Annotated in this window: 40 protein-coding genes and 3 tRNA genes (1 of these 43 only partly in view); 17 read left to right on the top strand and 26 right to left on the bottom strand. The window is 65.4% G+C overall.

Going from position 1 to position 56961, the window contains the following annotated elements; translation table 11 throughout:
- Positions 1-4263 (top strand): DUF8508 domain-containing protein (locus AC3WJI_RS05165; protein WP_492756177.1); only part of this gene is annotated, 4263 nt, incomplete at its 5' end.
- A gap of 147 nt (positions 4264-4410) precedes the next feature.
- Here the strand turns inward: AC3WJI_RS05165 and AC3WJI_RS05160 are convergent.
- Together AC3WJI_RS05160 and AC3WJI_RS05155 are read right to left on the bottom strand one after the other, a co-directional pair.
- Positions 4411-5046: an XRE family transcriptional regulator gene (locus AC3WJI_RS05160; RefSeq protein WP_492756176.1), complete on the bottom strand. Its 636-nt coding sequence runs from the start codon at positions 5044-5046 to the stop codon at positions 4411-4413.
- A gap of 190 nt (positions 5047-5236) precedes the next feature.
- On the bottom strand, positions 5237-5803 hold the full coding sequence (locus tag AC3WJI_RS05155; protein WP_492756180.1) for a helix-turn-helix domain-containing protein: 567 nt from the start codon (positions 5801-5803) through the stop codon (positions 5237-5239).
- Between the two features lie 689 nt (positions 5804-6492).
- Between AC3WJI_RS05155 and AC3WJI_RS05150 the strand changes: the two genes are divergently transcribed.
- Positions 6493-6699 (top strand): hypothetical protein, encoded by a 207-nt coding sequence (locus tag AC3WJI_RS05150; RefSeq protein WP_492756175.1) that lies wholly within the window; start codon positions 6493-6495, stop codon positions 6697-6699.
- A 1230-nt stretch (positions 6700-7929) separates the two neighbouring features.
- Here AC3WJI_RS05150 and AC3WJI_RS05145 read toward each other — a convergent pair.
- From AC3WJI_RS05145 to AC3WJI_RS05095, 11 genes are all read right to left on the bottom strand, one after another.
- Positions 7930-8982 carry a calcium-binding protein gene (locus AC3WJI_RS05145; protein ID WP_492756174.1) on the bottom strand — a complete coding sequence of 351 codons (1053 nt, stop codon included), beginning with the start codon at positions 8980-8982 and terminating at the stop codon, positions 7930-7932.
- A gap of 490 nt (positions 8983-9472) precedes the next feature.
- The gene (locus AC3WJI_RS05140) at positions 9473-10885 is read right to left on the bottom strand and encodes a tyrosine-type recombinase/integrase (protein ID WP_492756173.1); all 1413 of its coding nucleotides are present in this window, start codon (positions 10883-10885) and stop codon (positions 9473-9475) included.
- A gap of 265 nt (positions 10886-11150) precedes the next feature.
- Positions 11151-13052 carry a GMC family oxidoreductase gene (locus tag AC3WJI_RS05135; protein ID WP_492756172.1) on the bottom strand — a complete coding sequence of 634 codons (1902 nt, stop codon included), beginning with the start codon at positions 13050-13052 and terminating at the stop codon, positions 11151-11153.
- Positions 13053-13054: 2 nt separating this feature from the next.
- Positions 13055-13591 carry a hypothetical protein gene (locus AC3WJI_RS05130; protein ID WP_492756171.1) on the bottom strand — a complete coding sequence of 179 codons (537 nt, stop codon included), beginning with the start codon at positions 13589-13591 and terminating at the stop codon, positions 13055-13057.
- A gap of 9 nt (positions 13592-13600) precedes the next feature.
- Positions 13601-15001: a hypothetical protein gene (locus tag AC3WJI_RS05125; protein ID WP_492756170.1), complete on the bottom strand. Its 1401-nt coding sequence runs from the start codon at positions 14999-15001 to the stop codon at positions 13601-13603.
- The gene (locus tag AC3WJI_RS05120; protein WP_492756169.1) at positions 14998-15384 is read right to left on the bottom strand and encodes a putative quinol monooxygenase; all 387 of its coding nucleotides are present in this window, start codon (positions 15382-15384) and stop codon (positions 14998-15000) included. The genes AC3WJI_RS05125 and AC3WJI_RS05120 overlap by 4 nt, the downstream gene beginning before the upstream one ends.
- A gap of 5 nt (positions 15385-15389) precedes the next feature.
- The gene (locus AC3WJI_RS05115) at positions 15390-16805 is read right to left on the bottom strand and encodes an FAD-binding oxidoreductase (protein WP_492756168.1); all 1416 of its coding nucleotides are present in this window, start codon (positions 16803-16805) and stop codon (positions 15390-15392) included.
- 552 nt (positions 16806-17357) lie between these two features.
- Positions 17358-17434: transfer RNA gene (locus tag AC3WJI_RS05110), tRNA-Pro, on the bottom strand.
- Between the two features lie 47 nt (positions 17435-17481).
- Positions 17482-17557, bottom strand: a tRNA-Ile gene (locus tag AC3WJI_RS05105).
- On the bottom strand, positions 17548-18546 hold the full coding sequence (locus tag AC3WJI_RS05100) for a polysaccharide deacetylase family protein (protein ID WP_492756167.1): 999 nt from the start codon (positions 18544-18546) through the stop codon (positions 17548-17550). The genes AC3WJI_RS05105 and AC3WJI_RS05100 overlap by 10 nt, the downstream gene beginning before the upstream one ends.
- Before the next feature lie 67 nt (positions 18547-18613).
- On the bottom strand, positions 18614-20314 hold the full coding sequence (locus AC3WJI_RS05095; RefSeq protein ID WP_492756166.1) for a sensor histidine kinase: 1701 nt from the start codon (positions 20312-20314) through the stop codon (positions 18614-18616).
- 180 nt (positions 20315-20494) lie between these two features.
- Here AC3WJI_RS05095 and AC3WJI_RS05090 point away from each other — a divergent pair, with 180 nt between their 5' ends.
- Complete coding sequence (locus AC3WJI_RS05090) at positions 20495-20962, top strand: Lrp/AsnC family transcriptional regulator (protein WP_492756165.1); 468 nt, start codon at positions 20495-20497, stop codon at positions 20960-20962.
- A gap of 52 nt (positions 20963-21014) precedes the next feature.
- Here the strand turns inward: AC3WJI_RS05090 and AC3WJI_RS05085 are convergent, their stop codons facing one another.
- The gene (locus AC3WJI_RS05085; RefSeq protein WP_492756164.1) at positions 21015-22280 is read right to left on the bottom strand and encodes a tetratricopeptide repeat protein; all 1266 of its coding nucleotides are present in this window, start codon (positions 22278-22280) and stop codon (positions 21015-21017) included.
- 263 nt (positions 22281-22543) lie between these two features.
- On the opposite strand from AC3WJI_RS05085, the gene gyrA reads away from it, so the two are divergent.
- The 6 genes from gyrA to AC3WJI_RS05055 all read left to right on the top strand — a co-directional run bounded on the left by gyrA (position 22544) and on the right by AC3WJI_RS05055 (position 29799).
- The gene (gene gyrA / locus AC3WJI_RS05080; RefSeq protein WP_492756163.1) at positions 22544-25288 is read left to right on the top strand and encodes a DNA gyrase subunit A; all 2745 of its coding nucleotides are present in this window, start codon (positions 22544-22546) and stop codon (positions 25286-25288) included.
- 190 nt (positions 25289-25478) lie between these two features.
- Complete coding sequence (locus AC3WJI_RS05075) at positions 25479-25826, top strand: DUF952 domain-containing protein (protein WP_492756162.1); 348 nt, start codon at positions 25479-25481, stop codon at positions 25824-25826.
- A gap of 54 nt (positions 25827-25880) precedes the next feature.
- The gene (locus AC3WJI_RS05070) at positions 25881-26303 is read left to right on the top strand and encodes a hypothetical protein (RefSeq protein WP_492756161.1); all 423 of its coding nucleotides are present in this window, start codon (positions 25881-25883) and stop codon (positions 26301-26303) included.
- 56 nt (positions 26304-26359) lie between these two features.
- The gene (locus tag AC3WJI_RS05065; RefSeq protein WP_492756160.1) at positions 26360-28354 is read left to right on the top strand and encodes a TonB-dependent receptor family protein; all 1995 of its coding nucleotides are present in this window, start codon (positions 26360-26362) and stop codon (positions 28352-28354) included.
- Positions 28354-29682 carry a PepSY-associated TM helix domain-containing protein gene (locus AC3WJI_RS05060; protein WP_492756159.1) on the top strand — a complete coding sequence of 443 codons (1329 nt, stop codon included), beginning with the start codon at positions 28354-28356 and terminating at the stop codon, positions 29680-29682. The genes AC3WJI_RS05065 and AC3WJI_RS05060 overlap by 1 nt, the downstream gene beginning before the upstream one ends.
- Before the next feature lie 42 nt (positions 29683-29724).
- Positions 29725-29799 (top strand) — tRNA-Glu (locus AC3WJI_RS05055).
- Positions 29800-30142: 343 nt separating this feature from the next.
- Here AC3WJI_RS05055 and AC3WJI_RS05050 read toward each other — a convergent pair.
- From AC3WJI_RS05050 to AC3WJI_RS05030, 5 genes are all read right to left on the bottom strand, one after another.
- Complete coding sequence (locus tag AC3WJI_RS05050; protein WP_492756158.1) at positions 30143-32056, bottom strand: flavin monoamine oxidase family protein; 1914 nt, start codon at positions 32054-32056, stop codon at positions 30143-30145.
- A 551-nt stretch (positions 32057-32607) separates the two neighbouring features.
- Entirely contained in the window at positions 32608-33870 is a 1263-nt protein-coding gene (locus tag AC3WJI_RS05045; RefSeq protein ID WP_492756157.1) for a Gfo/Idh/MocA family protein, read from the bottom strand.
- Positions 33867-34706 (bottom strand): FAD:protein FMN transferase, encoded by an 840-nt coding sequence (locus AC3WJI_RS05040; protein ID WP_492756156.1) that lies wholly within the window; start codon positions 34704-34706, stop codon positions 33867-33869. Before AC3WJI_RS05040 ends, AC3WJI_RS05045 begins: the two co-directional genes overlap by 4 nt.
- A 17-nt stretch (positions 34707-34723) precedes the next feature.
- Positions 34724-36040: a Gfo/Idh/MocA family protein gene (locus AC3WJI_RS05035; RefSeq protein WP_492756155.1), complete on the bottom strand. Its 1317-nt coding sequence runs from the start codon at positions 36038-36040 to the stop codon at positions 34724-34726.
- Between the two features lie 14 nt (positions 36041-36054).
- The gene (locus tag AC3WJI_RS05030; RefSeq protein ID WP_492756154.1) at positions 36055-37482 is read right to left on the bottom strand and encodes a 3-keto-disaccharide hydrolase; all 1428 of its coding nucleotides are present in this window, start codon (positions 37480-37482) and stop codon (positions 36055-36057) included.
- Positions 37483-37752: 270 nt separating this feature from the next.
- Here AC3WJI_RS05030 and AC3WJI_RS05025 point away from each other — a divergent pair, with 270 nt between their 5' ends.
- The 7 genes from AC3WJI_RS05025 to AC3WJI_RS04995 all read left to right on the top strand — a co-directional run bounded on the left by AC3WJI_RS05025 (position 37753) and on the right by AC3WJI_RS04995 (position 47015).
- The gene (locus AC3WJI_RS05025; protein ID WP_492756153.1) at positions 37753-40773 is read left to right on the top strand and encodes a TonB-dependent receptor; all 3021 of its coding nucleotides are present in this window, start codon (positions 37753-37755) and stop codon (positions 40771-40773) included.
- Between the two features lie 182 nt (positions 40774-40955).
- Positions 40956-41957, top strand: coding sequence for a 3-oxoacyl-[acyl-carrier-protein] synthase III C-terminal domain-containing protein (locus AC3WJI_RS05020; RefSeq protein WP_492756152.1), 1002 nt, complete (start codon positions 40956-40958; stop codon positions 41955-41957).
- Positions 41954-42934 carry an NAD-dependent epimerase/dehydratase family protein gene (locus AC3WJI_RS05015; protein WP_492756151.1) on the top strand — a complete coding sequence of 327 codons (981 nt, stop codon included), beginning with the start codon at positions 41954-41956 and terminating at the stop codon, positions 42932-42934. The genes AC3WJI_RS05020 and AC3WJI_RS05015 overlap by 4 nt, the downstream gene beginning before the upstream one ends.
- A complete protein-coding gene (locus AC3WJI_RS05010; protein ID WP_492756150.1) occupies positions 42927-43763 on the top strand; it encodes an MBL fold metallo-hydrolase in 837 nt (278 codons plus the stop codon). The genes AC3WJI_RS05015 and AC3WJI_RS05010 overlap by 8 nt, the downstream gene beginning before the upstream one ends.
- Complete coding sequence (locus AC3WJI_RS05005; protein WP_492756149.1) at positions 43760-44893, top strand: ATP-grasp domain-containing protein; 1134 nt, start codon at positions 43760-43762, stop codon at positions 44891-44893. Before AC3WJI_RS05010 ends, AC3WJI_RS05005 begins: the two co-directional genes overlap by 4 nt.
- On the top strand, positions 44890-46017 hold the full coding sequence (locus AC3WJI_RS05000; RefSeq protein ID WP_492756148.1) for a hypothetical protein: 1128 nt from the start codon (positions 44890-44892) through the stop codon (positions 46015-46017). Before AC3WJI_RS05005 ends, AC3WJI_RS05000 begins: the two co-directional genes overlap by 4 nt.
- Positions 46014-47015 (top strand): Rieske 2Fe-2S domain-containing protein, encoded by a 1002-nt coding sequence (locus AC3WJI_RS04995; protein ID WP_492756147.1) that lies wholly within the window; start codon positions 46014-46016, stop codon positions 47013-47015. Before AC3WJI_RS05000 ends, AC3WJI_RS04995 begins: the two co-directional genes overlap by 4 nt.
- Here AC3WJI_RS04995 and AC3WJI_RS04990 read toward each other — a convergent pair.
- The 6 genes from AC3WJI_RS04990 to paoA all read right to left on the bottom strand — a co-directional run bounded on the left by AC3WJI_RS04990 (position 47006) and on the right by paoA (position 56327).
- Complete coding sequence (locus AC3WJI_RS04990) at positions 47006-48274, bottom strand: F390 synthetase-related protein (protein ID WP_492756146.1); 1269 nt, start codon at positions 48272-48274, stop codon at positions 47006-47008. The two genes, AC3WJI_RS04995 and AC3WJI_RS04990, sit on opposite strands and share 10 nt — an antisense overlap.
- An 81-nt stretch (positions 48275-48355) precedes the next feature.
- Positions 48356-49804, bottom strand: a complete 1449-nt coding sequence (locus AC3WJI_RS04985; RefSeq protein ID WP_492756145.1) for a CehA/McbA family metallohydrolase — start codon at positions 49802-49804, stop codon at positions 48356-48358.
- Positions 49804-52299, bottom strand: a complete 2496-nt coding sequence (locus tag AC3WJI_RS04980) for a TonB-dependent receptor (RefSeq protein ID WP_492756144.1) — start codon at positions 52297-52299, stop codon at positions 49804-49806. Before AC3WJI_RS04980 ends, AC3WJI_RS04985 begins: the two co-directional genes overlap by 1 nt.
- A 226-nt stretch (positions 52300-52525) precedes the next feature.
- Entirely contained in the window at positions 52526-54745 is a 2220-nt protein-coding gene (gene paoC, locus AC3WJI_RS04975) for an aldehyde oxidoreductase molybdenum-binding subunit PaoC (RefSeq protein WP_492756143.1), read from the bottom strand.
- Positions 54742-55695: an FAD binding domain-containing protein gene (locus AC3WJI_RS04970; RefSeq protein ID WP_492756142.1), complete on the bottom strand. Its 954-nt coding sequence runs from the start codon at positions 55693-55695 to the stop codon at positions 54742-54744. Before AC3WJI_RS04970 ends, paoC begins: the two co-directional genes overlap by 4 nt.
- Positions 55692-56327 carry an aldehyde dehydrogenase iron-sulfur subunit PaoA gene (gene paoA / locus AC3WJI_RS04965; protein ID WP_492756141.1) on the bottom strand — a complete coding sequence of 212 codons (636 nt, stop codon included), beginning with the start codon at positions 56325-56327 and terminating at the stop codon, positions 55692-55694. The genes AC3WJI_RS04970 and paoA overlap by 4 nt, the downstream gene beginning before the upstream one ends.
- 193 nt (positions 56328-56520) lie before the next feature.
- Between paoA and AC3WJI_RS04960 the strand changes: the two genes are divergently transcribed.
- On the top strand, positions 56521-56715 hold the full coding sequence (locus tag AC3WJI_RS04960; RefSeq protein WP_492756140.1) for a hypothetical protein: 195 nt from the start codon (positions 56521-56523) through the stop codon (positions 56713-56715).
- Positions 56716-56733: 18 nt separating this feature from the next.
- On the opposite strand, the gene AC3WJI_RS04955 is transcribed toward AC3WJI_RS04960, so the two are convergent.
- Positions 56734-56961: the final stretch of a LysR family transcriptional regulator gene (locus AC3WJI_RS04955; RefSeq protein ID WP_492756139.1), read on the bottom strand. 666 nt of this gene lie beyond the right edge of the window; only the last 228 of its 894 coding nucleotides appear in the window; the start codon falls outside the window, past its right edge; it ends in the stop codon at positions 56734-56736.

The raw sequence follows: 56961 nt of genomic DNA, 5'->3' as shown, positions 1-56961 counted from the left end.
TTCACCGTCACCCGTGCCGACGGCAGCGCCGGCGCGGTCTCGGCGACCTGGACCGTCGCGCTCGGCGGCGCCAATGCGGCCGACTTCGGCAGCGGCTTCACTGCGACGGGCACGGTGAGCTTCGCCGCCGGCGCGACCACCGCCGAGATCCGCCTGCCGGTGCAGGGCGACACCGTGTTCGAAGGCGATGAGAGCTTCACCGTGACGCTGAGCGCGCCGACGGGCGGCGCCACGCTGGGCGATGCGGTCGCCACCGGCACGATCACCAACGACGACGCCGCGCCGCCCGCGCCGGTCGCCAACGTGTTCATCAACGAGATCCATTACGACAATGCCGGCACCGATGTCGGCGAGGCGATCGAGATCGCCGGCGCCGCCGGCACCGATCTCAGCGGCTACAAGCTCGTCCTCTACAATGGCAGCAACACGCCTGACGCCGCGCCGAGCTACACCACCACCAACCTCAGCGGCGTGATCGACGACGAAGGCAATGGCTTCGGCGCGGTCTCGTTCAGCTATCCGTCCAACGGCATCCAGAACGGCGCCGCCGACGGCGTTGCGCTGATCGCGCCGGACGGCACCGTGATCCAGCTGCTCTCTTATGAGGGCACCTTCACCGCCGCCGCTGGCACGCCCGCGGCGGGCGTGACCAGCACCGATATCGGCGTCGCGCAGAACGGCTCGGATCCGATCGGCCTGTCGCTCCAGCTCAAGGGCAACGGCTCGAGCGCCGGCGACTTCACCTGGGCCGCCGCTTCGGACGACAGCTTCGGCTCGCTCAATGACGGCCAGACCTTCCTCCCCGCCAACGGCCCCAGCCATATCCGCATCGCCGACGCCACCGTGGTCGAGGGCAATAGCGGCACTTCGAACCTGGTGTTCACCGTCACCCGTGCCGGCGGCAGCGCGAATGCCGCCAGCGTCGCCTACACCGTCAACCTCGACGGCACCGCCACCGCCGACGACCTCGCTCCCGGGGCGGTCCTTTCGGGCACGGTGAGCTTCGCTGCCGGCGAATTCTCCAAGCAGATCGTCGTCGCGGTCAAGGGCGACACTGTCGGCGAGCCCAACGAGACGCTGTCGGTCTCGCTCGGCGCGACCACCGGCAACGTCATCATCGACGACGGCGCCGCGATCGGCACGATCACCAACGACGATCCGATCGCGCTGACGATCAGCCAGATCCAGGGCGAGGGCCACACCTCCGCTTATGTCGGCCAGACCGTGTCGACCACCGGCATCGTCACCGCCGTCGACACCAACGGCTTTTACCTCCAGTCGGCGGTCGGCGACGGCAATGCGCGCACTTCGGATGCGGTGTTCGTCTTCACCAGCACCAAGCCCAGCGTCGCAGTCGGCGACGGCATTTCGGTGCGCGGCTCGGTTTCGGAATTCGCCGGCGACACGGCGGGTCTCAGCGTCACCGAGATCACCGCGCCGGTGGTCACCATCGAAACCCATAACAACGCGCTGCCCACCGCAGTGCTGATCGGCGCGAACGGCATCCTCCCGCCCGCCGAGGCGATCGATAATGACGGCCTCACCAGCTACGATCCCCTGCATGACGGCATCGACTTCTGGGAATCGCTCGAAGGCATGCGGGTCACCATCGACACGCCCCAGGCGGTGTCGAACACCAACGAGTTCGGCGAGACCGACGTCGTCGCCTCGCACGGCAATGGCGCGACCGGAGTCAATGATCGCGGCGGCATCACCATCTCGCCGGGCAGCGAGGGCGTTGCCGACTACAACCCCGAGAAGATCCAGATCGACGACGATAGCGGCATCTTCGCCGGCTATACCCCGGGCCACAGCATCGGCGACCAGCTGAGCAGCGTCACCGGTGTCGTCAATTATGCGTTCGACAATTACGAAGTGATCGTGACGGAAGCGGTCACCGTCACCAAGGACGTGACGCTCGCGCGCGAGACCACCGCGCTCCACGGCGACGCCAACAACCTCTCGATCGCGACCTACAATCTCGAGAATCTCGACACGTCGGACAACAAGTTCGACATCCTCGCCCACGACATCGTCTACAATCTCGGCGCGCCCGACATCATCGCCGCGCAGGAGATCCAGGACGCCGACGGCGCCGGCTCGGGCTCGAACCTGTCGGGCAAGGTCACCGCGCAGGGCTTGATCGATGCGATCTACTCCGCCTCGGGCAAGCATTACGCCTATGTCGAGATCGCGCCGACCACGCCGGGCTCGACCGGCGGCGAGGGCGGCGGCAACATCCGCAACGGCTATTTCTACAATGTCGATCGCGTCGACTATGTCGAGGGCAGCGCCGAGCTGATCGACGGTCCGGCCTATAACGGCACCCGCAAGCCGCTGGTCGCGCAGTTCGCCTTTGCCGGCCAGACGATCACCACGATCAACGTCCACCTCACTTCGCGTCTCGGCAGCGAGCCGCTGTGGGGCGATCACCAGCCTGCGCTCGACGCCGGCGATGCGGCACGCACCGCGCAGGCCGCCGGGGTCAAGGCCTGGGTGCAGGATCACCTCGCCGACAATCCCGCGCTCAACATCGCGGTGCTCGGCGACTGGAACGGCTTCTATTTCGAGCAGGCGCAGACCCAGCTCACCGATCCAGCACAGGGCGGCGTGTTCACCAACCTCAACACGCTCCTCCCCGAGGAAGAGCGCTACAGCTACATGTTCAACGGCAACGCCCAGCAGATCGACAACATCCTGGTCACTGGCGGCCTGGTCGGCAACGCGCAGTATGACTCGGTGCACCTCAATTCCGAGTTCGGCGGCAGCCGCCCGACCGATCACGATCCGCAGCTCGCTTTGCTCCGCCTCGGCGCAGCGCCGCACGACGTCACGCTCAGCAACGCCAGCGTCGCCGAGAACCTACCCGCGGGCACCGTGGTCGGCACCGTCTCGGCAACCGACACGCCGGGCGACACACTGACCTACTTGCTGGTCGACAATGCCGGCGGCCTGTTCGCGATCGACGCGGCCACGGGGGTGGTCACCACCACCGCGCCGCTGAACCATGAGGCCGACGCTTCGTACAATCTCGTCGCCAGGGTCACCGACAGCGGCGGGCTCAGCACCCAGCAGGGCTTCGCGATCGCAGTGCTTGATGTCGAAGAAGGTGTGATCCGTAAGGGGACGCCCAACGCGGACAATCTTGACGGCACCTCGTTGGCCGACACGCTTTACGGCTTCGCAGGCGCAGACGTGCTGCATGGGCTGGGCGGCAACGATGTCCTTTATGGAGGACGCGATGCTGACCTGCTTTCCGGCGGGGACGGCAATGACGTGCTTTACGGCGGCGACGGCGAGGATACGCTCTACGGCGACGTTGGGAACGACCAGCTCAGCGGCGGAAATGGTGGTGATCGCATGTATGGCGGGGCTGGCAACGACACTTATTACGTTGAAAGCATTGACGACCAGGTGATCGAATTTGCAGACGAGGGAATAGACACCGTCGTCTCGTACCTCTCGAACTACACGCTAAAAGCGAATTTCGAGCTACTGGATATCTCCGAAACGGCGCAAGTGGACACGAATGGATTTTCTAATGGCACCGGCAATGGTCTCGACAATGGCCTGCGCGGGAATGCGGGTAGGAATCAGCTCCATGGCTTGGCTGGTAACGATAGCATATACGGTCTGGGCGGCGATGACGTGATCAGCGGCGGCTCCGGGGATGACGTGCTCGATGGCGGCCTCGGCAACGACCTCGTCACCTTCAAGGTCGGAGCGACAGCGGGACAAGGCGTCCGCGTCGACCTGTCGATAACCGCAAAACAGGATACCGGCCAGGGCATCGACAAGCTGGCCAACTTCGAGAATGTTGAGGGAACGAGCGCGTCGGATGTGCTGTATGGCGACGCTGGCGCAAATCAGATTCTCGGGCTTGGCGGAAATGACGTTCTGCGCGGACGCGGCGGGAATGACGTTATCACCGGAGGTGCGGGCGACGACCGTTTCGTTTTCGAAGCTGCCGCCAACAATGGCGTGGATACGATCCGCGATTTCACTTCGAGTATCGACAAGCTCGTCTTTTACACTGGGAGCGGCTATGACGCCGCCGCGCGACTTACTTATGGTGCCCATGCGGCGGGTGCGGGTCCCCAATTCATCTTCGAAAGCGCGAGCCATAGTCTGTCGTACGACCCGGATGGCGAGGGGGGAGTCACGTCGGTGTTGCTCGCCATACTCTCCGGACCGGCAATAAGCGCCGACGATATCCTGATCCTTGCTGGGCAGATTCCTTCGTCGCCAACCGTGCTTATGTGATCGAAACAGCTGGCGCGTGATTAATCCAAACTAGGCGATTGTGAGACCGGCGGAGGCAACTCCGCCGGTCTCACGAACGATACGCCCAGCAATAAGTCCTATTAGTCGGAACGACAGAAGGGAGTGATTTGCCTTTCCGTAGATCCGCTAGGAAAACGCGCGGGCGCTCCAAACAACTCTTCCAGAAACACTGAATTCTCCTTTTGACAGACAGATAGGTTGTTCGCCGGGAGCGTCGGTTGACAATCTATAACGTGCGGAACTCAACTGCAAAACACGCCTTATTGACTTCGCGCCAGCAATATCGATCAAATACGCACTGTTATCTGCCCGCACTTTTATATCTTCAAAGTTTATCAACAGCCGGTCATTGGACAAGAAAGTCGGAATCATTCCGTTACCTATATCGGTAAACAGACCTAGTTTCTTGACATCGTCGGATACCACCTCCGGAAATCCCAAAAAGGGACTGAATGGAACGACCGCTATCAAGGAGAGCGGTTCGCCTGGCGCAGTCCGCAAAGACCACATTGAGACCATCATCACATCGTCGCTCGCGAAGGCGAACTCGCTTTTATCCGTCGCACCTAGCAGCCAAGCTTCTGTAACTCCAAGAACTTGAGCTATTCTCGACAGGTGCACCGTGCGTTTGACATGGCCAGCCGCCAATTGCTGAATTGCAGACGGGGTCAGGCCAACGGCCCTCGCCAATGACGACTTGTTAAACCCCCTACTTGACATTGCGGCGACGAGTCGATCGGGGATTAGCGCGAGTTTCTGCATATGTCGGGCATATCAGCCGAAACCGCGACTTCAAGCGTGACGATTTTCGGAGAAGCACTTAGCCTTAAAGGGTCCCTCCGAGCCGCGGATGGTTCAAGGTGGCGGCAGGCCAAAAAGCGCGATGCCAGTGCGTCGATGATCCAATGGCCCGCGAATGAGCCAGTCCGAGCCACGCCTGCGGAACGTTCGGCTAGGTGCTTTCTGATCGAAGAAACTCTGCAAACCGCAGGAGGTCCTCGCGGTCGAGCTGCGACATCGCCTTCACTGCTTCCAGCAGCGATTGAACATATGCAGCCGATGGGGGTGTTGCTGAACTTCCTAGGAGGCGCGCTAGTGGCTGCTCGAAGAGCCGAGCGAATTGGGCAAGTTCATCGGCATGTACTTTGCGTCGTTCATGCTCGATCGTCGAGATACGCGAGCGCGCGATCCCAAGCGCCGCGGCCACCTCTTCCTGCGAAAGCCCGCGAAGCTGCCGCGCTTTGCGAAGGCGTCGGCCGATCCCAGGAGCAATGAGTTCTTCCGCAACACTGCGCTGGCCGCCCCCCGCTGTCCCGTCCGGCGTTATCGCGTGATCCGACAAGCCGGCTAGGTATTCGACTGACTTGCCGTACAACCGCGCCAATCGCACAAGCTCGTTCGGACGTACCTTTCGATGCCCATGCTCGATTAGTGAAACTGATTTGCGCACTATCCCCGTGGCCGCAGAGACAGCCTGTTGCGACAGGCCGATCTCCATACGAGCCTGCTGAAGACGCATCCCGATATCATCAACTAACTCTCTTCCACGCGGGGCTGGCGACCTCCGCGCGGTTTCTTCGATCACGTTCGACGTTGACCGTCCACGCTCAGAATTGTCATGTCGTGCAGTGTCTACACGTGCCTTTTGAACTTGAACGAAACGTGCAAATTTTTCCGCACCCACACGCTGCTTGCCTCGCCTCAACGACGTGCCTTCGGATGGCAATTCTTCGCTCCCAACCTGCTGCTCGATCGAAGCCCGACTCCTATACATTCGAACGTGGGTTGAGCGTGATCCAGCGCCACTTGGGCTCATGTCGATGTCCTCAACTGTTCACGTCCCACAAGGGGCAACCGATCGTGGTTTAGACCGCAAACTTTATGGTTTAACAACCCATCAGGTGCCCTTGGGCTGGCAATTGCTCCCTTTTTGGGAATGCGCGGCTGAGGAGCCTTGTCAGTCTATTTCGTGCGATAGGACCTGGGCGGACCGCTCTACTCATCAAGATCGCTCCCCAACTACCGAGGGATTGCCACGTCACGGGCAAATCTTGGAGGCCTCTGCAGCCGGCTAACCGGCCATCATCGCAAGGCTGAGCGGTCGCCGCTGCGCCCGCAATCAGCGCGGGAGAGATCAAACCGCGGAGTGACGCGTCCGGCCGGTCTCCCGTCTTGACGACGGATCGCTTCCGCCCCCATCCCCATTCGATGATCGATACCATTCGCAAGCTGATCGAGCGCCTCGCTCCCGATTCCGTTTGCGACGACTGCATCGCCGAACGTCTGGGCCTGGAGGACCCTGCTGAAGTCGCCGTCGCTGCGCTCGAACTCTCCGGCACCAGCCAGTTCGAGCGCCGCCGCGCCGCCTGCACCTTGTGCGGCGCCGTAAAACCGACGACACGTAGATCGCTCTAGCTGATGCCGCCAATCACGAGCCGCGAAGGCGCACGCAACTTTCGCGAAGGAAAATAGCCGCCGTCGGCGCCCCGCTCGACGGCATTTCAGAGCCGGTGGTGATCGGGGTCAGCCTGCTCCATGCAACCTTAGTCAGCCTGGTCCCGGTGGCCGCCGTGTTTCCATCGAATGTCCCCCGAGAGGCTGTCGAGCGCCACAGGGATGAAGAGGGCTGGTCGCGAAGTCGCCTATGTCTTCGGTGTCTGGCGCGATCGCGCTCGCGTCCGCGCTGACCGCCGCCCCTGGCTAAATTGCGCGCGCAGACGTAGGCGCTGATCTCGTCGCCGGCACTACTGCCGTCGCCGCCAGCGCTGCCCTCGCGATGCTCCTCGACACGATGATCCCGGTAGCGACCGAGGACACCCACGAATTCTCCAATCTTATCGCGGTCGCCGGCTTCCTGCTGGCGTTCGTACGCACTCAGGTTGGAGAGTGAGCAAGAATCAACAACGCCACCGAAAGGGCGTTTATGGGCCGCGATCGTTCGGCCGCAGCCGTCCACATTGCCACCCCCGCGGTTTGTTTCTTCGGAACGCCCCTGAACCGGTAGAGGTTCGAGTCGGGCCCGGATTGAAATCCTGCCGTGTACAAGGTGTCGTCCGGCTGCGGACCCAGGTGCACAGGCGGCATCTGACCAAGGGACATTTCCGTAGACTCGCTTCAAATGCGCCGAGCCGCGAAAATGCGCAGTTGAAGCTGTCGCGAATTGGCGAGTTCGGCACAGCTACCGCGGCGGCAGGCCCTTCCGATTTCGCCCGCCCAGTCGGTACGTCGTGCGATTAAAAAAGCGGCGCGGCGGACGGGCGATGCTAAGCATCCGTTGCCAGCACGCCGCGTCACCACCGCGCGCATTCCGGCTTGCCCGGCTTCGCGCCGAAGCGATGGTCCAGGCCGGTAGCTGAGCTCGGCCACTAGGCGACCGTGTTCCATGGCGCGCGGATGGCAGAAAGCGCTGACAGCCATCGGCTTCGCGAACTGGTCAGTGCAACCTTCTCACCCAGTCCGCTCGACTCTCTTCGCTCTTCGCCCGCGGCAGGGACAGGACGCAAACGCGCGGCATCGGCTTCGCCGGGGGGCCAAGCGTCATCCATTGGAGCGATCGCGCCCGTCCCTCGCCAAGAGGCAAGCAGTCTCACTTCGCGCGCATAGGGGGGCGGTTCCTTGCGCCGCCCCCTCCGATCCACATGCCGACTAGACGATGAAAATATCCCCCGCAGCGATGCTGCTGCCCGGAGTATGGGCGAGAAGGGTTGCCGCAGCGCCGCCGGCACCATCCGCGTCGTAATAAAGCGAATGCGTGCCAGCATTGTAAACGAACTGAGGGCCGGCCCCTACCGCAGCCGTACCAACGGTAAAACCGGCGTTAGCGGCGTAGCCGCCGGCGTCGTCGAACTGCAGGCGATCGACACCGCTCTCGAATCCGCGCAGGATGTCGACGCCATTCCCGCCCAGACCCTCGAACACGAACGTGTCCGCACCCGCGCCGCCGGCGATGTCGTCATTGCCCCCGCCGCCGCGGATCGTATCGTCTCCAGCAAGCCCTTGGATCTTGTTCGCGCCCACGTCTCCGGTCAGCACATCGCCGAACGCGGTGCCCTCGAGATTCTCAAAGTTGATGACGCGATCGACGCCTGCGCCGCCCGTATCCTGCGCGCCGGTGCGCGACAGATCGACCGTTACGCCGGCCGTCGCGCCGACCTTGTAGCTGAGCAGATCTGTGCCGTCGCCGCCATTCAGGAAATCGTTGCCCGTACCGCCATTGATCACGTCGTCGCCCGCATAGCCGAACAGGGTGTCGTTGCCGGCATCGCCGTACAGACTGTTCTTGCCAGCATTGCCTTGAATCATGTTGTCGAGGGTGTTGCCCGAGCCGTTGCGGTCGGTCGTGTCGGTGATGCCGCCGAGCCGAAGATATTCGGTATTGGCACTAAGCTTGTAGTTGCTGAGGAGCGATACGACCGTGTCGATCCCTTCCCCCGCTCGCTCGACCACACCATAGTCGGTATTGTCGACGAAATAGGTGTCGTTGCCGGTGCCGCCTTCCATGCGATCCGGGCCGGCATCGCCTTCCAGCACGTCGTTGCCCGCGCCGCCGATGAGGATGTCCGCACCTGCACCACCCCGCAGCGTGTCATCCCCGTCGCCGCCTAGGATGCGGTCGTTGCCGCCATAGCCGTAGATATTGTCGTTGCCGGTGGTTCCCGTGATCACATCATCGGTGGTGGTGCCATAAATCGTCGCCATTAAATTCATCCTCGATCACTTATATAGGCGTCAGCGCGCTCAAGGGTGCCAGACCAAAGCCCGCCAGCGAGCGCGGCTTCCTAACCATTAATTAATCATTTCGATCCTGATCCGGAATCGACAACCGTCCCGAAATGGGACGACTGTCCCTCACGGCAACTCAGCGTCCCGATCAGCGTCATCAAGACACGGTATCGTGCACGAACTCCGCCAGCAGCGACGCGGTGATGCTCTCGCCCCCAGAGGCCGTCGCCTGTGTCAACGAACGCACCGCTGGCGTCAGGCTCTGAAGCCTTACTATCCCGGACCGCTTCCTCACGACCGGCGGCGGACCTGGCTCACCAGGGCACCTGCCGTTGGTCGAAGTAGAAGCGACTCGTCACCTCCCGAGCGCCTCGGTGGCCAACGTCTAATAACCTCGCCGAGCCCGTCTGGGCCAAAACGGGCGTGGCCGCACTCAAACATCAACACCGGTGTCTTGCATCTTGGCCTATCGTGATCTCACGCCCCTGTCGGACAAAAGAGGGACGATCGCACGGGCAACGACGTCGTCGAGGTTCTCGGTGATCCAGCGCGCATAATGCTTCTCGATCATTGCGACCGAGGTGTCGTGGAGCGCGGCCACCAGCCGGATCGGGATGTTCGCGCGTAGCGCCCGTACGATCGAGCTGTGCCGCAGCGCATAGGGAATGGCATCGGGCACGCCGGCTGCCGCCGCCGCGTCTCCCCACCAGCGACGCATTTCCGAGGGGGTCTTCCACGCTTCGCGCCCGATCCGCTCCCAGCGCGTCTTGGTGGCTTGGCGATAATGCCAGCGCTGAAGCATGACTTCATCGGGCGCCCTGCCCTCTACCTCCGGCCTGAGCATCTCGATCACATCCGGCCCTACCCGTATGCGCGTGTTCGCGCCGATCCGCTTGCCGCGACCTTTCCGCGATGGCGGCACGAACAGCCAGCTCTGGTCCAGATCCACGTCGCGGACCTTCATCCGGACAATCTGGGAGAAGCGCGCGCCGGTCGCGGCGAGGACGACGCACAGCGCGTGGAGATCGCCATCCTTGTCCTGAGCGGCGACATGAGAAAGGATCGCGCGAATCGTGTCGTCCGGCAGCACTTGGTTGTAGCGCGAGACCGGCTCGCCCGACAGATCCTCGGCGAAAACAGGGCGGCAGCCGAACTTGATGACGACATGGAGATCGCCGGGCAGCGCGCGGCGATGCTCGAGGAACGCGTCGTTGAGCGCGGCCTTGAGCTCGGAGAGGACGCGCTGCTTGCTCGAGCCGGCCATGGCCGGCAGGCGGCGTTGCCAGTTGCGCAGATGGGTTTCGCGCAAGTCGCGCAGCTTGACGGCGCAGAGCTGCGGATCGCCCATGACGACGTGCGGAATCAGTTTGGACGAGGCGCTGGAGCGCTTAGCGCGCCCTGCCCGCGCCGCTTCGCGGGCGTCGCGCATGAGAATATAGGCGGCGACCGCCTGGCCGAGGGTCATGTCGGGATCGGACTCGTCGTTCTCGGCCGCGACCAGGACTGGCTCGCCTTCCTCCTGGCGCTTGAACCAGACCCCGGCCTTGTCGAGTGCCTGCTTCCAGCTGAGTACGTCCCCGCCGTCAGCCTCGACGAAATCATCGGCCTTGCCGAGCGCGAGCGTGCGGTAATCCTCCTTGGAGCCGGCTTCGCGGTAGCGGGCAATCCAGGAACCGCTGCGCGCACCGCGGTAGTAGCCGATGTGGCGGCCTTTCGAGATGACGCGCCAATAAGGGTGGTGGCGCGCCGCCAGCCGCGCCCTTGCGGTGCGCTCCTGGATACGGACTTCGTTCGCCGTCCTGCCCATGAAAACTCTCAAGACATCCCCGAAAACATCCCCAATAGATCTAGCAGAAACACCGCGGACGAAGAAGAACAAAAACCTCCTCAAGTGATTGACATATTAGTCGTTCATAGTGGTTCGCCTAAGGTTTACGGGCTCTCTTTCACGGCTGAAGCACGGGTTCGATTCCCGTAGGGGTCACCATCCGCGATTTTGGCGGATTGGTCGTTATTCACACTTGCTGACCTGAGTTCGAGCACATAGCGCGCGACTGGGCCAACTTGAGTGTCTGCTGCGCCAGGCGCACGGGAGGCAATGCCTGGCCCCCCATCTCACGATAGTGCCGGTCCGCGGGCTCGGGCTAAGCGAGATCCGTCAAGAGGGTCTGCGCGGCCCAGAGAGCGAGCGCCGCAATGGTCAGTGTCGGATTGCCGGTCGCGACTGTCGGGAATACGCCGCTGCCGACGAGGAACAGGTTCGAATGATCCCACGACCTTTGTTCCGCGTTGACCACCGAGCAGGTCTTGTCGGCGCCCATCCGGTACGTTCCGACGACATGGCCCGCGCCGAAATAGCGGAAATAGTCGGTGGTCGCGCCGGCCGGCACGGGCGCACCGTCGGGAACGGGCACGTCGTTCGCGTCGTAGGTGACCGAGAACACCGTAGGATCCCTGCCGAGCAGGCTCTTGTCGGGCGCCCCGGTGAATTCGGTCGCGCCCATTGCGTCGTAGATCTGTGTCGCGGTCCGCTTGGCGACCACGAAGCCCATCTTGGTATAGTCGGAAAAATTGTACGTGATCCGCGGGCGCGGCAGGCCGAGTCGATCCTTGAACGTCGGCGACAGCGTCACGTCGCAATCGTCGTCGGGCGTCTGTTCCATCAGGAAGCCGAGCCGGAACTGCTTGGTCAGCCCCTCGTTCAGCGCGCCGACCAGCGCTGCCCCCCACATCGCCTGCTTCTTGCCATTGAGACCGCTCACATTGGTGCCCAGCACGAAGTCGAGCGTCGTGGTGTAGGGATCGCCGATCGGGAAGTTCCAGCCCTCGTTGCCGATTTCGATGCGGAATGGCGCGTGCTTGCTGCGGAACGCGCCGTCGCGCATGCTTTCGATCCCAGCCGTCGAGAGCGGTCCGCGATAGCCGTAGACCGGCTGCGCGGCATGCGCCCAGGACAGATAGATCGGGTGGTCCATCAGATGCTGGCCGACATGCCCGCTGCTGTTGGCGACGCCGTTCGGCGTGGCGCCATTATTGGTCGACATCAGCAGCAGCCGCGGCGTCTCGATCGCGTGGCAGGCGATCACGTAGCGGGTCGCCTGCACGCTGCCGCTGCCGGTCGCGGGGCCGTTCGGGTCGTCATAGGTCAGATAGTCGATCCCGCTCACCTGCCCGTCCGCGCCAACGGTGATGTGGTTTGCGACGCTCTGATACTGGATCGTGACGGTCGGATATTGCAGCGCCTCGTACAAGGTTACGGTCGGATCGTACTTTGCCTGGATCGGGCAGATCGGAATGCAATTGGTGTTGCCGGCGCAGACCCGGCGATCCTGGTACGGAATCGAGTTGCGCCCGGCAGGCGTGTTGATGACCTCGAGCTTGATATCCTCGACCGGCGGCATCGCGGCGATCCCCGACGTTACGGCCTGATCGACCAGCGAACTCGGGATTGGCGGCATCGGATAGGCATAGCCCTGGCCGAAGGTGATTCCGAGATATTGCTGGTCGGCGACGTCGGCGGCCACGCCGATCTCTGCCTCCGCCTCGCCGTACCAGGGCTCGAGGTCGTCATAGCCGATCGGCCAGTCCTCCTCGACGCCGTACAGCGTCTTCACTCGGAAATCGTTGGGCACGAAGCGCAGGCTGGTGCCGAGCCAGTGCCGCATCGTGCCGCCGCCGCCGCGCTCGTACGTGCTGGCAAAGGCGAGCGGCCCTTGCTGGTCGAGATAGGCCAGGCTTGGGTCCTGCCAGCTGGATTCGCCAAGCATCAAGGTGGTCGGCCGCCCGACCGCCATGTTCGACGGATTGCTCAGCGACTGCACGGCGCTGCCATCGTCGGGCAATGCGATCGGCGGCGCATAGGGCGACTCGGGTACCTTAGCCTGCGCCACATAGAAGCGTTCGAGGAAGTCCGCGTACGACCCTTGCCCGTCCAGGCCTGCTTCGAGGATCAGCACTTTCTTGCCGGCGGCGCCCAGCCGCTTGGCGATCAGCGCCCCGGTGATCCCGGCGCCGACAATCACGACGTCATATTGCGGATCCGCCATGGTCACGCTCCCACCAGATCGTTGAGCGGCGTCGGCGCGCCGTTCCAATAGCCGAAGCGGAGGTCGCTATAGCCCATCGGGTGCGCCTGCCCGACCTGCCAGGCCCAGCCCTGGGTGTAGGCATCGGAGGAGATCACGACGAAGGGCGGCGGGAACGGCGCGGGATCGGTCGGCTTCAGCGCGTTGCACGCCGTGATGTAGGCAGCGAGCGCGGCCGGCTCGTACCAGGCGCCCAGGTACCACATCAGCATCACCGTCTTGGCGATATACAGGATATCCACGTCGGTCGCGGTCATGATCAGGTTCGCCACGACCGGATCGGGCTGCCCCTTATTCTGATCATACAGCGCCATCAGCTTGCCGAACGGCACCGGCGCATGCTGCAGGGCATAAGTCAAATACGCCTCGGCCGTACCGTGCGTGTCGAGAAAGGGATGCAGCTTGTCCTTGTTGATCCCGGTGAGGATCTCGGACAGCGCCACGAAAGCGTCGAGCGGATCGACGGGTGCGGCGGGATCGGTCGCAGGATCTGTCATCATCGCAGCCCCTTATTGCGCTTTTTCGAGAACGAAGCTGAAGTCGGACGTCTTGCCGGCGACGTCGGTGGCGTTGCCGTGGCAGGCCATGCAGCTCGACGATGCCTGCGGCACGTTGCCCTGGACATAGGTCTCCATAGTCACATTCGCGGCGAAGAGCGGGAACGGCGCACCGTTAGGGTCGGTCTTGCTGGTAGGCTGGGTCGGCCACTGCGTGGTGATCAGCTCGTAATTGGCGAGCACATTGCCCTTCAGCGCGGCCTGGAATTGCGGATTCCACAGCGCGGCGCTACGCACCGCCTGCTTCGGATATTGCGTCGTCCGCACGATCTGGCTGTGAAAATCGCCCGGGAAAGGCTGGATCGATGGGTTCCATGGCTGCGGCGGCTGCTTGTTGATCGGGCACGCTGCCGCGCCGCATGCGGGATTGTAGAAGTTGAACCGCCCGGTGGTCGTCGGCGCCGACGGCACATTGCCGACATGCTCGAACGTCGCCCAATTCCATTGCGGCTCGTTAGCGGTCTTGTGGACGATATGGATCCCGGCCAGCCCGAGCGTCTGGACCTTGCAGGTCGCCGGCGTATTCCCGGTCGCAGGCGAATAGACATAGCCTTTGACGGCATGGAACGTCGCGGGATCGTCGCCCGCGGCCAGCACCTTCCAGGCGACCTTGACCACGATCGCACCGACCGTGCCGCTGCCCTGCGGCTTCAGGTCCGCACCGACCGGGAACTGGACGGTCCCGTCGAACCCCTGCTGCCCCGCTTTGCTGTAGAGTTTGTTGGCGACGATGTAGTCGTACATCGGCTGGTTCACGAGGATCTGGTAGCGCGCGTAATTGCCGTTCTGGTCGATCAGCGGGCCGGTGTTGAGCGGTTGGCCGGCGACGCTGACGGTGGGCGTCACCGGGGTCTTGCTGATCATCCGCAGCACCGGCGCGCCGGTGCCGGCGCCGGTGCAGATCGACGGCGCGGGGACCGAGGTGCCGAACGGCGGCGGCGTGGCACCGCCGGGCAGCATCAGGCTCGACAGGTCCTGCCACCCCTCCCACACCGCCGGCGCATCCGCGCCGTTATTCGCAGGCGCATTGAGCGCGACGAAGGTGAGCCAGGAATTGAAGTCGAACGCCTGCTGCAGCGTGTCGAGGTTCACGGTGCCGCCCCCGAACGCCACCGCGCAGGGCAGCCCGCTTTGTGCGATCGCCGGCGTGACGACCGCCGGGGCGACCGGCGGCAAGGTGGTGTTGCAATTGCTTACCACCGGATTGATCGACGGCGCCGCGCCGACCGCACTCGGCCCTGCCGAGGTGATCGTGTCGCGGCTCGGCGCGCTTCCGGCCGGCGCGTCGACCGTCGTGCAGCCCGCCACAACCAGCATCGCGGCGCCGGCGCCGATCCATCCGAGCGTCTTCATTGGCTGTCCCCCGTTTTCGGAGCTGGCGTCACCATCGACTGACGGACGAAGCCGGCGTGCCGCTCGAGCCATTCCGACACCACGAACAGGTTGCCGTTGCTCAGCAGGAAATATTGCTTGTTGCGCTCGAGCCAGGCGTGAAACAGCCCGTTCAAATGCTTCTCGAAGGCGGCATAGTCGTCGAACACCGAGAGGAAGACGACCTCGTTCGCAGCCGGCGTCGGATAGGAGGTCAGTTCGGGCGAAAAATTGGGGACGTTGACCGTGTACATCGGTACGAACGGCTCCTCGGCCTCGACCAGCGCGACAAGTTCGTCGAGCGCGCGCAGCGCTTCGTCGCGCTTGCCTTCCAGGATGCTCCAGCGGGCGATGATCGGCAGCATGAGGGCTACTCCACGAAAGTGCGATTGAGCGGTGCGAGGTCCAGCGGCTGGCTGACATCGGGTTCGAAGCCGGACGCGATCCCCTGCTGGAACGCGAAGTAATTGTCGGGATCGACCTGGCGCTTGATCTCGAGCAGCCGCGGATAATTGTCGCCGTAATACATCCGCTTCCAGTCGGTCTGGAGCGGGTCGATGTAATTGACGTAAGCGCCGCTGAAGTGCGGACGCAGTTGCTCGAAAAAGGCATAGCCCCATTCGACATTCGCGCGGGTCAGCCCGACATCGCCGCGCGGCCAGATTGCCTTGAGCTCGGGCATGAAGCGGGCGCCGCGGTGCGCAAAGGCGGTGGTGTCCTTGGCGACATCGTCGATCGCGCCGCCGGCATGTGTCCACACCATGAAGGTCTGCTGGCTGGGCGACACCGACATGAACTCGTCCAGGGTCGCGACGAAGTCCGGGGTCAGCCCCCTGGGCGGCACCTCGCCCGAGCGGATATAGGCATAGCGCCCATCCACCAGCGTATTGCGCCCGACCATCGTCTCGAACTGCGGCAGCGTCATGTTGTTGATCTGCGCGACGAACGGGTCGCGCTTGAACAGCGGGCCGAGCGCATCCATTCCGTGAGCGGAATCGCCATTGAACACGCAAGTGAATCCGAAGGCGGAGATGGTCTGCCCTGTCGCGGGATCGACATATGGGCCCCAGACACCGTAGCAGGCGAGCTCGTTCGGCACCGTCTCGACCCATTCGTTGTAGAAGCCGATGACGTCCTGCGCCTGGTCGGTACGGTAGCGCAGCTGCGACACCATCATCGTCGCGGTGCGCGGCTTGCGCAGCTGCAGATGCAGGTCGACGACGATCCCGAAATTGCCGCCGCCGCCGCCGCGACAGGCCCAGAACAGGTCGATATCGGCGGGATCGGTGCTTTCGCCCGAAATGGTTCGGACGTTTCCGTCGACATCGACGATCGTCAGTGCGATCAGATTGTCGATGCTGAGCCCGTAGCTGCGTGACGCGAAGCTGTACCCGCCGCCGAGCACGAAGCCCGAGACGCCGACCGGCGCGCACCCGCCGCCGACAGGGATCAGTCCGTCCCCTTTGCTGCCGAGATAATCGTAGATGTCGATCCAGCGCGTCCCTGCCTGGACGCGCAACGTGTCGCCCTCCAGCTTGATCGCATTCATCAGCGAGAAGTCGACGACGACGCCGCCGGTGTTCAGGCAATAGCCGGTCGCGCTGTGTCCGCCCGCCTTCGCAGTCAGCGGCAGCCCGTGGCGCCTCGCGAATTTGAGCGTCTTTACGACGTCCGCTACGGAATCGACGAGCACTATCAGTGCGGGCAGCAATTGAACGCGGCCATTGTCGATCTGCGTCTGGGCGAGATAGCGCGGATCGCCGGGTGGCAGGACGTATCCGCTCAAACCACGTTGCAGATCGGCCGCCAAGCGCGCAAGATCCGTATCGCCGCCAGATAGTGTCATCGCACGCTGCCCCCGCACTACGTGGTTTCGACAAATATATACTTATACAGCCTGAATTCAGGTCTGCAGCGACTCGGTAGTATTACATTTACGCTTTCATCGTCGTCCTAAATCTTGCCGATTGCAAATCTTTATTTGCCGGTAGCGAATCAATCATGATTAAGGTAAATGTACACTTTAATAATTCCGCGCTATCGATCCAATATATTTCAAAACGGATTGAGCAGCGCATCGATTTAAGTGATTTCCGGCAACAGCTTATCGCGATATTCCTCCATTACGGACTCGGGCCCGACAGGCTGCGTCGAAATTCGCGCATTCCGGCCTGAGCTATTGCGCGCTTCGCGCCGCGCTGAGCGTATGAATATCGTAGGAGACGCTGAAAAGGTTCGCGCCGAGCGTCGGGAGGTATCCCGCGGGTCATTCGAAGAGCTACGGCAGACCGCGATTCCGCAGGAGGTGCGTGAGTAGCTTAGGTCACTAAGCTGGGAATGGTCGGGGAGACAGGATTCGAACCTGCGACATCCTGCTCCCAAAGCAGGCGCGCTACCGGACTGCGCCACTCCCCGACGCCACGGGCGCTTAGAACCAAGCGCGCCGCGATACAAGCCGCCGCTGGTGGGCCCGGCAGGACTCGAACCCGCAACCTAGCCGTTATGAGCGGCCAGCTCTAACCATTGAGCTACAGGCCCCCAGCGCCCGCGGCAGTAGCGGAGGTTGGGCCTGCGCCGCAAGCCGCGTCGAGGATCTCGGCGAGCGACGCCGGCGCTACGCCGAGTCGCGCGAGATGCGCGAACATCGAGTGCCACCAGTGCCAGAACGCGGCCAAGTCGGCGCCGTCGCGGACGTAAGGTGTGTGGCCGGGAACGATCGAAGGCGAATGGAAGCTGAAGTTGAGCAGCCGCACTCCCTCGCCCACCGCGACGCGCACCGCCTCGAGCGCGTCGCCCAGCGGCATGTCTTCGGGAGTGAGCGCCACGCGCGAAAGCAGGCCGAGCCGCGCCGCGACGCCGCGTCCGCGGGGCACGCTGCCGAGCCGGCGGTGGAGCATGGCCCCGCCGCGGCGCAGCGCGCCGGTGAATACCGTGGTCAGCGGAAGCTCGACGATCGATCCGTCAGGTCCCACGCGGAAGGCGTGGTTGGCGATTCCCGAGAAATCGGGGCCGCCCTCGCTCGAATAATCATAGCTCGATCGCATCGACGTATCGGCGCGGTAGCCGAGCCGGCGCAGCAGTGCGAAGCTCTCCTCACCGAGCCCGTAGCGGCCGGCGCGGTAGATTAGCGGCGGCGTGCCGAACGCCGTCGCGATCACCTCGGTCAGGCCGGTGAGCTTTCGCGCCTCCAGCGCCGCGGGAAGATTGCCGGCGAAGCTGTTGTGCGCGGAGAGCGCTTCCTCGAAGGGCGGGTTGACCCAGGGATGTAGCTGGGTTCCCACTGCCGAGCGGCCATCGGCGACCAGCTTACGCAACGTCTCGACCGCGCGCGGGCAGGTCGCGATCGGATAGTCGACCAGCCAGGTCAGGGGAACGCCGTGGGTCGCGAAGCGGGCATGCGCATCGGGCATTGCCGCCATGTGAGTCGTGCCCCCGGCGTCGCGGCTGAACGTCGCGCCCCAGTCGAACTCCTCCTCGGTATCGACGAAGACCGTGAAGCGCGTGCCGAAGCCGTCGGGCCAGCGCACCAAAGCGGCCGGTGCGGCTGCGGGGGGACGAAAGCCCCTTCCGGAATCGCGCGTCGCCACGCTCAGATCAGATCGCCTGCCCCACCCGACTGGTTACGGCGGCGGGGAGCCGCAAAGTCAAGTTCGCCGGCCCGATCACCAGGCCGCCGCCCAACTCGCGCGCGAGGTTGCGCGACAGCCGCAAGGCGAAACCGGTGCCGAGCAGGGTCGAATCCTCGCGCTCATCGTCGATGCCGAGGATCGAATCACCGGGATAGTCCGCCAGCGCGGTGGGGCGATCGATCGACAATGCGACGCGCTGGTCGGTCTCGAGCGCCATCTTGACGCTGATCCGTTCGTCGGGGCCGGTCGCCGAGACGAGCGTCGCCATCAACCGCGACAGCAAGCGCTCGACTGCGCGGCGATCGCCCGCGACGATCATGTCCTCGGCGGGAAGCGCGATCATCGATCCGCGCAGTTCGAGCAACGGGGCGAGGTCCTCGGCGATCGCGGCGAGCAGCGGGCGCAGCGCGACGCGGTCGGAAGTCAGCGCCAGCGCGTCGCTGTCTATCCGCGCGGCAAGATCGAGATCGTCGATCGCGCCGAGCAGTTCGCGCGCCTCGGTACGGATGACGTTGGCGCGGGCGCGGTAGACGTCCGATACCGGCCCGAGCATCTGGGTCTCGATCATCTCGGCGAAACCGGCGATCGCGTTGGTTGGGGTGCGCAGCTCGTGGACCAGCTGGCGCAGCGATTCGGCGGGCGAGCCCGACGGCACGCGCACCGGCTCGGCGCGCTCGTCGACGCGCGGGCGGCGCGCGGTGCCGCGATATCCGGTGAAGCGGCCATTGGCGGGATCGAACACCGGGATCGCCGAGATCAGCCAGTTGCCCGCCGCGTCGGCGGCGCCTTCGATCGTCATGCGCGCCGTCGAGAAGCCGGCACGACGGCGAAATGCCCCTGCTGCGATCCCGTCGACCAGCGAATGCTCGTTCTCGCCGGTCAGATCCAGCGACAGCCCGATCACCGGCGCGCGGCTGACGCCGTCGACCCAGCGGATCACGCCCTTCTCGTCGGTCTCGAAGCGGAATTCCTCGGCGCGAAGCAATGCGGGCGGCGCGGCCGGGCCGGTTTCCTCACGGTGACGCCAGAACGCGTCGATCCGCGCGACCACCTCGGCAATTTCGAACGGGCCCGAATCGTCGCCAGTAGGCGGCGCGACGGGGCGCGGCGGCGTCGCGGCAGCCGCCGCGGCCGGGAACCGGTCGCTGTGATCCATGGCCGGATTGTGCGCGTCCACCGCCGGTTCCGCAATCGACGCGCGCGATCTATCCACAACTTCCGTCGACGCCCCGTTCGAGCCGTCGGGCAAGACGAAGTCGACCGGGCCGAAGCTCTCGAGCGCGCGCTGGACGTCGGGGCCAAGGTCGCGGCGGTTGCGCAGCACGCTGCGCGCCGTCGGGGTGAGATCGGGCAGAAACTGGATCCATTCGGACGCGGTCAGGCACGCACTGCGGAGCACCGGGATGGCGATCGGCACGTCGTCCTGCGCGAACAGGCGGACGAGCGCCGCGGGCGGATCGGCATATTCGAGCGCGCGTGCGCTGGCCGCGCGAACCGGGGGCGGCACGTCCGCGCGGATCGCACGCAGCGTCGCCATCGCGCGCGTGGCAGGCGGCACTCGGCGGCGACCGATCAGGTCGACGAGCTGGCGCCAGACCGACTGGATGCCGTAGGGCGTTCCCAGGTCGGCAGTCAGCACCGTTTCCAGAGTGTCGTCGAAGCGCACGCGCCTTAAACTTCCCCGCGACGCGGAAGCGCGCCATCAGATTTTATTAACGTCTTAAGCTGCCGCTAGAAACATGCCATTTCGGCACGTCGCATTGTGGGACAATTGCGTTGCGTTGTAATTATCTTATAGTCTAGCAACCGATCAATGCAACGAATCAACATTGAAAGAGAGGATCCCATGCGGTTCGACGAGATCGACGTGCGGATCCTTGGACTGCTGCAAGATAACGGCCGGATGACCAATGTCGAGCTCGCCGAGCGGGTGGGCCTCACGGCCCCGCCCTGCCTGCGCCGGGTGCGCGCGCTCGAGCAGCAAGGCGCGATCAGCGGTTATCATGCGTCACTCGATCCGTCGGCGCTCGGCTACAACCTCACCGTCTTCGCGATGGTCAGCCTCAAGAGCCAAGCCGAGAGCGACCTGCGCGCGTTTGAGCAACTGGTGGCGGACATTCCCGAAGTCCGCGAATGCCACATGCTCAACGGCGAGATCGACTTCATCCTCAAGATCGTCGCCCCGGACCTGCAGAGCTTCCAGCAGATCCTGACCACGCAGCTGACCACCGCGCCCAATGTCGAGCACGTCAAGACCTCGCTGACGATACGCACCTCGAAGGCGCTGCCCGGAGTTCCCGTCCCCGAGATGTGAAAAGGGGCGGCATTTGCGGCCGCCCCTCTCCTGTTTCCGATGACGCCGTCGCTCAGGCGAGCGGCGGGAAGTCCAGCGACGCCTGCCACAGCAAAGCGGTGTTGGCCCAGGCGCCCTTGACCGCCTGGAACGCCGTGCGGGCGTCGTCCTTGCGACCCAGCGCGCGCAGCGCGACGCCGCGGTTGAGGTTCACTTCGTCGGCATCGACGCCGCCCTTCTGGAGCGACAGATCGTACAGCTCGACCGCGCGGGCATAATTGCCCGCGGCGAGGAATGCGTCGCCGGTCTGTTGCGCGGTCTTGCCATTGCTGGCAGTGGCCGACTGCTTGGCGACGCCCTCGAGCGAGCCTTCCGATTTCACCGCGGCCTGCGCGGCGGTGTACGTCTTCTGGACGTCGGCATCGCCCGCCGGGATCTTGCCCGCCTTGCGGCCCTCGTCGATCACCGAGACGGCTTCCCAGGGAAGGCCCGACTGCTGCGCGGCGTAAGCGTAATCGGCATAGTCACCGCGGTCGGCGAGCACATTGGTCGCGCGCTGCAGGCGATAGAGGTTGATCCGATCGGTCTTGGTGTTGGCGGCGGCCGGCGCGCCCTGGCGGAAGATCTGGATCGCCCAGCGCCAGTTCTGCGCAGTCGGGTATTCGCTGATGAAGCGCTTGAGCCAGTCTGCCGTCGCGGCACGGTCACCGCCGGCGTTCACGCGCGAGATCACGAACTTGTACCAGTCAACCGGCGGCTTGCGGCCGGCGGCCTTGCTCGCCTCGATCGCGCGATTGACCTCGGCGATCGATTCAGCGTTCTTGCCGGTGGCAGCATAGGCATTGGCGAGGAGCACCGGCAGATCGGGCTCGTTCGAGCCAAGCTGGCGGGCCTTGAGCAAGGCCGGGATCGCCTCCGCCGCCTTCTTCTGGTTGATCAGCTCCGCGCCGAGCATGTAATTGTACAGGCTGCCATAGACGTTGACGCGATCGGCAGGCGTCTTGGGGTTGCTGGCGAGGATGCCCAGCGCCTTCATCTGGCCGGGCTGGTTCTTGCGCTCGAGCTCAAGCAGCAGCCGCATATAGGCCGAGTAATATTTCTCGTCGTCGTTCTTGGCCAAGGCCTCGGCGGCGGCGATCTGCGTCTCGGCGGTGGCGAGATCCTTCGCCTTGAGCGCGGCGTCGGCCGCGGCGGCGGGCTTGCGGAACTCGTCGCTGACCTTGAGCTCGGGCCCGGCATTCGCCTTGTCCGCCTTTTGCGCGAGCGCCGGAGCGGCACTCACCGTGGCGGCGCCCAGCGTCAGCGCACCAGCCAGCGCGAGCTTCGAAACGAACGTCATGTACTACTCTCCTCGTGGGACCGGCAGACGGTTTGGCGGTCCTGTAAATGCCCGGCGCGCGCCGTTCAAGCGGACGTGTTTGCGTTCGCGATGGTGCGCACGGCCTGAACGACGATTGAACGCGTTTCGCGTTCCCTCCCGGCGCTCCGGGACCGCCGCCGGTCCGCCCTTACGCGCGCGTACGCGCGAGCGCGCGGGGTTGGCAGGTGGTATCGGGCGCGCTAGAGCCATCGTAACGTAACAAACTCCGAAAGCGTGGCACTTTGACCGACGAGACCCTCCTCGCCGACCCTTCCGATATTACCCCGATCTCGATCGTCGACGAGATGAAGACCTCGTACCTCGATTACGCGATGAGCGTGATCGTGGCGCGCGCCCTGCCCGACGTTCGCGACGGCCTGAAGCCGGTCCACCGCCGCATCCTCTATGCCGCGCAGGAAGGCGGCTATGTCGCCGGCCGCGCCTATCGCAAGTCGGCCCGCCTCGTCGGCGACGTTATGGGCAAATACCATCCGCACGGCGACAGCTCGATCTACGATGCGATGGCCCGCATGGCCCAGGACTGGGCGATGCGCGTGCCGCTGATCGACGGCCAGGGCAATTTCGGCTCGATGGATCCCGATCCGCCCGCGGCGATGCGCTACACCGAAGCGCGCCTCGCCAAGGTCGCCTCCGCGCTGCTCGACGACATCGACAAGGACACGGTCGACTTCCAGGACAATTATGACGGCTCCGAGAGCGAGCCGACGGTCCTCCCCGCCCGCTATCCGAACCTGCTGGTCAACGGCGCCGGCGGCATCGCGGTGGGCATGGCGACCAATATTCCGCCGCACAATCTCGGCGAAGTGGTCAATGCCTGCCTCGCCTATATCGAGAACGGCGCGATCTCGGTCGAGGAGCTGATGGAGATCGTCCCCGGTCCGGACTTCCCGACCGGCGCGATCATCCTCGGCCGCAGCGGCTGCCGCAGCGCCTACCAGACCGGCCGCGGCTCGATCATCGTGCGCAGCCGGCACACGTTCGAGCAGCGCGGCGAGCGGCGCTCGATTGTGCTCACCGAGATTCCGTACCAGCAAGGCAAGAACGCGCTGGTCGAGAAGATCGCCGAGGCCGCCAAGGAGAAGCGGATCGAAGGCGTCAGCGACATTCGCGACGAATCGAGCCGCGAAGGCGTTCGCATCGTCATCGATCTCAAGCGCGACGCGACTCCCGAGGTCGTGCTCAACCAGATTTGGCGCAACACCCCGGCGCAGTCGTCCTTCCCGGCCAACATGCTGGCGATCCGCGGCGGCCGCCCCGAGCTGCTCAACCTGCGCGACATCATCGAGGCGTTCGTCAAGTTCCGCGAAGAGGTCATCACCCGCCGCTCGAAGTTCGAGCTCGCCAAGGCGCGCGACCGTGCGCACATCTTGCTCGGCCTCGTCATCGCGGTCACCAACCTCGACGAGGTCGTGGCGATCATCCGCAGCTCGCCGAGCCCGGCGGTGGCGCGCGACCGGTTGCTCACCCGCGAATGGCCGATCGCCGAGATCGCGCCCTATATCCGTCTCGTCGAGGCCGTCGACACCGAGGTCACCGGCGACAGTTACCGGCTGAGCGAAGTGCAGGTCCGCGCGATCCTCGACCTGCGCCTCCACCGCCTGACCGCGCTCGGCCGCGACGAGATCGGCGATGAACTCGCCAAGCTCGCCGAGTCGATCGCCGAGTTGCTCGAGATCCTCGGCAATCGCGCACGCCTCTACGAAGTTATCGTCGAGGAACTGACCGCGGTCCGCGACCAATATGCCACGCCGCGCCGCACCGAGATCGCCGCCGCCGCCGACGGGATCGAGGACGAGGACCTGATCGAGCGCGAGGACATGGTCGTCACGGTGACCATGGAAGGCTATATCAAGCGTACCCCGCTCGATACCTTCCGCGCCCAGAACAAGGGCGGCAAGGGCCGCGCCGGGATGGCGACCAAGGACGAGGACGCGGTGACGCACCTCTTCGTCACGTCGACCCACACGCCGGTTTTGTTCTTCTCGAACCACGGCAAGGTCTATCGGATGAAGGTCTGGCGCCTGCCCGAGGGCGGGCCGGCGACACGCGGGCGCCCGATGATCAACCTGCTGCCGCTGGCGAACGGCGAGACGATCTCGACCGTGCTGCCGCTGCCCGAGGATGAGAGCCAGTGGGGGGCGCTCCACGTGATGTTCGCGACCGCCAAGGGCTCGGTGCGCCGCAACTCGATGGACGCGTTCGCCAACATCCGCACCAACGGCAAGATCGCGATGAAGTTCGAGGAAGGGTCAGAGGATCGCCTGATCGGCGTGTCGCTGCTCACCGAGGACAATGACGTTCTGCTCGCGACCAAGCAGGGCAAGGCAATCCGTTTCGCAGCGACCGACGTCCGCGAGTTCCAGAGCCGCGATTCCACCGGCGTGCGCGGCGCGCGGCTGGCCGAGGGCGACGAAGTCATCTCGCTGTCGGTGCTGCGCGGCTTCGACGCGACGCCGCAGGAGCGCGAGGACTATCTCAAGGCAGCGCCGTGGAAGGAAGGCGATCGCGAGATCACCCTCACCCCCGAGCGCATGGCCGAATTCGAGGCGGCGGAGGAGTTCGTCCTCACCGTCACTGCCAACGGCTATGGCAAGCGCACCTCGGCTTATGAATATCGCCGCACCAACCGCGGCGGCCAGGGCATCACGAACATCGTCAGTTCGGACCGCAATGGACCCGTCGTGGCAAGCTTCCCGGCGCATAATGGCGAGCAGCTGATGCTGGTCACCGACCAGGCCAAGCTGATCCGCACCACCGTGGGTTCGGTGCGCGTCACCGGGCGCAACACCCAGGGCGTGATCCTCTTCCGCGTCGCCGACAACGAGCATGTCGTCTCGGCCGCGCGGATCGAGGAGAGCGAGGAGGAAGCCGAGGTCAACCTGGCAGACGGCGCAGTTGCGACCGAGCCTACGCCGGATGGCACGACCAGCGAGGACCTCGCGGCGGGGCCTGAGGACGGGCAGTAATTTAGGCCAAGCACCTCGCCAAACCCGTTCGCCCTGAGCTTGTCGAAGGTCCGTACTTCTTCGCTACCGTCGCCAGCAGGAGGACAGTGCTTCGACAAGCTCAGCACGAACGGGAGGGGAGCGGCCTGCCTCTGTGGGAACCAATGCGGTCCCCACGGGGTAATCGCCTCAGCAGCCACGGAGAGCACAGATGCCCGACACCACCGCCTACAAAGTGCTCACCACCGACCAGATGACCGCGCTGGAAACCGATGGCAGCTTCGCCGGCGCGCCGGTCGACCTCGAGGACGGCTACATCCACCTCTCCACCGCGGCGCAGCTGCAGGAGACGATCGACAAGCATTTCGCCGGACAGAGCGGCCTGTGGCTGGCGGCAGTCGATCTCGACGCGCTGGGCGAGGCGGTGAAGTGGGAGCCCTCACGCGGCGGCCAGCTGTTCCCACACATCTATGCCGCGCTGCCGCTCGACGCCGTGATCGCGTATAGCGAACTCCATTACGAGCCCGACGGCAGCCTGCGCCTGCCGGTCGCCGGCTGAGGGTGGACGAATTGTCCGCTTGTTCCCGCGAGCGGCTCCGATAGAGGCCGTGGCGTGACCGAAGCGGCAACCCTGCAGCGAACCCCCTGGCAGCGCCTCGCGCTGCTGCTGATCGGCTGTGCGTTGCTGCTGCGCGTCGCGGTTCCTGCCGGGTGGATGCCCCAGACAAACGCCGCCGGCGTGACGCTCTCCTGGTGCGCGGACAGCGGCTATAGCGGTCCTGCGGCGCTCGGCGAGGCCAAGGCGCTGCTCGCCGAGGCGATCGGCAAGAAGGCGCCTGCCGAGCACCAAAAGGGCGGCGATCAGCCCTGCGCCTTCGCTATGGCGGCGTTGCCGCTGCTCTCCAGCGCTCCACTCGCGCTGCCGGTGCCGCAGCCGCCCGCCGAGCTCGCGCCGCAATTGCGGCTCAAGACGATCCCGGGACGCGGCCTCGCCGCCCCGCCCCCGCTCGCAACCGGCCCTCCCCACCTCGGCTGACGCTGCCGGCGTGCCGCTGCGCACGCCTCTGCTCGTTATCTGCTGAGGATCCGTCCATGTCGAAGTCCGTCCGCGCGCTGCTCGGCGCGCCCCTCTTGTTTGCCGCCCTTCCCGCTCTCGCCCAGGAAAGGCCCCACGAAGAGATCGTCGTCACTGCCGAACGACTGGTCGCGCAGGCCATCCAGCGGGTCGGCGAGACACCGGGCGGCGCCAATGTCGTCCCCGCTACAGATTTCGACGACAAGCTCGCGGTGTCGCTGCGCGACGCGCTGGCCTTCTCGCCCGGCGTCTATGCCCAGCCGCGCTTCGGGCAGGAGGTGCGCCTGTCGATCCGCGGTTCGGGAATCAGCCGCGGCTATCACATGCGCGGGCTGACGCTGTTGCAGGACGGCATCCCGATCAACCTCGCCGACGACAATGGCGACTTCCAGGAGCTCGACCCCGCGTTCCTCCAGCATGTCGAAGTGTTCCGCGGCGCCAATGCATTGCGCTTCAGCGCCTCGACCCTAGGCGGCGCGGTCAATGGCGTGACGCCGACCGGCCGCTCGTCGAGCGGCGTGCATCTGCGGCTCGACGGCGGCAGCTTCGATACGCTGCGCGGCTTCGCCAGCGCCGGCTATGCCGATGCGCGTGGCGACGCGTGGCTGGCGATCGCGGGTGATCGCTCCGACGGCGATCGCGATCATGCCCGGCGCAAGGCACTGCGCGTCAATGGCAATGTCGGGCTGCGGCTGAGCGACACGATCGAGACGCGCTTCTATGCCAGCGCGCAGGCGATCCGGCAGGAGCTTCCCGGCGCGCTGACCTATGATGTCGCGCGCAATGCGCCGGGGACCGGCAATTTCGCGCTAGACCAGGCGCGCGACATCGACTCGCTGCGGCTGCAGAACCGCACCAGCATCGCACTCGGCGCCGGCAAGCTCGATATCGGGCTGTTCCTCAATGCCAAGCAGCTGCATCACCCGATCTACCAGGTCGTGGACCAGAAATCGCTCGATTGGGGCAGTTATGCCCGACTCGATCAGGATTTCGGCATGTTCGGCGTCACGGCCGGCGTTACTGCGCGCTTCGGCGACGTCGCTTCACGCCGCTTCGTCAACCTGAACGGCGAAGCGGGCGCCAAGACCTTTCAGGCCGATCAGCAGGCCCGCACGATCGACGCCTATGTCGAGGCGCGGGTCCGTCCGGTCGCGCAGCTGACCCTGATCGCGGGCGGGATCTACACTTCGGGGCTGCGGCGGCAGGACCAGGTCTTCCCGACGGTGACCAGCGGCCGTTCGACCTTCGACCAGCTCTCGCCCAAGCTCGGGCTGCTGTTCGAGCCGGGTGGAACTGTCCAGTTCTACGCCAATCTCAGCCGTAGCCATGAGCTGCCCGGATTCATCGAACTCGCCCAGCTTTCGAACTTCGTGCCGCTCGACGCGCAGCGCGGCTGGACCGCGGAAGTGGGCGGGCGCGGCCGCATCGGGCCGTTGCACTTCGATCTCAGCATCTATCGTGCCGATCTCGACGGCGAATTGCTTCAATATGACATCGGCGTCGGGATACCGGTATCGACCTTCAACGCCGGGCGCACGCGGCACCAGGGCGTCGAGCTGGGCCTCGATCTCGATCTCGCCGCTTGGGCGCGGCTGCGGCAGGTATGGCAGCTAAACGACTTCCGCTTTCGCGACGACGCGCAGTTCGGAGACAATCGGCTGCCGGTGATCCCCGAGCAATTGTACCGCGCCGAGTTGCGGTTGGGCAGCGACGCGCTTCACGTCGCGCCGAACGTGGAATGGGTGCCGCGCGGCGCGTGGTCTGACTATGCCAACAGCTTTCGCACCCGCGGCTATGCACTGTTCGGCGCGACGGCGGAGGCGGAAGTGCGGCCGGGCATCACGCTGTTCGCCGATGCGCGCAACCTTGCCGGGCGTAAGGCGGTCGGCGATATCTCGGCGGTGGTCCGCTATCTCCCCGACAATCCGGCACTGCCCGGCGACCAGAGCAGCGCGATCTTCACGCCGGTCGAGCGTCGCAGCGTCTTCGCCGGCATGCGGGCGGCGTTCTGATGGCGGCCGCGCAGGGTTCGCGCTGGTACAATGCGGTGTGGCGCTGGCATTTCTATGCCGGGCTGTTCTGCATGCCCTTCGTGCTGTGGCTCGCTGCGACGGGCACGATCTATCTGTGGAAGCCGCAGATCGAGGCGTGGCTCGAACGGCCGTACGACACACTGATCCCGGCTGGAACGCGCACCAGCGCCGATGCGCAAGTGCGCGCGGCGCTGGCCGCGGTTCCCGGCGCCACGCTGCACAAATACCAGCTCCCTCAAGCGCCGGGCGAAGCCGTGCGGATCATCGTCGGCCGTCAAGGGGTGGAGACGCGCGTCTATGTCGATCCGTACCGGTTGCGCGTGCTGCGCACTGAGGCCGAGAGCGAACGCCCGCTGCGCGTCGTCTCGGACCTGCACGGCACCTTCCGCGCCGGCAATGCCGGCAGCTATCTGGTTGAGATCGCCGCGTGCTGGACGGTGACGATGCTGCTCACCGGCCTCTACCTGTGGTGGCCGCGGCGTGCCCGCGGGCTCGGCGGGGTGCTCTATCCGCGGTTGCGCAGCGGCAGGCGGCTGTTCTGGCGCGACCTGCACGCCGTGGCGGGGATCTGGGTCGCCGTGCTGGCGCTGTTCCTGATCTCCACAGGACTGCCCTGGGCCAAGTTCTGGGGCAGCTATTTCAAGGAGGTCCGCACCGCCACCGGCGCGATCGAAGGTCCGCAGGATTGGACGATCGGCGCCCGCGGCGCGATGCTTGGCGACCATGCCGAGCATGAAGGCATGGGAATGGCGCATGTCGCCGCCCCCAGCGCCGCGCTCGACCGCGTCGTCGCCGCGACATATCCGCTCGGCATCGCACCGCCCGTCCTGGTCGCACCGCCGACCAAGGGCACCGACTGGACGGTGACCTCGGACGCCGCCGATCGTCCGCTGCGCACCAGCATCACCATTGACGGGACCACCGGCGCACTGACATCGCGGCGCGACTTCGCCGATCGCCACTGGCTCGATCGCGTCGTCGGCTATGGCATCGCTGCGCATGAAGGCGCGCTGTTCGGCCTCGCCAACCAATTGCTCGGCACGCTGACCGCCTTTCTCCTCGCCACGCTCTCGGTTTCGGGTGCGGTGATGTGGTGGCGCCGGCGACCGCAAGGGCTGCTCGGCGCCCCCATCCCGCTGTCGCGCCCGCGCTACGGGCCGCTGTTGATCGGCGCGGTGCTGCTTCTCGCCCTGGCGATGCCGCTGTTCGGCGCGACCCTCGTGGCGGTCGCACTGCTCGAGCGGCTATTGCTAACCAACTGGCCGTCCGCGCGCCGCTGGCTAGGCATCCGGCCGATACCCGCTTGACGGCTCGGCAACCGCCCCGTAAGTGCCCGCCTTCCGCAGCACGGCCCCTTCGTCTAGCGGTTAGGACGTCGCCCTCTCACGGCGAAAACACGAGTTCGATTCTCGTAGGGGTCACCAGCGTGTCGAAGATCAGCGGCGAAAATTGGTTACGGGCCGCTTCGCCGAACATTTACTCCAATCTGTCGGGATACTCCCAGGTTCACCTATCATTGCGCGTGTCTGGGCGAATAGGTCCAGATCCTCGCGTGCTCGAGTGTAGGCAGCCTGATCATTGATCGATGAAACCGATGATATGGCGGACGCTGGCGATAGTGCGCCGCGCGAGACCTCTCGTGCTGGCAACTCCGCTTCCCTCGCACGGTACCGATGTGCGGCCGCAGTTCTCTAGAGCCATGAGCGTCGCCTTGCTGAATGCTCCCTTGCAGCTTCTCCTGAAACCCGAGACAATGGTGCGTTGCGATTATATGCCTTCGACGAGAAGTCTCGTGTCGGGCAGCTTCTCAAGGCGCGGTATTGCCAGATCGGGCCGCGCCATGCGGGTCAGCGCGTTGAGCGCCGCGGCGATCGCTCCCTCCTGCCATCCGGGCAGCGAGGACAATTGATCGCCGACGACGAAGAACACCGGGTCGGACAGCTCGCCCTTCGCGTCGTAGATGCCGGTACCCTGGCTCAGATTGTTGAAATGCTCGGGAGCCTCTTTTTCGCCGAGCGCCTGCCAATAGGCCCAGCCACCCTTGATATATGGCATGTTCTGCCAGGCGATCGCGAGCCCGTCGTGCAATCCGTTGCCGAATCGCAGCCCAAACTTCCTTGCCCCCTCGCGTGCCAAATCGAGCCGGTCCTGGACCGACATCTTCCCCCATTCATGGGCGACCTGGCCGAAATTATACGCGCCGGTCAGCACGCCCTTCTGATCGTGGTACGCAGTCGACGGATACCAGATCTGGACGATCTCGTGCGATGTCCAGCTGATTCCGCCGAAGATCGGCACCACGCCCTCCTCGGCATCGGGCGCGACCAATGTGGTCAGCTTCAGGTCGTCCTTGTGCCGGGCGGTGATCAACTTGCCTTGCCACAATGTGCGGTCGCCCTGCCACCCGACCTTGGTGGTCGCGGCCAGAAACTTGTCCTGATATTCGCCCTTGTCGTTGATACGGGGACGGGCCTGCGCGGCGTAGACCGCCTTGAGCCCCTGCTTGAACGGCAGGTCGAAGCCGTTCTTGTCCCCGCCACCCTGCAAGTCCTTGGACAGCAGCTTTTCGAGGAAGGGCATCGCAAGGTTCGAGAAGCAATAGTCGGCGCGATACTCGACTGTCTCCTTGCTGCCGATCTTGGCGACCTGGACGGCGAATTCCCGTGTTTTCGCATCCCAGGCAATGCCGGTCACCGGGCTATTCAGATGAATCGTTCCGCCGAGCGTCGCCACCTGGCGCGCAAAGGCGCGCTGGACCTGGTCCATGCCCCCGACCGGCTGGAAAATCGTCTGCTGCCACAGGAAATCCACCGGCTGGTAGAAGCGGGTCTGCGCCCAATATTCGGACTTCAGCAGGTCCTCGAGCTTGATCGCCTTGGCGATTTCGCCCGCCGCCACCCCGGGAAGCACGTCGAAGCCCGCCCGAGATATCGCATTCTCGAACCCTGGATTTCCGGAGGTGGGCGCATAGTTGCCGTTGTCGTCAAGCTCGCCGAAACTGACCATCAGCGACTTGAGCTTGGCCGCCAATCCTTTCCGCTCGTTCGCGGGGATGTCCAGGCTCGTCGCCTCGAGCAGCTGGGCTGCGTTCTCATGCACCAGCTGTGCGATCCAGCCGCGCAGATTGTGGTCGATCTGCCGATAGACGCGAGGTTTGCCCCGCAGCGTCCCCTTGTCCATCTGAACGAGGTTCGACATCGAATTCATCACATAGACCTCGACCGCGACGCCGAACTCACGAAGATAGTTTAGCAGGCGCTTGTGCGCTGAGGGGATGCGGCCGGGGCCGGCGTTCAGATAGGGCTCGGCGTCGCCGACCGGCCATTCGAAGCGGACCACCTGCGTTTCGCCCGGCTCGGAGCCAAACAGCGCATCGTCCTTGTCCTCGGTCAGCGTGTCGCCGGTGCGCAGCGACATGCACCGGCCACCAGTGCGATTCTGCGCCTCCAAAATGGTGACTTCCATGCCGGTCTTGTGGACCAGCAGCTCATAGGCAGTGGTCAGCCCGCCGACGCCGGCACCGAGGATCAGCGCGCGCTTGCCCTTGAAGCTGCCTTCCTCCAGCCGAACCGGGCCTGGCGTGATCCGCAACTGCTCGTTGGTCGCATCCGCGAGTTCGGCCCACGCCGAGGCATCGGGATGCGATCGCAGAAATTCGGCGCGGCTGATCTTGGTCGACATGTCGCTCCCCCAGGATCCGTATGGACAGATCCGCTAGTGGTTTTCCGATTCCGGGTGCGGGAGACTTGCAGATTCCCGCTTGCTGTTATCGCGTCCGGCATCGCCAGATGGCGGCGCCCCCGGATTATCGTTGCGACTCGTCGAGCGAACATGCCGTAACCGGCATCAAAGCCAAAGTAACTTTTGATTCGATGTTGACGCTATCGAGAAGGCCAGGTTTTTCAACAGGTCACGAAGTCGTCGGGCCGATTAAAGCTAATCGTTGATGACGAAGTTCCTTTCGCCCTTGCAGGTGATTAGCGAATTTTGCCGCGAAAGATGGTTTCTGGTCTGCCCGGACACTTATGCCTCCGCTACGCGATAGAGGGCAACTGAGCTAGCCGCCTTACGGGAAGATGGCAGCGCTGTTAAGGCCACAGGTGTTCAATATTCGCGCTGTAGGAACTTCCTGCCTCCCCAAGAAGGTCGGCCAGAGCCTGACCGTGGGTCAGATTGTACTCACAACTTAGGGCCGGAAGCAGCCAAGCGACGGCGATCCCAGGCCGCGCCCGTCAGACCCTTACCAGATCCTTCGGCCAGGCCATCGCCTCGCCGCGGTCCATCGCCTGCTCGCCGAGCAGCGACGCCACGCTGGCGGCGTAGGCCTGGGCGAGCATCCCCGGCAGCGGCCTGCCCGATCGTACCGCCTCGCCGAACCCCTCGAACTGGAGCATCGTCTCGTCATATTCGCCCCAGCCTAGCGATTCGCCCCGGGTGGTCACCGGCAGCTCCGGGAACCAGGTCGCGCCGCCGATCGGAATCGTGCGCTTGTGCCCGCGCTTGACGTCCTCCTGCATGCGCTGGAGCGCTAGAACCTTTGGCGGCACTTCCTGGTAGATCCGGCCGAGTTCGGGCTCGATCGTGCCCTTGCTGCCCATGATCTGCTCCTCGCAGCCATAGCGCGCATTGTTGAGCAGCGAGGTGTAGACGAACTTCCGCCCGCCCGAATATTCGTAGACCAAGGCGACATGGTCGTAGACTTCGCGGCCGTCCTTCCAGAAACAGATGCTGCCGGACCCGATCACCCGCGTCGGCACCGCATCGAGGAACCAGCCGCCGACCTGGAGCTGATGCGTCGCCAGCTCGGTCATCAGCCCGGCCGACGCCTCGCGATAGAGGCGCCAGTTGATTTTGCGGTCGGTGCTGCCCGGCGGGATCGGCCGACGCCAGCTGGTGTTGCGGTGCCAGCTCGCCCGGATCTGGGTGACCGGACCGATCTCGCCCGCCTTCACCCGCTTGAGCGCATTGAGATAGGTCGGGTGGAACATGCGCTGGTGCCCGATCTGGAGCACCTTGCGCGCGTCCTGCGACCGCTTCACCATCGCACCGCAATCGGCGATCGTCCGCGCCATCGCCTTCTCGCACCAGACGTGCAGCCCTGCGCCGAACGCGTCGAAGGCAAGCGGAGCGTGGAAATCGAGCGGCGTGGCGATCACGACCGCATCGAGCCCACCGGCATCGAGCATCGCGCGATGATCGGCGAAAGCGGGCACGCTCGCCCCGACGATCGCCCGCGCCTTCGCCAGGTGCGGCTCGAAATTGTCGCAGATCGCGACGACCGCGCAGTTGCGCGTCTTGAGGATGTTGCGTATCAGCGTCCGTCCGCGGTCGCCAGTGCCGATCACGCCAAGCCGGATGCGGTCACGCTGAGGGACCTGCGCACCCGCCGCAGACGCTGCCCAAGGCGCGGCAGCGGTAACACCCGCTCCCGCCGTCGCCATCAGCACGCCGTCGAGGAACGCGCGGCGCGTCAGGTCGAAATCCTTGTCGGTCATTGCAGAACCACCTCATACGCAGGAGCAGCCGTGGCCGGCTCGGGACTGAAATCGAATCGAAAACGGCGCGTCTGGTCGGCGAGCAGGCGCTCGGCCTGCGCAGCATTGGCGACGAGCAGCGCGGTGCTCATCACTTCGGCAAGCGCGCCGGATCGCGCGATCGCGGCCGTCGTACGCGCTGCGGTCACCTGAACGCCGTCGCTCGGCCGGAGCATCGGCGCACGCTCGGGCGCTTCGGTGCCGGCGCCCACCGTCGAGGAGATCGATAGCGCTTCGTCGCGAAGCTCGAGCTCGACGAGCATTCGTTCGGGCTCCAGCGGATGAGGGACCGCGACCGGCCAGCCGCCGCCGAGCGGGTGTGCGCCGACGACCGCGATCGAACTTTCGCCGGCGCACAGGAATGCCGCAGTCACCCCGGCGTCGCGCAGGATGTCGCAGGCGCGGTCGAGCGCAAATCCCTTGCCGAACCCGCCAAAGTCGAACGCCAGCGGCACCGACGCCGCAGTGTGACGCGACTGTCGGTCAAACGCCACCGCGCCCCACCCTGCCCCTGGCCATGCGGCGTCCGCCGCGGGGTCGAACAGGCCGAGCGTCGGTCCTTGCGCCGCCTCGATCGCGACCAGCGCGTCGAGCAGCAAAGGATCGTCGATACGGCAAGAGCGACCCGCCAGAAGACAATCGTTGAGCGCGGTGACCGGCGACGGCCGGTGGATCGTCAGCGCATCGTCGACGCGCGCGATAGCCCGCCGCGCCGACTGGGCCACGGCCGGGTCGACGTCGCCGAACAGATGCAGCTCGAAGCGCGTGCCCATCGCGACGAAGCGTTCGGCATGCATAGGGATCGTAGGTCCGCTCAGGCCTTGACCTCCCAGCCCGGCTGATAGTCGACCGACCACAGCTCCATCGCGTCCGCACCCTTCGGTTTGCCCGTCGCCGTGTCGAGCGAAAGCTGCGAATTGGTGCGATAGGCGATGTTGCCGAGGTGGCAAAGCGCGGTGCTGATATGGCCTTCGCGGATCGGCGAGGCGAGCGCCTTGGCCTTGCCGCGGATCACGTCGACCAGATTGCCGGCATGATAGACGTCGAGCGCCCCCTCGCCCACCGTGCCCGTGGTCTCCGAGGTCGCCGGCGCCTTGACCTCGCGCAGCATCTTGCCGGCGAGATCGAACAGCTCATAGCCATTGCGGTCGACCACCGCCGAGCCCTTGGTCCCGAGCAGCAGCACGCCGCGTCCGCGGCCGTAGCGCAGCATGCCGTTGCAGCTATTGCCGTCCCAGCGGATCGTTCGTCCGTCGGCGTAGACGAGGTCGAGCGCGAGCGTATCGTACATCTCCCAATCGTCGCCGCGGTAGAATTGGCGCGATCCGCGCGCAGTCACCGTCTCGGGGAATTCCAAGCCCATTGCCCAGCGCGCCACATCCAATTCGTGCATGGCATTGTTGCAGGTCTCGCCGGTGCCGTATTTCCAGAACCAGTGCCAATTGTAGGGCACCAGGTTCGAGCGATACGGCCCGCGCGGCCGCGGCCCCTGCCACAGATCCCAGTCGAGATGCGCCGGCGGCGCGACTTCCTTGCCGCGCCCGATCGACACACGGTTATTGGCATACCAGGTCTGCGCCTCGTAGACCGTTCCCAGCTCGCCGGCCTTGACCAGCGCGACGAGCTGCTGCGTCTCGGCGCTCGAGCGCTGCTGGTTGCCGACCTGGAGCTTGCGCCCGGTGCGCTTCTGCACCGCGATCAGTGCCTCGCCTTCGGCAGGCGCCATGCCGATCGGCTTTTCGAGATAGACATTGTGCCCGGACTCCATCGCGTCGATGCCTAGCTTGGCGTGCCAATGGTCGGGCGTGGCAACGGTGACGATGTCGACTGCTCCCTTGCGCTCGAACAGCCGGCGATAGTCATGCTCGGTCTGCGGCGCGGCATGCCCCTTGGCAGTGAACTCGGCGGCGCGCTTCGCCAGGATCTGCGAATCGACGTCGACGAAATGGCTGACCTCGACATTGGGCAGCTTGGAGAAGGCACTCATATGCGCCTGGCCGCGGCCATTCACGCCGACTATTGCGACCCGCAGTCGATCGTTCGCGCCCTTGATCCGGGCATAGCTCTTCGCGCTCATCGCCGCGCCCAGCGTCGCGCCGGCGCCCTTGATCATCGTCCGACGGTTGAGCATCGGCTTCCTCCCTTTCAGAATTCGCGCAGCTTGATCGAGCGGAAATCGACGCGGTTGCCGTGATCCTGCAGCAGGATCGGCCCCGCGTCGCGCTCGCCGAAAGCGGGCCATTTGGCGTATTTGCTCTGCGCGACCAGTGCGCGATATTCGGGCGATCCGCGCTCATATTCGACCACCTTGTAGCCGTTGAGCCAATGCTCGACGTGGCGGCCGCGCGACACGATGACGGCCCGGTTCCACTCGCCGGGCGGGTTGAAGCGCTTATTGGTGCTGTCCGGGTCTGAAAGATTGCGCGCGGTGATCATGTCGTAGAGCGATCCAAGCGTGCGGTTACCGTCGCGGCCCATCTTCGCGTCGGGATGCCGCGCATCGTCGAGCAGCTGGAACTCGAGACCGATCGCCGAGCCCTCGCCCTTGAGCAGATCGGGATCGACGAAATACTTGATCCCGCTATTGGCGCCGGGTTTCAGCCGGAAGTCCACCGACAGCTCGAAATTGCTGTAGTTTCGCGTCGTGATGATGTCGCCGCCATTGGTCGATTCAGCGCCGTTCGCGCCGTCGACCGACAGGACGCCGTCGTGGATCGACCAGCCTTTCCCGGGGAAACCGGCTGCCTTGGCGCTGCGCCACCCGTTGGTGGTCTTGCCGTCCCACAGCAGCTTCCAGCCGGCTTGTTTCTCGGAATCGGTTATCTGGTTGGCGAGCCAGCCCTGCTGATCGAGCGCAGTCGCCTTGGAAGCGAAGCGCGAGGGCGCGTCAGTGATGATCCGCACGCTGCGGAAGCGCACTTCGGGCTGCCGGCTCGCCTCGGCGTCCGAGATCGCATGGACCTGGAACGCGATGAAACCGCGGGCGTCGGTGCTGTCGGCGATGTCGGCCGCCGGCACCCCGTTGAGCCAGGTGCGCAGCCGATTGCCGATTGCCTCGACCCTGTAATGGTTCCAATCGCCGGGCTTGAAGGCCTTGCGTGCGGTCTCGTTGCGGCCGAGCGTGTATAGCCATTGCCGGCGCTGCTCGTCATAGATCCCGGCGCTCCAGCCGCGCGCCGAGGGATCGATCTCGGCCTGATAGCCATGCACCACGCCGCCCCGGTAGTCCGGCCGGCTCTGCCCCCGGATCATCACCCCCGAATTGAGCTTGGGATCGGTCTTGGCGTCGAATTCGAGGATGAAGTCGCCATAGCCGGTGTCCGACACCAGCCAGCTGTTGGTCGATCCCGGGGCCGCGCGGCCGACGAGTTCTCCCTTCTGAACCTCGAACTTCGCATTGCCACCGGTGACGTGCCATCCGGCCAGGTCCTGCGCGGGCGTGATTGCCCGCCACGGGGCGCCTTGCTGCGCGGCTGCGGGGCTTGCAGCGACCAACAGGCCCGCCGCCGCCCTATAGATCCATTTGCGGCTCCCCGCTCCGGGGATCGCGCGCTGCGCTAGTCCTGACTTCATCTTGTCCTCCGCCTCCGTCGCGCGCACCTTCCGATGCGTCTTTCATCTATTTTTGGTCAGGCCACTTACGCGACCCCAAAACGTCGCAGCGCCTACCGCATTTGCGATTTGTCATCCGGTCTGACCACATTGTCGAGTCTTGGATTGCCATTATTGCTAATGTGGCCTGACCATGATAGCCCTCCCAACAATAAAGAAAAACAAAAACCTGAATTGCAGAGATCGCCTCCCAGGCAGTGATCGCAAGTGCCGGGGCAAAGGGAGAGGGGAATGCGTCGCAATCGCTTCAACACGTCCGGGCTGCTCGTCTCGGTCAGCCTGGCAGGACTGTTGGCCGCCACTTCGGCACACGGGCAAACCACGTCGGCGCCAAGGGATCAGGCCGCGGAGACACCCCCCGAGCCGGAACAGGAGATCGTCGTGCAGGGCTTCCGCGCCTCGCTCGACAATGCGCTCAACGTGAAGCGCGAAGAGATCGCCGCCGTCGATTCGATCATCGCCGAGGACATCGGCAAATTTCCGGATAGCAACCTCGCCGAATCGATGCAGCGCATTCCCGGCGTCGCGCTGTCGCGCGGTGACGGTGGCGAGGGCCGCAACATCTCGGTCCGCGGTCTCGGCGCGCAGTTCACCCGCGTGCGAATCAACGGCATGGAAGGCGTGTCGCAGGTCAGCGGCAGCGACATTCGCGGCGGCGTCGCCACCGGCCGCTCGTTCGACTTCGTCACTTTCCCGACCGAGATTTTCTCGTCGCTCACTGTACGCAAGACGCTGTCGGCGGACGTCGAGGAGGGCTCGCTGGGCGCGACCGTCGATCTGCGCGCGCCAAAGCCGTTCGACCAGAAACAAGATTTCACCTTCTCGGCCACCGCCCGCGGGATCTACAATGATCTGAGCAAGAAGGCCGATCCGCGCCTCTCCGCGCTGGTCGCCCAGAAGTTCGGCGACACCTTCGGGGTGCTCGCCAGCGTGGCCTATTCCAAGCGGCACATCGACGAATATGCCTATTCGGCGGTCGACGTCTTACCTTCTTACGTCGCCGGGCGAGAGCTGCCCGATCCGTCGGCACCACCACCGCCGCCCGGTCAGAAGCCAGCCACCGTAATCTTTCCCTACTGCACGCCTATCGGCTACACTTACAAAGGCTTCCCGCTAAACAGCCCCGAGACGGGCTATGCCAATAGCGGCAACTCCGTCGGCGCCGACGCGAACAATTGCAGCGCAGGCAATCCGCGCACCAGCACCAAGGCGGCGTACGACTATATCATGAGCCGTACCGGAGTGTCCGGACGGCCAGGTGGCGGCGTGTTCCTCCCGCGCCTGCCGCGTCCCGTGAAAGGCAGCCAAGAGCAACAGCGTCTGGCGGGCTCACTGACCCTGCAGTGGAAGCCGAGCGACGACACGGACATCTCGATCGACGGCCTCTATTCGCGCTTCAAGGTCGACCGGCTCGACACGATGCTCGACGCCCGCTCGATGGGCCGCACCGCGTCGAACAATGGCCAACCAATGATGTCGATCCGCGACATCGAGGTCGACGAGAACGGGTCGCTGATCCACGGGCTGTGGGACGGCGTCGACCTGCGCTCGGAAATGCAGCAGGAGAAGTTCACTTCGACCTTCCGTCAGGTCAATCTGAACTTCGACCAGCGCTTCTCCGACAGCTTCCGCGTCTATGGCCTAATCGGCGTCAACGATTCGAAGCTCAACGTGGACCGTCTCCAGGTCGCGATCGACTCGAACGATACCGACAATTTCTCGATAGATTTCCGTGACAATCCGGACATTCCCAAGATCGGCTACGGCATCGACACCACGCTGGCGTCGAACTTCCTCTATGGCCCGCCGCTCCCCGACGGCAACCAGCGCGGCCAGATCTCGAACTTCGTGCGCAAGAACACGATCGTCAGCAAGACCGCCGAGCTGAACACTGAATGGAAAGTTGCGCCGGGATTCACCTTCCAGGTCGGCGGCCAGTATCGCACCAACAAATACACCGCGCGCGAGCGTCAACTGATCCCCGCCCAGTCGCTGCCGCTGACCCTGCCGGCCGGCGTATCGCTAGCCGACATCACCTTCATCACCACCGGTATCGGCAAGAATCTCGGCGGCCAGATGCAGGATTTCGTCGCGGTCGATCCCGACAAGTTCCGCGACGCCGTGAACTTCGACAGCTTCCAATATTGCAGCGTCGAATGCGCCAAGGGCACCTATGGCGGCGTCTCCGAGAAATACGGCTCCGGCTATCTGATGGTGAAGTTCGACACCAAGGAGAATTTGCCCTTCTCGCTGCGCGGCGACGCCGGGGTGCGCTATGTCCACACCAGCCTGGACACCTACGGCCCGATCCCCGCCGCCGCCCCGGCCGGATCGCCCTTCCCGTCGGTCTACGTCATCTCGAACGTCAAGCGGTCCTATGAGGACTGGTTGCCCTCGATGAACCTCGCGCTCGACGTGACCGGCAACATCATCGCGCGCTTCTCGGCGGCACGCGTGATGTCGCGCCCGTCCTACGGCCAGCTGATCCCCAGCGGCAGCGCGAACATCGTGATCCGCACCGCATCGATCAGCAATCCGTTTCTCGATCCGATCCGCGCGAACACGATGGACGCCTCGCTCGAATGGTATTTCGCGCCGGGCTCGCTGCTGTCGATTGCCTATTTCCACAAGGACATTGAAACCTACATCCAGAATACCAGCGAGCTGGTACCCTTCCGCGAGCTCGGCCTGCCGCTGTCGCTGCTCAGCGGGACGGGCACGGGTGTGACGCCCGAGGAACTGTTCAACGTCACGCGGAGCAATAACACGAAAGGCGGGCCGCTCAACGGCTGGGAAGTCAATCTCCAGCTCCCGTTCCGCTTCCTGCCGGGCTTCCTCAGCAATTTCGGCGCGCTCGCCAACTTCACGCGCGTCCGCTCGAATATCAACTACATCATCTCGCCGACGATCACCCGCAACGCTCCGCTGGTCGGCCTGTCGCCCGAGACCGCGAGCGGAACGCTCTATTACGAAGACAGCAAGTTCAGCATCCGCTCGACGATCAACTATCGCTCCGCATTCCTCACCGGCATCCCCGGCCCAACCGACAGCGATGCGAACGGCAATGCCGACTCGATCTTTGTCGACGCCTCGGCCTCCTACAACATCAACGACCATATCAAGCTGATCGCCGAGGTCTCGAACATCACCAATGAGACCAACCGGCTCTACACCGACACCGTCCGGCAGGACCCGCTCTACACGGCCTATTTCGGCCGAACCTACGCATTGGCGGTCAACTTCCAGTTCTAAGGGGCGGCGCGGATACCTTGGGGATCCACGCCTGGGCACCGCCAGCGCCATCGACGTCATTGCCTGAGTGAAGCCTCCATACGCCGTCGCGAGACAATAATACTCGCGACGGTCTACACGCTTGTCTTCGATATTCGAACGACCGGCTTTACAAAAAAATGATCAGTGTTCAATACGATGCTATGAATGCGAATCGCGGTATCAGGTTTCGGGTAGCGGGCAGCGGCATCGCCCTGCCGAAGACCGCTATTCCGTCGACCGAGATTGACGCGTTGGTCGGCCGGGAGGCTGGCTGGACAGAGACCAATTTCGCGATCGCGACGCGCTATTGGGCGCGCGGCGACGAAACCAGCTCTTCGCTCGGCGCCGCGGCAGGGCTGGCGGCTTTGGCCTCGGCGCGCTGGAATGCCCGCGACATCGACGTGATTATTTCGGCGTGCGGCGTGATGGAGCAGCCGATTCCCGGCAATGCGCCGCTGATCCAGCGCCGGCTCGGCATCGGCGCGAGCGGGGCCCCGGCGTTCGACGTCAATGCGACCTGTCTGTCCTTTATCGTGGCACTGGACACGCTGCTGACCGGGATGGCGGTCGGCAAGTGGCGCCGCGGACTGATCGTATCGGTCGACCTCGCTTCTGCAGCGCTCGACTTCAGCCGGCCCGAAGCGTCAGCGATCTTCGGAGATGGCGCCGCAGCAATGGCGATCGAAGCCGATGGCTCCAGCCGTCTGCTCGCCTGCCGGCTGGCAACCTATGGCAATGACGCGGACCTGTGCCGGCTGGAATCGGGCGGTACCCGGATGCGCCCCGACGCGGATCTCGACGCCTTCCTGGCGGCTGCGAAGTTTCGAATGGACGGCCCTGCCCTGTTCGCAGCGACCGCCAAGCGCTTTCCGCGCTTCCTTCGCGATTTGGTCTCCGAGAGCGGAGTCGCCATGGAGGCGCTCGATACGATCGTGCCGCACCAGGCAAGCGCTGCGGCGATCGAGCATCTCAAGCGATCGGTGCCCGATGGCCATGCCAAGACGCTCGACATCTTCCGTGACCATGGCAACCAGATTGCTGCGGGCATGCCGCACGCGCTCCATGTCGCCCGGACCCGCGGCCTGACCGCGCCGGACAGCACCACGCTGCTGATCGGCACCTCGGCCGGCGTTTCGCTGGGCGGCGCGGTGATCCGCTGGTGAGCCGTGTCGCGCTCGTGACCGGCGCAACCGGCGGGTTCGGCCGCGAGCTGGTCTCGCAGTTGCTCGCTTCGGGATATCGCGTGCGTGCGACCGGGCGCGATTCCACCATCGGGGCGCAATTGCAAACCGAATTCGCGCGTGCCGATTTGACGACCGGTTCGCTAGCGTCCCTGGTCTCCGGCGTGGACATCGTATTCCACCTCGCAGCTTTGTCGTCGCCATGGGGATCGGCCGCTGCCTTTAGGGCGATCAACATCGAGGCGACCGAGCGGCTGCTTGCGGCGGCACGCGCGGCGGGGTGCGACGGGATGATCTATGCCTCGACGCCCTCCGTCTATGCCGAGCCGCGCAATCGCATCGGACTGACCGAGGACAGCCCCGTCGCCGCGCGCTTCGCCAATACCTATGCCGCGACCAAATATGCCGCAGAACGGCTGGTCCTTGCCGCCGACGCGCCGGGTTTCCGCACCGTCGCGCTCCGTCCGCGCGCCATCGTCGGGCCGCACGACAGCGTACTGCTTCCGCGCGTCCTGCGAGCTGCCCGGCGCGGGCGGTTTCCACTGCCGGGCGGCGGTGCCGCGCTGATCGAGCCAACCGACGTGCGCGACGCCGCGGCCGCGTTCATCGCTGCCGACCGGCATCTCGCTGCGGCGGGCGGGCTGGCGATCAACCTGTCAGGCGGTGATCCCCGCCCGGTCCACGAATTGCTCGGCCTCTTGTTCGCGCGGATCGGGCGCGTACCGCGGTTTGTGACGGTGCCGACAGGTTTCGCCATGACGATAGCGAGCATGATGGAGCGGGTAGCCGCAGCGCTTCCCGGCAGGCCCGAACCGCCGGTGACGCGCTATAGCGTGATGACCTTCGGCTTCTCGCAGACGATGCGGCTCGACCGCGCGCGCGACTTGGTCGGCTGGGCACCACGGTACCGCGTCGAGGACATGATCGAATATGCCCTGCCGGAGCCGGCCGATGCGTGAGGTCGACCTCAGGCTGATCCGCGCCGGACACTGCGTCCACCCCCAGCGCGCAACGATCCGCGACGGCAGCTGGCGACCGACGACCTTTCCCGCGCTGTCGGTGCTGATCGTTCATCCTGTCGAGGGGCCGATCGTCTTCGACACCGGCTACGACCCAGCGTTCTTCGCCGCGACCCACCCCTTCCCCGAACGTTTCTATCGCTGGCTGACTCCCGCGACGCTCGCGCCCGAGGCAGATGTGGCGAGCCAATTGCAGCGCTTCGGCTTCGCGCCCGCCGATGTCCGCCACCTTATCCTGTCCCACTTCCATGCCGATCACATCGCGGGTGCGCATGCGTTTCCGAATGCGGCGATCCACTGCGCGCGAGCGGGGCTTGACGCGGCATGCTCGAGCGGACGAATCAAGGCGCTGATGGGCGGCGTGCTACCCGCCCTGCTTCCCACCGACATCGCGGTGCGCGCGCGCTTCTTCGAGGATGCGCCGCGCACGGCCCTGCCGGGCGCACTCCAGCCTTTCATCGACGGTGCCGACATCCTCGGCGATGGCAGCCTGCTCGCAGTCGAGCTGCCCGGCCACTGCCCCGGCCATTGGGGCATGGTCGTCGCGGATGCTCGGCACGGCGAACATTTCCTGGTGGCGGACGCCGCCTGGTCGAGCGACGCGATCCGCCGCAATATGCCGCCGCCGCGTCTGACCACCAGCCTACTCGGCCATGCCAAACGGGTCGAGGACACGCTGGCCAGACTGCACGCTTTGTGGCGGCGCAACCCAGCGATCCGGCTGACCCCCGCGCATTGCCCTGAGCGCGCTGCCGAAGCCGAGGCGTGAGCACCATTCTCCTAACCGGCGCGCGCGCGCCGGTCGCGGTCGATCTCGCGCGATCGTTCGCGGCCGCAGGATACGAGGTCCATCTCGCGGATTCCGTGACCGGCTGGGCAGCGCGGCTGTCGCGCGTCGTGACCGCGACCCATCGACTATCCTCGCCGCGAGCCGACTTTGCGGCGTTCGCGACCGGGTTGCGGGGCCTTGTCGCCAGGCTCAACCCGATCGCGATCATCCCGACCTGCGAGGAAGTGTTCTACGTCGCCGCTGCCGGTCTTGGCGACCGCGTGCTGGCCCCGCCGCTGGATGCCCTGCGCACGCTGCATTCAAAGATCGCATTCGTCGATCACGTACGCGCGCTGGGTATGGCCGCGCCCGAGACCTGGCCGATTAAGACCCGCGCCGAGCTCGACGCGCTGCCAGTCGATGCGAAGGACTTAGTATTGAAGCCCGAATATTCGCGCTTCGCGACGCACACGCTGATCCGCCCTACGCCCGCGCAACTGGCCGCGATCGCGCCTACGCCGGCACGCTCCTGGGCGGCACAACGCTTTATTGCCGGCGAGGAATTGTGCCTGTGGTCGTTCGCGCGCGCCGGACGGCTGGTCGCTTCGGTCGTTTATCGTCCGGTCTGGCGGCACCGCAAGGCCGCCGCTTACGCGTTCGAGGCGGTCGAGTGTCCCGCCGGCATCGCCATCGCCCGCACAATCGCGGGGGCGAACGGGCTCAGCGGGCATTTGTCTCTCGACCTGATCGTCGCCGCGGATGGCACAGTAGTGCCGATCGAGTGCAATCCCCGCGCGGTCAGCGGTTTGCATCTGTTCGGCGCGCGCGCCGAACTCGCCCGCGCCATGCTCGACGAGGGCGAGGCGCATGCTGACGAGAAGCTCGGCTATCTCGGCCCGGCAATGGCGTTGCTAGGCGTGCCTGCCGCGATCGGGAGCGGACGGCTGGGCACGCTGGTCGACGACTTCCGGCGCGGGCACGACGCGGTCGGGCGGCCGGGCGACCGCGGCCCGATCGTCGGGGCGCTGTTCGACGCCGGGCGGTTCGCGGTCCGCGCTGTCGCCTCTCGGCGCAGCGCGGCGGGCGCGACGACCGACGACATCGAATGGAATGGCGAGCCGATCGCATGATGCTCTTCGACCCGCAGGATCCGCCGCCAGGCGCTTGGCCCGCCACCTGCGATTCCCGCGCCTATATCGAGGGAATCGCACAGGCCGGCGCGACCGCGATGATTCCGAATGTCGTCACTCGCTGGCTCGCGCTGCGCTCCGGCGATCGCGTCTATCCCGTGACGGTCAATGACGGGGAAGTCGGCGGCAGCTATGTCTGCCTGCCACACAGCGCCTATATCCTCTACGCGCGCGCAGAACTCGACTTGGTCGATACCGGCCGGCTGCGTCCGGTGCTGCGCGTGCTGATCGCGATGGCGGACCGCCTGCTGCGCTGGGGTAAGGTCAACCGCGTCGTCCATGTCGACAATTGGCTGTTGTCGACCAATTTGCATGGCGACTGGCCGGGAGATGACTTGCCCGCCATCCGCGCGTTCCTGGTCGATCGGTTCCCCGGCCATGCCATCGCGATCCGCTCGGTAGATCCCTGGTCGTCACCGGCATTGCTCAATGCGGCCCAAAAAGGCGGCTGGCGGTTGCTCCCGAGCCGGCAGATCTGGGTCACCGGCAACCTTGCGAAGGATTGGCGGCGCCGCCGCGACACGCGCGACGACTTTAAAATGCTCGCCCGCAGCGACCTGACGATCGACGCGTTCGAGGCGATGACACAAGCCGATGCCGAGCGGATCGCCGAGCTCTACCATCTGCTCTATGTCGGCAAATATTCGCCGCTCAATCCGGTCTTTTCGCCTGCATACGTGCTCATGACCTGGCGCACCCGCACGCTGCGCTATCGCGGCGCGCGCGATGCGGCGGGCACCCTGCTGGCGGTGGCGGGTTCGCTGATCCGCGGCGATGTGCTCACTCCGCCCGTCGTGGGCTACGACACTGCCCGCCCACAGTCCGAAGGACTCTATCGCATCGCCACCCTGCTGTTCACCACACTTGCGGAGGAGCGCGGCGTGCGACTCAACGGCTCGGCCGGTGCGGCGCAGTTCAAGCGCAATCGCGGCGCGACCGGCGTGATCGAATATATGGCAGTCGCTGCCGGCCATCTGCCCTGGCGCCGGCGTATCGTGGTGGGCTTTATGGCGCTGGTGCTCGACCGGCTGGCGGTTCCGATGATGAAGAAGCGGGGATTATGAGCGACGCCTGGCCAATCGCGATCGCGCAGGGCTGGCACCCGCTGGCGGCGCTCGATGCCTTGGGCGGCAAGCCGGTGGCGCGGCGGCTGATGGGGACCCCGATCGTGCTGTTCCTGAGCGACGGCAAGCCCGTCGGGATGCTCGATCGCTGCCCGCATCGCGCGCTGAAGCTCTCCGACGGGCGCGTGCGCGCCGGGACGATCGTTTGCCCCTATCATGGCTGGCGCTTCGATGCGGGGGGCCGGTGCGTCGAGGTGCCTGGCTCGGACGCGGTGCCCGACGCCGCGGTACGGACCTTGCCGATCGAGGTGCGCGCTGGGCTGGTCTGGACCTGCCTGGCCGAGACGCCACCGCCCTTCCCACGCCTTCCCGCTTTGCTCGACGATCCGACCCTGGATCATTTCCGCTGGCTGGTGGCGCCGAGCCGGATGCGGCTGCTCGACGGGATCGAGAACATGCTCGATGCGTCGCACCCGCATTATGTCCATCCCTGGTTCTTGCGCGGCACCGGCCGGCGGCGCGCGATGCGGGTGGAGGTATCGCTGGGCCCAGACGGCGCCGAGGCAGTCTATCACGAGAATGCCCGCGCGCAGGGAATCATGCCGCGTCTCCTGGAAGGCAGGCGGACGGTATCGATAGGACGCTATTTCCCGCCGACGATCGGCCAGCTCGAGTTTCGCACCGCGCGCGGGCTGACCGTTTCGCTGACTGCGATCTTCGTGCCGGAGGACAGGGATCTGGTGCGCCCCTATGCGCTGTTCGCGACGCGCAAGGGCGTCGCGCCGGCCTGGCTCAAGCGCTGGGTGCTCAAGGCGTTCAACCTGCCGCTGCTGCGCCAGGACCAGCGCGTGCTGGCGGACCAGGTCGAAGCGCTGGAGGCTTGGGACAAGGTCGACTTCGCAATCGGCCCCGCCGACCTGCTCGGACCAACGGTGTGGCGGTTGGCTCATGGCAAGCCGCAGCCGGTCGAGCGGCGCGAAACCATGCTCTACCTCTGACGCCAGTCGCGGCGGACGCGGCGCAGCTTGCGGTCGAAATCGACGCTCAGCCCGCGCGTGACGGTGAGGGCCGGTGAAACGACGCCTGCACGGTCGAACAGGGCATGCAGCGACGCCATCACTCGCGCATCGCACTCCCCCGGCAGCGTTGCATCCAGCGTGACCATCACCTGGTCCGCCGCGGTCTGCACGATGCGGAAGTCGGCGATCGCCCGGTCGGCGTCGACCACCGCGTTGCGCAGCACGTCCGGCGTGATCATGCGCCATTGCCCATCAGCGTCTTGCAACTCAAACACGTCGTCCTGCCGTCCCTCGATTCGGGCGACGGCCTGCAGCGGTGAGCCGCACCGGCAGCGTTCGTCGGAAAGGACGAGCAGGTCGTTCATGCGGTAACGCGCCATGATCTGTGTCCGGCGGGTGAAATCGGTGATCCACGGGCTCATCAGCCCGCTCTCGCCCGATCGCTGCCATTCGAACTTTACGGCATCCTCGGCGAGATGCAGCGTACCGTGCGGACAACCGACGCCGAACAGCCCTTCGGTCGCCATATAGATCTCGCGCACCTTGGCGCCGGTCGCCGCCTCGATCACCGCGCGGTCCAACGGATCGAGCACCTCGGCACCGCTGAAAATGTGTCGCGCAGTCAACCGCCCGCTTTCGGCGAGTCGGCGCAGCACCTTGGGCGGCGCGACGATCGTATCGGGGACGAAAGCGGCGAGTTCGTCGGCCCAGGCATCGACCCCGAGTCCGAGATCAAAGAAGCGCAAGGCGATCCGTCGCCCGCGCTCGGCCGAACGATAGAGAGTCGAGAAGCCGGGCAGCGCTAGCGCGACGCGATGCCGCCGCCACAGGACATCGGGCAGCGCCTTGGCGAGGATCGTGCCGAGCCAGACGAAACGCTCGGCATCGCTGATGACGTAATAGCCGCGATTGCCACTGGTCCCGGTGCTCTGCCCGATCGGATAATCGCGGACGCGGTCCTTGCCCGCATCGATCGCAGCGCGCACTTCGTCCGCGGTGATGCGAGGGCGATTATACGCGGCGAAATCTGCGGTCAGGATTGTCTTGTCGATCGGCGACAAGTCCTCGAGGCGGGCAATCGTATTTCCCGCAAACGCGTCGACCCGCGGAACGGCCGTCTGCAACCAACTGCCAAGCCTTTTCGCCTGCCACCGGCGCACATCGTCCCGCGTCTTCAGCCGCCCGGCCAGCCACCGCGTGCGCATAAAAGCCAGGACCGCATTAATCACCGCAGACATCAGCTCACTTTAGATACTGGCGCCAACCCGTCCACTAACATGGAGACTGGGTCGCACTGAGGAACCGTCCCCCAGCCGCGATCAGCGGCAGGTCAGGTAGATCGGATTGCCGATCAGCAGCGGATGCCCGCCCGCATCACGGACGTTCACCGCTGCCCAGCCGCAGTTGCGCGCATCGAGGCGGAACGCGATCCGCGCGTCAGCCGACTCAACGCTGCGCCGCTGGACCACCGCGCCATTGACCACCAGCTCGGCTAAGGCGCCGGCGGTGCCTACGACGCGCGCGCGCACGACAATGCCGCGCGCCGACGCGATCTCGCCTCCCATTGCGACACTACGCCCGCGCGCGAAAGCTTCGACTTCGAGCAGCCGCCCGCTTTTGCCCGCCACGTCGATAAAGACATTGCCCGCGACGATTCCGTCGAGAATGCCCGCCTGCGATAGTCGCGCAGCGTGGACGACGGTGGTCGGCCGCCCGACCGGCGCCTTACCGTCGGGCGCGTCGGGATCGTGGCTGTCGCTGCCCGCGACGCCGGTCAGCCGATGGCCTTCGTTTAGCCGCGCGTACCAGAAGCCAATCCCCGCCAGCGGCCCCTCCGCAGTGTTGGCATTGACCGCCTCGATTGCCGCGACGCGCGACCAGTCGGTGTCGGGCCAGACCCAGCCACAGCCCATGCAAGCCTCGCCCGAGGGCAGCGCGGGATGGTTGATCGACAGGATCGCCCCCGCCGCCGCTACGCCATTCTGGAGCGCACGAATGTTAGGGACCGCATCGCTTCCGACGCGGAAGTCGACGAAGCCGCGCGGACCGAAGATATTGGCGTGTCCGCCGAACGTGGTGATCTCGATGCCGGGGATGAGCAGTAGCTTGTCGTAATATGGCTGGAGCGCGCGCAGTTCGCCGAAGTGCGCGGTCGTGTTGTGGTCGGTCACCGCAATGAAATCGAGCCCCGACGCCGCGGCATTTTCGACCGTGCGGAACAGCGGACAGGGCACGCGTTTGCCCGTCTGGCTGGCGCAGCTGCCGTCGCTGTGCGCGTCGTGCATGTGGAGGTCGCCGCGATACCAGCCCGGCGCATCGACGAGCGCCGGTTCGGCGATCGCGGCACTTGCGTCGCGCTGTTCCGACCGATCGAACGCGACGGTGACGCGATACGCCGCCCGGCCGTCTCGCCGCGCGCTAGGGATGCCGAGCATCACGCGCCACTTGCCCGCCGGCAGCGCGCCGGGAAGATATCCGGGCGTCGCGTCGCTCGCACTCACGGTGAACCGGTCGCGCGCGCCGCCGCTCCAACCGCGAAAGCGTTCCGGATCCCACAGCCCGAGATCGACCACGGTCTTGTTCGCCTTGTCGTAGCGCAGCGTCACGGTGATCCGCGTCGTCCCCGCCGGAACGTCGAACGGCAGCGGCTTGTACTGTTCGTGATCGGCGCCGGTGATCGTGCCGGTTAGGACGATCTCCGGCGTCCGCTCCTGCGCTGCCGCCGCGGGAGCCAGCGCGACGAGCAGCGCAGGAGCAAGCCACCGCATCAGAACTTGAAGTCCACCGCGAAGCGGAAGTTGCGCCCGAGGATCGGCCGGCCGATGAACAGCAGGTCGTTGGCCTGCCCGCTGGTCAGCTCGCCGGCGCGCGGATTGCCTTCGGTCAGCCCGATCGTATTGGTGAGGTTGTCGCCATAGGCCCACAGGCTGATCTGGTCGGTCACCCCCAGCCGCACGCTCGCATTGAGCACGGTATAGGCCGGCAGTTCGGAGGTGTTGGCCGCGTCGGCGTAGCGCTTGCTATAGTGCTCGACGTCGAGCTGGGCGCGGAAACGGTTGTCGAACAGATTGACCGCCGGGGTCGCGCGCAACGCCAGCTTGGGGACGCGGAGCAGCTGATTGCCGCTGTAATCACGCGGGATCAGCGTGGTTCCCGACAGCTCGTTATATTTGAGGTTGCGGAAGGTCGGCTCCTGCCACGTCGCGTTGAGCGTGAAGTCGAAGAACGTCGCCGGCCGGATCGTCCCCTCGAACTCGACACCATAGGCACGCGTGTCGGTGTAGACGGTCTGCTGGGTATAGCCGTTGGTTGCCGGATTGAACTGCGTGTTGCCGATCGAATAGGAGTCGAAATCGGTCAGGAACGCCGTCGCATAGAGGCTGACCAGCGGCGAGGCGTATTTCGCGCCCGCCTCCCACATCTCAATCCCCTGGATCACCGGCGTCGCGGTCGCGCTAGTGATGAAGCTGCCGACGCTCGGCATTCGGAACGCCGAGGTGTAGCGCGCGAAGATGCCGGCCTTGTCGGCGAATTGCCAGTCGGCGCCCAAGGTCCAGCCGACCCGGTCGAAATTGCGGCTATAGGGCACGAACACGCCGTTGCCGGTCAGCACCTGGTCGTCGGCCAGGGTCGCGGCGTTACCGAGATTGACCGTGCGGCTGCCTTCCTGCGCGCCGCGCGTCGCGATCTTCTCGAAACGCACCCCGCCGTCGATCCGGAACCCCGGCGCGATCGTCCACTCGTCCGAGGCATAGAGCGCCACCGTGTTCTGCGAACCGTAGCCGTCGGCGAATTCCGAACCGTAGCGCGCCACGCCGCCCTCGGTCAGCGCGCCGACCACCGCGCCGGCGCCGTTCAGCGCGACGAGGTCGAGCAGCCGGGAATTGTTCGACACGTCCTGGATCGTCGAAGCCGAATATCGGCGGAAGGTCTCCTTGATATAGGCGTAATAGACGCCGACCGCGAAATCGTGCGTGCCTGCCAGCTCGAAGCGGTGCGCCACGCGGAAATCGTTGAGCAATTCGCTCTCGTCGACCGTCACCGGGCGCGCGGCGTTGATGAACACGTCGCCATTGCCATTCTGGCCGGCGACGTCGAACGCTTGGCCGTTGTCGACATAGCGCAGCTGGACCGACGCCGCGCCCGGATAGGCAGCGAGGAGCTGAGGACGATAGGTGTTGAGGAGTGCCGTCGCCGTGCTCACCGACGCCGGATACACGCCGTTTCGCACCGTGTTGGAGTCGCGATAACGCAGCTTGTGGCTGAGCTTCCAGCCGTCGCCGATTTCCCAGTCGGTCAGCCAGCTCAGTTGGTCGAGCCGGATGCGGGTGCCCTGGTCCTCGCGGAAATCGACCGGGCCGGTCGCGCTCTTGAGCGTCATCCGGCGCAGTTGCTCGCTCGCCGTCGTTCCGTAATGCGGATCGAAGCCAGGCAGGCCGACAATGTCGCCTTCGCTGTCCTTGGTCAGCGGGATGCCGGTGTAGAAAATCGCATTGTCGGCAAGGTGCTTGTAGCTGAGCGTGGTGTTGCCGGTGCCCCAATCGCCGTGCAGGTCGGCACGGACCTGGCCGCCTTTATTCCCGGTGAAGCCCGGATCGCGCACGCCCTGCTCGTTGCGGTAGAAGCCGCCGACGCCCACACCCCAGCCTTCTGCCACCGGCACGCCGACCCAACCGTCGAAGCGGTAGAGCTCGGCGGTCGGCCCATAGAGCAGCCGCGCGTTGCCCGACACGCGGTCGCCCGGCTTGCGGGTGATGAAGTTGACCACGCCGCCCGGCGCGTTCGAATAGAATACCGACGACGGCCCGCCGCGCACCACTTCGATCCGCTCGATCGATTCGTCGACCCGGAACGCCTGGTCGGCGTTGAGATAGCCGAGCGCCGGATCGTGCTGCACCGGCAGCCCGTCCTCGAGCAGGTTGATCGAACCGAAACCGTCGACCGGGATACCGCGCGCGCGGACGTTGCCGCTGCCTTCGCCGCCCGACGCTTCGACCCAGAAGCCGGGGACCGATTTGAGCGTCTCGGTGACGCTCGACGGTGCGCGGCTGCGCAGCAGGTCATTGTCGATCGTGGTGATCGCATAGCTGGTCTCGGTCTTGGTCCGCTCGCCCGCACCGGCGCGCCCGGTGACGATGACTTCTTCGCCGGTCGCTTCCGCCTCTGTGGGCGCGGGATCGGCGGCGGTCTGGGCGAGCGCATGGGTGCTGCAACTGACGAGCAGCGCCGCGGCGGCGATGCGGATGGAGCGAGCGACTTGCATGATGATTTCCCCGGCAACGAGCACCGCTTTGTGCGGTTCGGGGCGCGCTTAGGATCGACGCGTGACGCTTCGGCGTCGCGGTTGCTGCGCGTCGATGACGGACGCGTTGCAGATTTTCGCGCCTCCCCGAGAGGCCATAGCTTGAGGCTATGCGTCACCCGCGCAACGCTCTGACTGGTTTCCGCGCTCTAGCAACCGGGCCGGCGCCGCGACGCGGCCGCGCCGGTCAGGCGATCTCGGGCAATCGATCGAGATGCTTTTCGAGCGTGATCGGATAGTCGCGAACGCGCACCCCGGTGGCATTGTAAACTGCATTGGCGACGGCCGCGCCGACGCCGCACAGCCCAAGTTCGCCGATCCCCTTCGCCTTCATCGGCGACGCGGTGGCGTCGGCCTCGTCGAGGAAGAAGACCTGCTGGTGCGGGATGTCGGCATGGACCGGGACTTCGTAGCCCGCGAGATCGTGATTGACGAAGAAGCCGAACCTCTTGTCGACCGCGAGCTCTTCCATCAGCGCGCCGCCGACCCCCATCGTCATCGCGCCGATCACCTGGCTGCGTGCCGATTTGGGGTTCAGGATGCGCCCCGCCGCGCAGACCGCGAGCATGCGTCGAACGCGGATCACGCCGGTATAGGCGTCGACCCCGACCTCGGCGAAATGCGCGCCGAAGGTCGATTGCTGGAATTTCTTCCCGAGGTCGCCGAATTCGATCTTGTCCTCGCCCGTGAGCACGCCGTCCTGTGCGACATCGGCGAGCGCCGCCGAACGGTTGCCTGCGCGAACCCGCCCCTCCTCGAACATCGTGGCGGCCGGATCGTAGCCCAGACGCTCGGCGACAGCGTCGCGCAGCTTGAGGCAGGCGGCATAGACGCCGCCAGTCGAATTCGGCGCGCCGAACTGCCCGCCCGAGCCCGCGGATATCGGAAAGCTCGAATCGCCCAGCTTCACTGCAACGCGCTCGATCGGCAGGCCCATCATTTCGGCGGCGGTCTGCGCGATGATCGTGTAGCTGCCGGTGCCGATATCGGTCATGTCGGTCTCGACGGTGACGCTGCCGTCGCGCTCGAGCCGGACGCGCGCGCCCGAGGGCATGTTGATATGGTTGCGGAACGCCGCTGCCATTCCCATGCCCACCAGCCAGCGCCCGTCGCGCACCTGCGCCGGCTTAGGATTGCGCTTCGCCCAACCGAAATGCGCCGCGCCTTCCTCCATGCAGCGGATGAGATTGCGCTCGGAGAAGCGGCGTTCGGGCTTTTCAGGATCGACCTGGGTGTCGTTCTTCGCGCGAAAGGCAATCGGATCCATGCCGAGCTTCTCGGCCATCTCGTCCATCGCGATCTCGAGCGCCATCATCCCGGGCGCCTCGCCGGGCGCGCGCATTGCATTGCCTTCGGGCAAGTCGAGCACTGCCAGCCGCATCGCGATCATCCGGTTGGGGCCGGCATAGAGCAACTTGGTCTGGTTGACCGCGGTCTCCGGGCTGCCCTCAGGCTGGTCGCCCGAGCCGCTCTCGTGCGCGATCGCAGTGATCGTGCCGTCGGAGGTCGCGCCGATGCGGATATGTTGGCGGGTCGCCGGGCGGTGCGTCGTGTTGTTCATGACCAACGGACGTTGGAGCGCGACCTTGACCGGCCGGCCCGCCGCCCGCGCCCCCAATGCCGCCATCAGCGCGTCGGCGCGCAGGAACAGCTTCCCGCCGAACCCGCCGCCGACATAAGGCGACATCAGCCGGATCTTATCCTTGGGCATGCCGAGCGTCTTCGCGAGGTCGCCGCGTCCCCAATCGACCATCTGGTTGGACGTCCAGATACTGAGGGCGTCGCCGTCCCATGCCGCGATCGAAGCGTGCGGCTCCATCATCGCATGGCTCTGATCGGGCGTCGAATAGACGGCGTCGAGCTTGACCGGCGCGGCGGCGAAGGCCTCATCGAACTTGCCGACGCGGTCGATCTTGGGGGCCGAGCTCCCTTCATCGCTCGAGCCGCCGGTAAGGGGTGCGGTCTTGAGCTCCTCGTCGAGATCGAAGTGCCCTTTGGCCCGGGTGTAGTCGACGCGGACGAGGCTGGCGGCGGCGCGCGCCTCTTCGAACGTTTCGGCGACGACGATCGCGACTGCCTGATGGTAGTGATCGACCTCGGGACCGGCCAGCAATTTGGCGGTGTTGAACTTGCCCTTGCCGAGCTTGCCGGCATTGTCGGCGGTGACGATCGCGATCACGCCCGGTGCCGCCTTGGCCTGGGCGAGGTCGATCGATCGGATCCGTCCCCTGGCGATCGCCGCGCCGAGGATATAGCCGTATGCCGCGTTCGCCGGCTCGCGGTGATGCTCGTACGCGTACGGCGCGGTGCCGGTGGTCTTGAGCGGACCATCGATGCGATCGAGCGGCTTGCCGACCACCTTCATCCGGTCGATCGGGTTGGTGCCCGCAGGTGTGTCGAACTTCATGTCGTCCTCGCTTCGCGCATCACCGCCGCCAAGGTCCGTTGGACCAGCGGCACCTTGAAGGCATTGTCCTCGGTCGGCCGCGCCCCGGCGAGCAACTGCCGAGCCACGGCCGGGGCGCCCTGCGGCATCGCCGCCTCTGCCGCCTCGACCCGCCACGGCTTGTGCGCGACACCGCCCAGCGCGACCCGTCCGGTCCCATCCTTATGGATCACCGCCGCGACCGAGACCAAAGCGAACGCATAGGAAGCGCGGTCGCGCACCTTTTCGTACAGGTGCACCCCGCCGAGCGGCTTGGGCAGCGTCACCGAAGTGATCAGCTCGCCGGCCGCGAGCACCGTGTCGATGTGCGGCGTGTCGCCCGGCAAGCGGTGGAACTCCGTGATCGGGATTGCGCGGGTCTCGCCCGCGGCATTGATTGTCTCAACCTGCGCGTCGAGCACGCGCATCGCCACCGCCATGTCGGATGGATGCGTCGCGATGCACGCCTCGCTGCTCCCGACAACCGCGAGCTGGCGACTATACCCGCCGATCGCACCGCAGCCGCTGCCGGGCTTGCGCTTGTTGCAGGGCTGGTTGGTGTCGTAGAAATAGGGGCAACGCGTACGCTGGAGCAGATTGCCTGCCGTCGTCGCCTTGTTGCGCAGCTGGCCCGATGCGCCGGCGAGCAGCGCGCGGCTCAGCACCCCATAATGCTTGCGCACGCGCATATCGGCAGCGAGCTCTGTATTGCGCACCAGCGCGCCGATGCGCAGCCCGCCATCGCTGGTCTTTTCGATCTTGTCGAAGCCGAGGCCGTTGACGTCGATCAGGTGGGTCGGCGTCTCGATCTCGAGTTTCATCAGGTCGAGCAGATTGGTGCCGCCGGCGATGAACCGCGCGCCCTGCAGCGACGCCGCTTTGGTCGCAGCGTCGGCCGCCGATGCTGCACGCTCGTAGGTGAATGCCCTCATGCCTTGGCTCCTGCGACTTCGGCCATCGCCTCGGCAATGTTCGAATAGGCGCCGCAGCGGCAGATGTTGCCGCTCATCCGCTCGCGCATCTCGGCATTGGTGACGCGGGGCTTGTCGGTCAGCTTCGCCGAGACATGGCTCGGCACGCCGCGCTTGATCTCATCGAGCACCGCCACTGCCGAGCAGATCTGCCCCGGCGTGCAATAGCCGCATTGATAGCCGTCATGCTTGACGAACGCCGCCTGCATCGGATGCAGCCGATCGGGCGTGCCGAGGCCCTCGATCGTCGTGATCTTGTCGCCTTCGTGCATCACTGCGAGGCTCAGGCACGAATTGATCCGCACCCCGTCGACTAGCACCGTGCACGCGCCGCACTGGCCGTGATCGCAGCCCTTCTTGGTGCCGGTCAGGTGCAGATGCTCGCGCAGCGCATCGAGCAAGGTGGTGCGCGGATCGAGCGACAATTGCCGGGGCTCGCCATTCACCTCGAAACGGACGGGCATCGGCGCGGGGCCAGGCATGGACGAATTTCCCTCTGCTGCGGTTTCGGGCGTCGCCGCGACCACCGCCGATGCGGCACCGGCGGCGAGCACGCCGCGCCGGGATAGTTCCAACTCAGGAAATCGAGGCATGATCCGCTCCTTCCCGCATATGCGCGGCCGCGCTGGCCAGTTTAACGCAGCTTCCACGGTTTCGGCACCGTGCGAATATTGCATAAAGTCTTGAGCTTCGCTCATCAAACCCGCGCGATCGACGGCGGCACTGCCGCGCGACTGGTGCGTTACCGACCCGAACCGACGCAGTCCCGCGTCCTATGGAGGTGTTATGGCCGACCAAGAAGCAGCGCAGACCAACAGCAAGACCGCTCTCACCGATGCTTTCCGCACACATTTCTCCGGCGACGCGCCGCTGACCGAAAAGGCCAAGAGCTTCGCCAAGGCGCGTCCCTGGACCAGCGCCGCGTTCGTCGGCATCGCCGCGATGGCGCTGCTCAACACTTTCCGCGGCACGCGGGGCTGATATGGGCGCAGGCCTGCGCTATCCGCGGTAGCGCAGGCCTTCGACGATTAGCGAGAAAGCCGGAGTCGGCTGCCGCCGGCTCGGATAATAGAGATGATAGCCCGGGAAGGGCGGCGACCATTCGGTCAGCACCGCCTGGAGCGCCCCGCTGTCGAGATGGCGTTGGACCAAAGACTGCGGCAGGTAGCCGATCCCGAACCCGTCGATCGCAGCCTGCATCACCGGGAAGACCGAAGAGAAGGTCAA

The sequence above is a fragment of the Sphingomonas sp. FW306-1B-B10E genome (genome assembly GCF_058782005.1).
This window is presented reverse-complemented; position numbering and strand designations above follow the sequence as displayed.

What these genes read in the sequence shown, in the direction of transcription:
- AC3WJI_RS05160 (WP_492756176.1), bottom strand. Translation starts at nt 5,046, where the DNA reads ATGCAGAAACTCGCGCTAATCCCCGATCGACTCGTCGCCGCAATGTCA.
- AC3WJI_RS05155 (WP_492756180.1), bottom strand. Translation starts at nt 5,803, where the DNA reads ATGCGTCTTCAGCAGGCTCGTATGGAGATCGGCCTGTCGCAACAGGCT.
- AC3WJI_RS05150 (WP_492756175.1), top strand. Translation starts at nt 6,493, where the DNA reads ATGATCGATACCATTCGCAAGCTGATCGAGCGCCTCGCTCCCGATTCC.
- AC3WJI_RS05145 (WP_492756174.1), bottom strand. Translation starts at nt 8,982, where the DNA reads ATGGCGACGATTTATGGCACCACCACCGATGATGTGATCACGGGAACC.
- AC3WJI_RS05135 (WP_492756172.1), bottom strand. Translation starts at nt 13,052, where the DNA reads ATGGCGGATCCGCAATATGACGTCGTGATTGTCGGCGCCGGGATCACC.
- AC3WJI_RS05130 (WP_492756171.1), bottom strand. Translation starts at nt 13,591, where the DNA reads ATGATGACAGATCCTGCGACCGATCCCGCCGCACCCGTCGATCCGCTC.
- AC3WJI_RS05125 (WP_492756170.1), bottom strand. Translation starts at nt 15,001, where the DNA reads ATGAAGACGCTCGGATGGATCGGCGCCGGCGCCGCGATGCTGGTTGTG.
- AC3WJI_RS05120 (WP_492756169.1), bottom strand. Translation starts at nt 15,384, where the DNA reads ATGCTGCCGATCATCGCCCGCTGGAGCATCCTGGAAGGCAAGCGCGAC.
- AC3WJI_RS05090 (WP_492756165.1), top strand. Translation starts at nt 20,495, where the DNA reads ATGCGGTTCGACGAGATCGACGTGCGGATCCTTGGACTGCTGCAAGAT.
- AC3WJI_RS05085 (WP_492756164.1), bottom strand. Translation starts at nt 22,280, where the DNA reads ATGACGTTCGTTTCGAAGCTCGCGCTGGCTGGTGCGCTGACGCTGGGC.
- AC3WJI_RS05075 (WP_492756162.1), top strand. Translation starts at nt 25,479, where the DNA reads ATGCCCGACACCACCGCCTACAAAGTGCTCACCACCGACCAGATGACC.
- AC3WJI_RS05065 (WP_492756160.1), top strand. Translation starts at nt 26,360, where the DNA reads ATGTCGAAGTCCGTCCGCGCGCTGCTCGGCGCGCCCCTCTTGTTTGCC.
- AC3WJI_RS05060 (WP_492756159.1), top strand. Translation starts at nt 28,354, where the DNA reads ATGGCGGCCGCGCAGGGTTCGCGCTGGTACAATGCGGTGTGGCGCTGG.
- AC3WJI_RS05050 (WP_492756158.1), bottom strand. Translation starts at nt 32,056, where the DNA reads ATGTCGACCAAGATCAGCCGCGCCGAATTTCTGCGATCGCATCCCGAT.
- AC3WJI_RS05045 (WP_492756157.1), bottom strand. Translation starts at nt 33,870, where the DNA reads ATGACCGACAAGGATTTCGACCTGACGCGCCGCGCGTTCCTCGACGGC.
- AC3WJI_RS05040 (WP_492756156.1), bottom strand. Translation starts at nt 34,706, where the DNA reads ATGCATGCCGAACGCTTCGTCGCGATGGGCACGCGCTTCGAGCTGCAT.
- AC3WJI_RS05035 (WP_492756155.1), bottom strand. Translation starts at nt 36,040, where the DNA reads ATGCTCAACCGTCGGACGATGATCAAGGGCGCCGGCGCGACGCTGGGC.
- AC3WJI_RS05030 (WP_492756154.1), bottom strand. Translation starts at nt 37,482, where the DNA reads ATGAAGTCAGGACTAGCGCAGCGCGCGATCCCCGGAGCGGGGAGCCGC.
- AC3WJI_RS05025 (WP_492756153.1), top strand. Translation starts at nt 37,753, where the DNA reads ATGCGTCGCAATCGCTTCAACACGTCCGGGCTGCTCGTCTCGGTCAGC.
- AC3WJI_RS05020 (WP_492756152.1), top strand. Translation starts at nt 40,956, where the DNA reads ATGAATGCGAATCGCGGTATCAGGTTTCGGGTAGCGGGCAGCGGCATC.
- AC3WJI_RS05010 (WP_492756150.1), top strand. Translation starts at nt 42,927, where the DNA reads ATGCGTGAGGTCGACCTCAGGCTGATCCGCGCCGGACACTGCGTCCAC.
- AC3WJI_RS05000 (WP_492756148.1), top strand. Translation starts at nt 44,890, where the DNA reads ATGATGCTCTTCGACCCGCAGGATCCGCCGCCAGGCGCTTGGCCCGCC.
- AC3WJI_RS04995 (WP_492756147.1), top strand. Translation starts at nt 46,014, where the DNA reads ATGAGCGACGCCTGGCCAATCGCGATCGCGCAGGGCTGGCACCCGCTG.
- AC3WJI_RS04990 (WP_492756146.1), bottom strand. Translation starts at nt 48,274, where the DNA reads ATGTCTGCGGTGATTAATGCGGTCCTGGCTTTTATGCGCACGCGGTGG.
- AC3WJI_RS04985 (WP_492756145.1), bottom strand. Translation starts at nt 49,804, where the DNA reads ATGCGGTGGCTTGCTCCTGCGCTGCTCGTCGCGCTGGCTCCCGCGGCG.
- AC3WJI_RS04980 (WP_492756144.1), bottom strand. Translation starts at nt 52,299, where the DNA reads ATGCAAGTCGCTCGCTCCATCCGCATCGCCGCCGCGGCGCTGCTCGTC.
- paoC (WP_492756143.1), bottom strand. Translation starts at nt 54,745, where the DNA reads ATGAAGTTCGACACACCTGCGGGCACCAACCCGATCGACCGGATGAAG.
- AC3WJI_RS04970 (WP_492756142.1), bottom strand. Translation starts at nt 55,695, where the DNA reads ATGAGGGCATTCACCTACGAGCGTGCAGCATCGGCGGCCGACGCTGCG.
- paoA (WP_492756141.1), bottom strand. Translation starts at nt 56,327, where the DNA reads ATGCCTCGATTTCCTGAGTTGGAACTATCCCGGCGCGGCGTGCTCGCC.
- AC3WJI_RS04960 (WP_492756140.1), top strand. Translation starts at nt 56,521, where the DNA reads ATGGCCGACCAAGAAGCAGCGCAGACCAACAGCAAGACCGCTCTCACC.